The 56881-nt window shown below is 29.4% G+C and carries 43 protein-coding genes and 1 riboswitch; of the genes, 2 read left to right on the top strand and 41 right to left on the bottom strand.

Going from position 1 to position 56881, the window contains the following annotated elements:
• The coding region (locus BMW96_RS14470; protein WP_244881275.1) for a transposase at positions 1-369 on the top strand (369 nt) is incomplete at its 5' end.
• Between the two features lie 22 nt (positions 370-391).
• On the opposite strand, the gene BMW96_RS06955 is transcribed toward BMW96_RS14470, so the two are convergent.
• The 33 genes from BMW96_RS06955 to BMW96_RS06795 all read right to left on the bottom strand — a co-directional run bounded on the left by BMW96_RS06955 (position 392) and on the right by BMW96_RS06795 (position 40034).
• Complete coding sequence (locus BMW96_RS06955) at positions 392-1498, bottom strand: prenyltransferase/squalene oxidase repeat-containing protein (RefSeq protein ID WP_092353874.1); 1107 nt, start codon at positions 1496-1498, stop codon at positions 392-394.
• Positions 1498-2184 carry an ECF transporter S component gene (locus tag BMW96_RS06950; protein ID WP_092353872.1) on the bottom strand — a complete coding sequence of 229 codons (687 nt, stop codon included), beginning with the start codon at positions 2182-2184 and terminating at the stop codon, positions 1498-1500. Before BMW96_RS06950 ends, BMW96_RS06955 begins: the two co-directional genes overlap by 1 nt.
• Positions 2181-3701: an ABC transporter ATP-binding protein gene (locus tag BMW96_RS06945; protein ID WP_092353870.1), complete on the bottom strand. Its 1521-nt coding sequence runs from the start codon at positions 3699-3701 to the stop codon at positions 2181-2183. Before BMW96_RS06945 ends, BMW96_RS06950 begins: the two co-directional genes overlap by 4 nt.
• Positions 3694-4533: an energy-coupling factor transporter transmembrane component T family protein gene (locus tag BMW96_RS06940; RefSeq protein WP_092353868.1), complete on the bottom strand. Its 840-nt coding sequence runs from the start codon at positions 4531-4533 to the stop codon at positions 3694-3696. Before BMW96_RS06940 ends, BMW96_RS06945 begins: the two co-directional genes overlap by 8 nt.
• Positions 4534-4555: 22 nt before the next feature.
• A complete protein-coding gene (locus BMW96_RS06935; RefSeq protein ID WP_157796039.1) occupies positions 4556-5221 on the bottom strand; it encodes a DUF4430 domain-containing protein in 666 nt (221 codons plus the stop codon).
• Positions 5222-5287: 66 nt separating this feature from the next.
• A riboswitch (cobalamin riboswitch) is annotated at positions 5288-5420 on the bottom strand.
• Positions 5421-5508: 88 nt separating this feature from the next.
• Complete coding sequence (locus tag BMW96_RS06930) at positions 5509-6552, bottom strand: class I SAM-dependent methyltransferase (RefSeq protein WP_092353865.1); 1044 nt, start codon at positions 6550-6552, stop codon at positions 5509-5511.
• Positions 6553-6556: 4 nt separating this feature from the next.
• On the bottom strand, positions 6557-7978 hold the full coding sequence (locus BMW96_RS06925; protein WP_092353863.1) for a membrane lipoprotein lipid attachment site-containing protein: 1422 nt from the start codon (positions 7976-7978) through the stop codon (positions 6557-6559).
• A 372-nt stretch (positions 7979-8350) separates the two neighbouring features.
• Positions 8351-8548, bottom strand: coding sequence for a hypothetical protein (locus tag BMW96_RS06920; RefSeq protein ID WP_143050719.1), 198 nt, complete (start codon positions 8546-8548; stop codon positions 8351-8353).
• Positions 8549-8598: 50 nt separating this feature from the next.
• On the bottom strand, positions 8599-8784 hold the full coding sequence (locus BMW96_RS06915; protein WP_092353859.1) for a hypothetical protein: 186 nt from the start codon (positions 8782-8784) through the stop codon (positions 8599-8601).
• Between the two features lie 123 nt (positions 8785-8907).
• Complete coding sequence (locus BMW96_RS14100; protein WP_157796038.1) at positions 8908-9060, bottom strand: hypothetical protein; 153 nt, start codon at positions 9058-9060, stop codon at positions 8908-8910.
• 443 nt (positions 9061-9503) lie between these two features.
• A complete protein-coding gene (locus tag BMW96_RS06910) occupies positions 9504-11210 on the bottom strand; it encodes a class I mannose-6-phosphate isomerase (RefSeq protein WP_092353857.1) in 1707 nt (568 codons plus the stop codon).
• Position 11211: 1 nt separating this feature from the next.
• Entirely contained in the window at positions 11212-12009 is a 798-nt protein-coding gene (locus BMW96_RS06905; RefSeq protein ID WP_092353855.1) for a Cof-type HAD-IIB family hydrolase, read from the bottom strand.
• A 50-nt stretch (positions 12010-12059) separates the two neighbouring features.
• Entirely contained in the window at positions 12060-12329 is a 270-nt protein-coding gene (locus BMW96_RS06900) for a hypothetical protein (RefSeq protein ID WP_092353853.1), read from the bottom strand.
• A 14-nt stretch (positions 12330-12343) separates the two neighbouring features.
• On the bottom strand, positions 12344-13180 hold the full coding sequence (locus tag BMW96_RS06895; RefSeq protein WP_092353851.1) for a PTS system mannose/fructose/sorbose family transporter subunit IID: 837 nt from the start codon (positions 13178-13180) through the stop codon (positions 12344-12346).
• A 1-nt stretch (position 13181) separates the two neighbouring features.
• Positions 13182-14033, bottom strand: a complete 852-nt coding sequence (locus BMW96_RS06890; protein ID WP_092353849.1) for a PTS mannose/fructose/sorbose/N-acetylgalactosamine transporter subunit IIC — start codon at positions 14031-14033, stop codon at positions 13182-13184.
• A gap of 20 nt (positions 14034-14053) precedes the next feature.
• On the bottom strand, positions 14054-14545 hold the full coding sequence (locus BMW96_RS06885; protein ID WP_092353847.1) for a PTS sugar transporter subunit IIB: 492 nt from the start codon (positions 14543-14545) through the stop codon (positions 14054-14056).
• 15 nt (positions 14546-14560) lie between these two features.
• Positions 14561-14983 (bottom strand): PTS sugar transporter subunit IIA, encoded by a 423-nt coding sequence (locus tag BMW96_RS06880; RefSeq protein WP_162207493.1) that lies wholly within the window; start codon positions 14981-14983, stop codon positions 14561-14563.
• Positions 14984-15124: 141 nt separating this feature from the next.
• On the bottom strand, positions 15125-16414 hold the full coding sequence (locus tag BMW96_RS06875) for an extracellular solute-binding protein (protein WP_092353843.1): 1290 nt from the start codon (positions 16412-16414) through the stop codon (positions 15125-15127).
• The gene (locus BMW96_RS06870; protein WP_092353840.1) at positions 16407-17081 is read right to left on the bottom strand and encodes a response regulator transcription factor; all 675 of its coding nucleotides are present in this window, start codon (positions 17079-17081) and stop codon (positions 16407-16409) included. The genes BMW96_RS06875 and BMW96_RS06870 overlap by 8 nt, the downstream gene beginning before the upstream one ends.
• Positions 17074-18381: a sensor histidine kinase gene (locus BMW96_RS06865; protein ID WP_092353838.1), complete on the bottom strand. Its 1308-nt coding sequence runs from the start codon at positions 18379-18381 to the stop codon at positions 17074-17076. The genes BMW96_RS06870 and BMW96_RS06865 overlap by 8 nt, the downstream gene beginning before the upstream one ends.
• Positions 18381-19331 carry a sugar ABC transporter substrate-binding protein gene (locus BMW96_RS06860; protein WP_092353836.1) on the bottom strand — a complete coding sequence of 317 codons (951 nt, stop codon included), beginning with the start codon at positions 19329-19331 and terminating at the stop codon, positions 18381-18383. The genes BMW96_RS06865 and BMW96_RS06860 overlap by 1 nt, the downstream gene beginning before the upstream one ends.
• A 170-nt stretch (positions 19332-19501) precedes the next feature.
• Positions 19502-24511: a GH32 C-terminal domain-containing protein gene (locus tag BMW96_RS06855; RefSeq protein ID WP_092353834.1), complete on the bottom strand. Its 5010-nt coding sequence runs from the start codon at positions 24509-24511 to the stop codon at positions 19502-19504.
• A gap of 1108 nt (positions 24512-25619) precedes the next feature.
• Positions 25620-25838: a DUF6465 family protein gene (locus BMW96_RS06850; protein WP_092353832.1), complete on the bottom strand. Its 219-nt coding sequence runs from the start codon at positions 25836-25838 to the stop codon at positions 25620-25622.
• A gap of 299 nt (positions 25839-26137) precedes the next feature.
• Positions 26138-29209 carry a glycoside hydrolase family 3 N-terminal domain-containing protein gene (locus BMW96_RS06845; RefSeq protein ID WP_092353830.1) on the bottom strand — a complete coding sequence of 1024 codons (3072 nt, stop codon included), beginning with the start codon at positions 29207-29209 and terminating at the stop codon, positions 26138-26140.
• Positions 29210-29911: 702 nt separating this feature from the next.
• Positions 29912-30862, bottom strand: coding sequence for a PD-(D/E)XK nuclease family transposase (locus BMW96_RS06840; RefSeq protein ID WP_092353828.1), 951 nt, complete (start codon positions 30860-30862; stop codon positions 29912-29914).
• A gap of 451 nt (positions 30863-31313) precedes the next feature.
• Entirely contained in the window at positions 31314-31427 is a 114-nt protein-coding gene (locus BMW96_RS14095; protein WP_162207491.1) for a dockerin type I domain-containing protein, read from the bottom strand.
• Positions 31428-31630: 203 nt separating this feature from the next.
• Complete coding sequence (gene typA, locus BMW96_RS06835; protein ID WP_092353826.1) at positions 31631-33454, bottom strand: translational GTPase TypA; 1824 nt, start codon at positions 33452-33454, stop codon at positions 31631-31633.
• A gap of 120 nt (positions 33455-33574) precedes the next feature.
• On the bottom strand, positions 33575-34192 hold the full coding sequence (locus BMW96_RS06830; RefSeq protein ID WP_092353824.1) for a pentapeptide repeat-containing protein: 618 nt from the start codon (positions 34190-34192) through the stop codon (positions 33575-33577).
• Between the two features lie 219 nt (positions 34193-34411).
• Positions 34412-36412: an ABC transporter permease gene (locus BMW96_RS06825; protein WP_092353822.1), complete on the bottom strand. Its 2001-nt coding sequence runs from the start codon at positions 36410-36412 to the stop codon at positions 34412-34414.
• A complete protein-coding gene (locus BMW96_RS06820) occupies positions 36399-37166 on the bottom strand; it encodes an ABC transporter ATP-binding protein (protein ID WP_092353820.1) in 768 nt (255 codons plus the stop codon). The genes BMW96_RS06825 and BMW96_RS06820 overlap by 14 nt, the downstream gene beginning before the upstream one ends.
• A 73-nt stretch (positions 37167-37239) precedes the next feature.
• On the bottom strand, positions 37240-38247 hold the full coding sequence (locus BMW96_RS06815) for a sensor histidine kinase (RefSeq protein ID WP_092353818.1): 1008 nt from the start codon (positions 38245-38247) through the stop codon (positions 37240-37242).
• Positions 38244-38909, bottom strand: a complete 666-nt coding sequence (locus BMW96_RS06810) for a response regulator transcription factor (RefSeq protein ID WP_092353816.1) — start codon at positions 38907-38909, stop codon at positions 38244-38246. Before BMW96_RS06810 ends, BMW96_RS06815 begins: the two co-directional genes overlap by 4 nt.
• Positions 38910-39782: 873 nt before the next feature.
• On the bottom strand, positions 39783-40034 hold the full coding sequence (locus BMW96_RS06795; RefSeq protein WP_092353810.1) for a helix-turn-helix domain-containing protein: 252 nt from the start codon (positions 40032-40034) through the stop codon (positions 39783-39785).
• 694 nt (positions 40035-40728) lie between these two features.
• On the opposite strand from BMW96_RS06795, the gene BMW96_RS06790 reads away from it, so the two are divergent.
• The gene (locus tag BMW96_RS06790; protein WP_092353808.1) at positions 40729-42141 is read left to right on the top strand and encodes a VanZ family protein; all 1413 of its coding nucleotides are present in this window, start codon (positions 40729-40731) and stop codon (positions 42139-42141) included.
• Between the two features lie 251 nt (positions 42142-42392).
• Here BMW96_RS06790 and BMW96_RS06780 read toward each other — a convergent pair whose 3' ends face one another.
• The 8 genes from BMW96_RS06780 to BMW96_RS06750 form a co-directional block, all read right to left on the bottom strand.
• Positions 42393-42647 carry an integrase core domain-containing protein gene (locus tag BMW96_RS06780; protein ID WP_211283599.1) on the bottom strand — a complete coding sequence of 85 codons (255 nt, stop codon included), beginning with the start codon at positions 42645-42647 and terminating at the stop codon, positions 42393-42395.
• 171 nt (positions 42648-42818) lie between these two features.
• Positions 42819-43073: a tyrosine-type recombinase/integrase gene (locus BMW96_RS14665; RefSeq protein WP_257606890.1), complete on the bottom strand. Its 255-nt coding sequence runs from the start codon at positions 43071-43073 to the stop codon at positions 42819-42821.
• 35 nt (positions 43074-43108) lie between these two features.
• Positions 43109-43576: a tyrosine-type recombinase/integrase gene (locus tag BMW96_RS14660; RefSeq protein ID WP_143050718.1), complete on the bottom strand. Its 468-nt coding sequence runs from the start codon at positions 43574-43576 to the stop codon at positions 43109-43111.
• Between the two features lie 37 nt (positions 43577-43613).
• Positions 43614-44408 carry a group II intron reverse transcriptase/maturase gene (ltrA, locus tag BMW96_RS06765; protein WP_092353800.1) on the bottom strand — a complete coding sequence of 265 codons (795 nt, stop codon included), beginning with the start codon at positions 44406-44408 and terminating at the stop codon, positions 43614-43616.
• A 384-nt stretch (positions 44409-44792) separates the two neighbouring features.
• The gene (locus tag BMW96_RS14655; RefSeq protein WP_257606887.1) at positions 44793-44915 is read right to left on the bottom strand and encodes a hypothetical protein; all 123 of its coding nucleotides are present in this window, start codon (positions 44913-44915) and stop codon (positions 44793-44795) included.
• 87 nt (positions 44916-45002) lie between these two features.
• Positions 45003-49679 carry an alpha-L-fucosidase gene (locus BMW96_RS06760; RefSeq protein ID WP_092353798.1) on the bottom strand — a complete coding sequence of 1559 codons (4677 nt, stop codon included), beginning with the start codon at positions 49677-49679 and terminating at the stop codon, positions 45003-45005.
• Between the two features lie 1511 nt (positions 49680-51190).
• Positions 51191-55879 (bottom strand): beta-N-acetylglucosaminidase domain-containing protein, encoded by a 4689-nt coding sequence (locus tag BMW96_RS06755; RefSeq protein WP_092353796.1) that lies wholly within the window; start codon positions 55877-55879, stop codon positions 51191-51193.
• Positions 55880-56228: 349 nt separating this feature from the next.
• Positions 56229-56881: LPXTG cell wall anchor domain-containing protein (locus BMW96_RS06750; protein WP_143050716.1), on the bottom strand; the 653-nt coding region annotated here is incomplete at its 5' end.

Here is a 56881-nt window from a genome sequence, read left to right as displayed (position 1 = left end):
GCAGGATATGTTGAAGAAGTAGAAGAAATCAGATACACAGATAAATGGAAAGAGATATATAGAATTAGAAAAGAGAGTATAGAACGTGTATTTGGAGAGTGCAAGGAAAAACATAATTTAAGATTTACACGATTAAGGGGGCTGAGGAAAAACAAACATCAGGGAGAGCTTATTTTTGCATGCCATAATTTAAGAAAGATGGCAGGATGGCTATGGAAAGACAGGCCAGTTTTTATAAAAAAGGGCAATAAAAGTGAAATATATAAAGAAAAAGAAATAAATAATAAATCAAAAACAAAAAAAGGTGGTATAAGAACTTTTAAAACTAGTTTTTATACCATCTTTTGTCAACAGCCTGAAGCGGATTAAAAATCCGCTATATACAATAATATTAAAATACTTTTTTAATTGTTAAATAGATTCCTCCACTAGCAATAACCATAAACATTCCTGTTATAATTAATTCATTATCACCTGTTTTAACTGATAATACTGTCTTATCAGTCGAATAATCGACATTCTTTTCTGGTGCAGAAATACTAGGTTGTGGATTTAACATTTCTTCATATTGACTACGAAGATTTAAAACTAATGAACCATTTTCATAAACCCCTAATGCCAAACCTGCTTGTATTGTAGCATAATTATCACCATAACCTTGATCTGCCTGATATGCAAATGCTCCATCTTCTAATAAAAGCGTCATTAATGAATCATAAGAATTTTTAAAAACACCTGTTTTAATGCTATTAACATCATATTCTAATAATCCCCAAACAACACAACCTTGAGTATTACTATTAGCAACACTCCAACCATCACTTGGTACAAAGAAACCATCATCTTGCTGAATAGAAATAAAATATGTTAAAGCTTTATCAATAGAAGTTTGATAATTATCTCCACACAAAGATAAAGCTCCAATTGCCCATCCAGTTACATCAGGACCGCCCCAAGCTCCATTATATCCCCAACATCCATCATCTAATTGTAAACTTGCTAATTTTGTACCTAATTTACTTAAATCATAATCAGGTTCTACAATAGATAATGCATACATTGTATAAATAATGCTTGACTCAAGATTCCCATTTCCATAAAAAACATTACCATCATCATCTATCTTTGCCTTTAAAATTTCAATTAAGTTTACAACTGAGCCATCAGATAGTAATAATTTAGAAGGATCTATTTTCATTGATACTAAAGCCATAATACTTTTTGATAAATAACCACAATCCATATCCTCATATTTTATTACCTCGCCATAACTATTAACAGGTGCAGCAAAATCATAATTCACAATAAAACCGTTTTTATCATCTTCAACATCTAAACCAAGTGCTTCAACTGTTAAAATAGCATCTAAACCACTTAATTCCTTATTATTTAACCAATAATTTTGTGCCTTTAATAAAGCATCTGTCTGTCCATTTACAGGAACAACAATGCTGCCTAAAACAACTAACGCTATAATCAAACTAACTATTTTCTTCATCAAATCTTTCCCTCCGTTATTCCATATTTTACTTTTACTCGCTGTAAGATTTGAAACATTATCTTACTAAGTAAAAACATAAAAACTATATTTGAAACAATATATATTAACATCACTGGAAGTGATGTTAATACAATTGCCAAATATCTTGTAAAATTAAAGCTATTTTCAATTGCTAAAACTGACCATAAATCCATAATTAATGAATAACCAATACCACAAACAATACTATATCCATATAAAAAATGCTTATCATTATGAAGTTGTTTACTAAATATACCTGCTATATACCCAATTATTCCCCAAACAAACATTTGAAAAGGTGTCCATGGACCAATTCCAAACACAAAATCTGATATCAAAGCTGACAAAGATCCACACATAAAACCTGAAGCTCTACCAAAAACAATACCACATATTATTACCATTACTGTTACTGGCTTAAAACTAGGCATAACCATAAAAATAATTCGTGAAATTACTGTTAAAGCAATCATAATAGTGAGAATAATAATTTCTCTAGTCTTTGGTCTATCATGTTCATATTTAAAATAGAATGGCAAACAAGATAATGTAACCAATAAAATAATAACTAAATTATATTTTTGATCTTTAAACAAAACCACACCTACAAATATTATTAAAGAAATTAACATCAATATAATCATATTTTTAGTTATTTTCATAATCCAAGATCCTCTAATAAAACAACTTCTGAATTATTTTGTCTCATAATCTTATTAATCGTTGTAGTATAAAATATATTATTACTAAAGAACTGTCTCATTGTATCTGCTGATTCCATTTTACCATTAAAAATCATTGCAACCCGATCACTAATTTTAGCAACAAACTCTAAGTCATGGCTAGCTACTACAATCGTCATATGTTTACTTAAACCACGAATCAAAGCTGCTAAATGTTCCTTACTAAAAGCATCAATTCCTTTTGTTGGCTCATCTAACAACAATAATTGAGGCTTAGTTAAAAGTACTTTAGCCAAAGCAACTAACTGTCTTTGTCCACCACTCAAATCAAAAGGATGTTTTTCTTTTAAATCACTTATTCCTAAATTTTCTAATTGAAGCTCAATACTTTTCATACTCTCATCAACTGCCAATAAATCATCAATTACCTTATCACTTAAAAACAAAGTTGTTGGATCTTGAGGCAAATAACCAATTTTATCAACATATCCAATCTTTGTTATTTTACCTTGGAATTTAACCAAACCAGCTAAACAACGTATAAACGATGACTTACCACTGCCATTTGCACCAACTATTGAAAATATTTCATTTTGCTTAATATCTAAATCTAAATCTTTTAAAACAATATCATCATGACCAAAATTTAAATCCCTAATTTCCATTAAAATACCAGTGTCAACATCCTCAGTATCTTTAATATCAAAGTCATCAAAATCAGATAATGCATTTCTTGCATCTTTAACAGATAAACATAACTCATCTGTTAAAGATGATACTCTTACATAATCTGGCAATGATTCTACAAATATCTCTTTTACTAACATTTCATTAACTGCATTTTTAATATCATCATCAATAACAATTTTACCTTCATCCATTACAATCAATCGATTCGCAACATTTAATAACCCCTCTAATTGGTGTTCAACAAAAATTATTGTCACATTAAAATCATCATTAATTTGTTTTAATATCTTAATAAATTCCTCTCTATTAACAGGATCGAGCTGTGCAGTTGCTTCATCCAATAAAATGACTTTAGGATTCATCACCATTACACTAGCTAAATTAACTAATTGTTTTTCTCCCCCAGATAAAGATTGAGTATCTTTATTAATAATATTTTGCAAATTAAAATAATTAACAATTTCCCCCACTCTACGCTTCATCTGTTTTAAAGGAGTAGTTGTATTTTCTAAACCAAAAGCAATTTCATGCCAAACTTTATCCATTACTATTTGATCATTAGGATTTTGAAAAACAAAACCTATTTTAGTATCATCTTTTTCTATCTCTTCATCTAAAATAATTAATCCATCCACCTCTCCTTTAGGTTTTAAAGATGGCTTTAAATGTTTTAGTAACGTTGTCTTACCACATCCACTTTTACCAGAAATAACTAAAAAATCACCTTCATTTACTCCAAAAGAAATATTTTTAATGACTCTTCCTTCTTCAGGATATGTAAAACTAAAGTTTTCAATCTTATACATTCTTTTTTCCTCCTAACCATAACGGAAAAGCTGCTAAAGCTACATACGCAATAAAAAATACTATATCAATCAACTTAAACTGATAAACTTGAATCATTGGATAATAATAAAAACTTTGATAATATCCAAAATATCCCCATAAACATAACAAACTGAGAATTATAATAATCAATAGCTTCAACAAATCATCTTTTTTAAAACTATATAAATGAAAATTAGTCCGCTTAGTTTTCCCATATCCTCTAGATATCATAGAATTCATCATATCTAATGAAGACTCAAATGCATAAGTTACTAAAATAACTATAACATTTCGATAATAGACAAATTTATTTTTACAAGGCATATGATAATTTGCTTCTTTTATTTTTTGATACTGATTTTTTAATTTATTAATTATATTAAAGCTCATTGAAATTACTAAACCCAAAGTTGGTAAGATTGAACCAAATAAATAAACTATATGACTATCACTAATACATCTTTTCATTACTTTAAACCATAAAAGCATACTTGCAAGCAGCATTCCAAAAACCAAACCATATATCAATGCCTGTCGTGTAACAGTGATAAAGCTATTTTGATATATTATATCTTTACCCTCCATTACAAAAATAGGATTAGTAATTGTTACAAGTAACACTAAAACAAGAAAATATTTCATGTCTTTTAAAAAGTCTCTTTTATTATAAAAATAATCCACTATAATAGCTGATATCGTTATCAAAACAATTAAATAATAATTACGTTGAATAATTGATATAACAATAATTGATAAAAAATAACTAAACAATACAATTGGATGACTCTCTTTAAAACTTTTTATGACCATAACAATTTCCTTTCCAATACACTTATTTTAAATCATTTGGTTTACACGTAAAACGCCACTTTATATTATCACCATCTTTTAATCGATAAGATCCTGCATTTTGCCCAGGAAAATTATCATTAACACTATACATCCAGCCACTACTATTACCACAAATTTTTTCTTCAATATACTTAATTCCTATTATATATACCCCAAAAGAAGATTTCCGTATTTTTAAATTTAAATCATATTTTTCATTTACTGTCTCTAAAACATTTAAAACTGTACTATTATTTTTTACTTTTACAACAACACTATCCAAAATCACTCCATCTTTTGGTATAAAATCTACATAACCATTTTTCAAATCACTCATATTATCAAGAATTGTCTTGCAATCAATAGTAATACTTATATCTATCATTTGTTCATCAGGTTTAGATACTTCATTAGAATCATTGTTCTTTATATTATTTGATTGATTATTATTTGTATCATTAGTTAAATTGCTACTTTTATTATCATTTATAGTATTAGAAGCAGTTTCATCATCTCTAACGACAATATTACCATTTTCAACAATTAAACCATTACCATTTACTTTTAGTGCATTAGTACTAATTAACCTGGCATGTTTATCATCAGCTTTACAAGCAGTTATTAATAAGACAAATATAATAATTATTACTTTTGATATTTTTTTCATTACATCCTCCAAAAAGCGCATAAAAGGATCTTATCTCATAAATAGAACTACTCTATCATCCGTAAAGTGTATCCTAAGATAATGGTAAGTATCCGACTCTGATTTAAATAATTATCTATCATTACGGTGGCGGGACCGCTCCTGATTTTAACAGGATTCCTTATTAATGCTTAAAGCAGCCATTAAATATGCATATCAAGTTAGTATCATTATACAACAATCATTTCTAAAAGCAATAAAATGACAAGAATTTTACCTCTTGTCATTTCAATAATTTAATAAATTTTTTAAAGTTCTTTTTTTCTAGCCACAACCATAAAACGATGTGTCGTTAATTCAAAATAACTTTTTTCCTTAATTTGTTTTAAAACTTGTCCATAAAAATTCATAAAGCGATCTTGAGTTATATCAGCACGTGTAATACCTTTCATAAAGTGAATGAACGATGTTAATGTATTGAAACGAACATAACCATGCTCCTCAACACCATCAACTATCTCTAATCCAATTTCACTAAGTGTTTCAGAACCAGATTCAAGATCCCAACGACCATGTAATTTAAAAGGTAAAAAAATATTAATTAATTCTTTATAGTTGTCACTACCCATTTGATTCACTAAAATATATCCTCCTGGTTTAACAACTCGATATAAATCATATTTATCATAATTAGCTAACTCATTAACAACAACATCTAAACGCTCATCTTTAAAAGGAAGTTTTCCATCATCTGTTAACCTTGTCACTTTCACACTTCGATCATTAAGTTTATCTTGTGCTTTTTCATACTGTGCTTCAACCGCATATGTAATTGGTGGTAAGTTATTAAAAGATGATATATATTCTCCTCCATCAAGTGAAATTGCAGCTAAATGACTTTGATCATCCAAATATTTTGAAACTATTTCTTGACTTGAATAAATCGGCATACTTTGTTGCACTAAATCATTATCACTCAATTCCATAGCTTTATTGATTTCATTTTTAGTTTTAAGAGCATTGTTAATATCTTTTTTAAAACGAATTTTACTATAATAATATCCAACTAATTGACTAATCCCATCAAATATAACTCCAACCGCAACAAACCCAATCAATTCAACTAACCATTCCATTGTAAATAACATATGTATCGAAGCAACCATATAACAAATAATACTCATAAAAATAATACTTCGTGTCCGAACATATTTAAACGGTTTAGACAGCTTTAAATACCAATTTAATAAACCCTTTTTTTTCGCTGTATACCCTTCTAATTCACAAAAGAAGAATTTTACAACTACTAGCATAACTGCTAAAGAAATAAGCATATAAATATAATAATCCATTTCATTACCTCGTATAAATTTTTTCGCCTGTCAATGAATAATAACCATCCCTATTTTCAGTAACAAAATATCCATCATCCGCAAATTCTAAATTCCCTTCAACTGAAAATATAACTTCTAGTTCATTCATATCATAAACATAACTTGTTCCACTTTTATTAAAGATTCCGTAGACTATACCATTATACGTAAAAACATAACCATCGTCCATAAAATTATCATCAATAATTTTTTTACCACTAGTATCTATCACTTCATATTTACTACTAGAAATAAATCCTGCATAATATTTTTCACCAATATGGATAATTCGATTATATTTCTTAGAAACTTTCTTACCACTTTGATTCATTAAATAATATTCATTTTCTTTTTTAGAAACAACTGCTAATTTATTTCGATCAAAAATCTCTGCGCTTGTAAAGATAGTCTTAAAAACCATTTCACCATTAAAATCATAATACATATACCCTTTATTTCTTACATATACTGGAAAAAATTTATTATTAATATATGAAGCCATTGGATCCAACTGAATATCATTTACCTCTACTTCTTTTCCATTATTCACAAATTTATGAGGTCCATAAATCATATTTTTATTTTTCATTACATAACTATTAAGACTATTATAATAACTATTAATTGAAGTAGCAGTACCCTTTTTATCAAATAAATAAGTTGTTTGATTTTTAACTCCAGTAATATTATTAGACTTGTCAAAATAAAAATCATCAAGATCTATCTTAGCCTTAAAAATTACCTCACCTTTATCATCACATGCTAGAGCATCTTGATATATGCGATCATAAAATAAATAACCTATACCATCACTATAAGACATCAATTGATAATTACCACCAGCATCAACTTTAATAATTTTTCCAGGAATTTTTTGATTATAAATCTCTATAGATTCTTCGAAACATACTGCCATATAATTATCATTTTTTACATTAGCACTTAAAATCTTATTTTTACTGCTAACTAATATTTCTCCTGTATCATAAAGAACAGTATAATCTTTATTGTTATGAATGATTGGCAAGCCTGATAATAATATTTCTGTCTTCTTATCATCATATAACTTCTTACCTTCACTACTCAAAATCGTAACATTATCATTTTTATCATAAGCAACAATCATATTAGAGATTGACACTAATTTGTTATATTTTCCTAATTCTATAATTTCCTCACCATTATAAGAAAGGTAACCATATTTTTTATCTTTAACAACAATATATCCATATTCCCCTACAGACTCATATTTATCATAAATAAACTTAGTTTGTTTATCACCATTTATATTAATAAGACCAAATCGATCATTTTTATCAGCTACAAAAAGTGTCTGACTACTACTATCACCAGAACATCCAGTTAATAATAAAAGTGCAAAAATACCCACTATAATTTTTTTCATTTTTTCCACTCCTTAAAACAAAATTATTATAGCATGTTTCTTGTCGATTAACCACTAAGTTTATTAATAATAGTTTTTAATAATTATTAATTTTTCTAAACATCAGAATATTCTTTTTTGAGATTCAAAATCCCATTTTCTACCATCTCTTTTTGATTACTAGAATATAAATAATTCATATTCAACTGAACTAGTGCCATACCTAGCATACCAAAAAAGACCATTAATAACCTAAATTATCAATGATCTATATAAATATTTATTTTCTTCTCAATATTATATATCCCATCATACTTAATAATGCAATTGTTGTAAACATTCCAGTTAAGTTATCATCTCCAGTTTTTACACTTTCACCAAGTTTTACTACTTCTAATCTGCTAATGCTTTAGTCAATGATGCTTCTACAGCTTTTATTTTTGCTTCACTTGCATTTGGACCTTCAAATACCGCTTTTGCTTTTAACACTTCTGCATCTAATACTTTTAATGATTCAGCACTATAATTAGCTCGATTAATACCATTTGCTTGATTGATTAAATCACTTAATAAATCTTTATTTAGTTTCAATCTTAAGTTCAAGAACGCTTTTACTAAAACATTATATGTTTCATCTACTTCTACATTACATTGTCATTATATACCGTTTGTGCTTTAGCTAATTCTTTTTCAAATACTATCCAAGTAGTTTCAATATACTTATCTGCTTTTAATTCATTAACTTTATCAATGAATGTTTTTAATGTTGTTTTATCCCCTTTAAAAAATTCTAACATATGCATTGCATTTGCTAAACGAGTAAACACTCCGTCCACTTCTTCTTGAGTTGCACTAGCATATTATATACTGCATTAGCTTCATCTCTTGTTACAATAAATTCATCAGCTACCACTAGGATTAATTTTACTAAATCTTTATCTGTAATTGCATTAGCTAAATCTACTTGCTATTTTATCGCTTTCAATTACTTTATCTCCATATAAATAGAATTCATAAATTCTTGCATTATTTTCATTAGCACTACCTAATTTTTTGTTACAATCTAAAATTATCTCCCACAACTGGTGTATCCATGTTGGCATAATAAAGATTTTCTTTATTGTCAGTTACACTATGAATATCTTTCCATTCACCATTTTCTTTAACTTGTATTTAGAAATCTCTTGTAATAAAACTTTCATTTTCTTTTTGAGCACCCAATAATTCTAAAGCATCCACACGATATTTTTGTAGAAATTTACTTCTAGCCAATAATATCCATTATCATCATTACTATTATGGTAACTCCATTTTGTATTTGTATCAAAATCAATTGCTTTATTGGCATTTTCATTATCATTAACAACATGACCTCCTATTGGACTTTGTCTCCATCTTCTTTCAGATTCTACCTCACAATAGACACCCTTGATATTGGCTCGACATCGCCCCCACAGTGGACTTTCACCACCTAGATATATGCCATGCCCAACATCCCAAAAAAAGAAAGCCTACTTTATAATAAAGTTAGCTTTCTTTTATTATTTCAATATCTAACAAAAGCTTTAATAAAGATTATCTTTTCATTATCAACAGGTCTAATTGTATATTTACCTATTGCACTAGGAATAACAAACGTTTCTGCATAATGAACAACAAATGGCTTAAATGCATGACTTGGACTTTCGACAAGCGCTTCTTTACCTTCTACTAAATTTAACATGTGAACACCTTCTTGACAATCATGATAAGTTATTGTAGATGTAGTAACCCTTCTTGTTTCAATAAATTCCAACTCGTGTAAACCAGTTTTTTCTTCTAAATAATCACCATCATAAATAACCTGAATGTTATTGACAAGCTGTTTTTCTACCCATCTAGTTGTGCGATTTTGTTGAATATTTTCAATACCATCATCAAGATGAATTGGTCGTGGTAATCCATCTAATCCTAATCTATTCCAATCCCAAAGTTTAAAAGTGAAAATATATGGAGTTGCACTTATTTCTAATACCATACACCCTGCTGATGAACAATGAATAGTTCCAGCAGGAATTAAAAAATGATCATGTTTTTTAGCAGGAAAATAATTTATATATTTATCCGCATCAAAGATGTGCTTTCCATCTTGAGCTAATTTCAAATCATCAACCATTTCATTAAAATTTATATTTTCTTTAAGCCCTAAATAGATACCTCCACCATCAGCATCTAATATATAATAACTTTCATCTTGAGTATAAGTCATTCCAAAATGGGACTTAATATATTCCATTAAAGGATGCACTTGTAAACTTAAATTTTGTCCCTCAATTGTATCCAAAAAATCAAATCTAATTGGAAACTCCGCTCCAAAACGACAATAATTTTTCATTCCCAATAATTCTATTGGTAAGTACAATACAAGATCCATTGCTGGTATTTCTATACGGGTATTATCATAACGTAAATATAAACTATTTTCTTCAAAAACACCATCAAAACTCCAAGCATAGTTTTTTTCATGAAGATCCAAATTACAATGTTTTTTCATCCATTGTCCACCCCATATACCAGGATCAAAATATGGTACTAATCTAAACGGTTGTTTTACAAGCTGTTTTAATCCTTCTCTTAATGCCAAACCTGTTACCATTTTAGGATGACCTTTTTCATTACTATCAATTAGATAATCAATACTATTAAACATTTTTATTTTATGCTTATCACTAATTCGCCATTCTATAAAATAACCACGTTTTACCTTTTTTAAAATATCTTCATCAAAATTATCACATTTAAAATTAGGCATTCCTTGCCGATATCGTAACTGAATTTCCCAGCGTGCTAAATCACAATAAATATATAAATCACCTGTACTAATTAATCCAGCACCTACACCATAAATTAAAATCTTTTTATCTTTATTGGCTAATAATTGATTTACTTCTACTAATTTATTGTAATCAACAAAATCTTCCATAACACCATAATACATTACTCCCCTTACTCGATCATCGGTAAGGTTCGCTTTCATTTTATCATTAAGTATCTTACTATCATAAAAAATATCTTCACTTTTAATAATGATTTCTGGTTGATATATGCGTTTAATCAATCTAAATATTTCATTATCAACCCCTGGATAACAGTCTACAACCCAACAATGAAGATCTTTATATTTTAATAATTCTTGATAAATTGCTTGCTCGTCGTTAAAAACTTCATGATTATAGCCTATTATTTTTGTTTCTGGAAAACGGTCATAACTCATTTTATAACTCCTTAAATAAATTTAATTTTGATAATGCAAAATATATTCCATCGTGATTGTTATCTTCAGTTACTTGTTTCACTTCTTTTTTTATTTCTAAAGGTGCATTTTTCATTGCAATTCCACACCCTACTATTTTTAGCATTTCTAAATCATTATATTGATCGCCAAAAGCAATTGTATTTTTAATATCAATGTTTAATAAATCACAATATTTTTTAATTGCAAATGCTTTAGAAATATTTTGGTGTGTTATTTCAATAAGTATATTTGATGATTTAACAATTTGACATTCTTTAAACATTATTTTTAATTTTGCTTCTAAATCATTTATATATTCAGGATTACAAATACACAATATTTTATGTACTTTAGATAATTTTTTAATTTCTATTTGATTCCCTTGACGAGATTTGGCTTTAACAATTTGTTCTTCTTTTATGATTCTTGGATCTAAACAATCTTTAACAATCCAATCATCAAACGAATAAACACACCAAGCTATATCAAAATTATTAGCTTCAATATAATTGATAATCTTTAATGCTAACGATGTTTCCATTCCCTGCTCATAAATAATCTCATTTTCATGATTTAAAATCATCCCACCACCATAACAGATCATAGGACAAACTAAATCATTTTCTTCTAAAATTGGATAAATTCCTGATGGACTACGGGCAGATACTATAACAAAAGGTATTTGAATTTTTTTAATTGTAAGAAGTGTTAATGGCGTTATACAATGCTGATCATTAAGTAAAGTTCCATCAACATCACTAAAAACTACCTGATACATTTTATATTCTCCTCTTTTTAAAAAGGATTTATCCTTAAAAGAATAAATCCTTATTTTTTTATACTATCAATAATTTTATTAACATTATTTCTACCATTTTTATAGCCAAGTAAAATCAACATACAAGCAACAATACTTAAAATCATTCCAACTATACCAATAATCTGACAAACAAAACTAGTTGATGGGCCAAAAAGAACAAAAGCGAAGGATATCGAGGAAAGGATAATTGATACTTTTAACCATCTTTTTAAATTATTTAACATTTTTGTTTGAAACTTAATTTCTTCAATATATGATTGTTTTAACTTAGCTTCCATAAACGATTTCTCCTTTAATATGTTAATCCTGGATTAAAGAATCCTATTAATACCCCAATAAAAGCAATAACAACTAATAATAACATAACTTTAATTGGTGACATTTTTCTCTTTGTAAGCAAATACCAGCAGAATAATACAAAGGCTGCGGTTAAAAAACCTGGATAAACACCATCAAGTGTTTTTTGTAATTCTAAAAACGGTTCTTTAGCACCTGTTGCAGTCATTTCAAATGATGTCTTAATAGAAACCCATGTTGCAGCAACTGCTCCAATTACAATTCCACCTAACATTGTAATTGATTCTCTTAAAGCTTTACCTTGATCTCCAACTAGAAAATCAACTGCTTTACCACCTAATTCATATCCTTTAAAATATAAGAACTTCATTCCAAAATAAGCAAATAAATTCCAAACAATAATATAGAAAATTGCTCCTAATGGTGAGCCCCCAGTAGACATTCCCATTGCTACTCCTAATAAAATTGGAATCACTGTCCCAACAATTAATGAATCACCAATCCCTGCTAATGGTCCCATTAAACCAGCACGTAAACCATTAATTGTTTCATCATCAACATCTTCAGCTCCAGAAGCTCGTGCTTCTTCAAGCCCTGCTGTAATTCCTACAATAACAGAACCTATCTGTGGCTCAGTGTTAAAAAATGCTGTATATGTCTTCATTGCATTTTCTTGATCTTCTTTTTTTGGATATAACTCTTCTACAATCGGTAACATTGAACATAAGTATCCAAAAGTCTGCATATGTTCCTGTGAAAAACAAGTTAGGTTTCCATAATACCAATTATGAAATGATTTATTTAGAGTTTTCTTAGTTAATTTCTTTTCCATCTTAAATATCCTCCTCGTCATCATCATCAATATTTGTATTTTCACTAACCATCATTGTTTTACTTAATGTAAGCATTTTAATTTTATAGTTAATTAAAGCAAACATACTTGCAATAATTGTTGCAGATACTAAGTTTATTCCTAAAGCAGCAGCTAAAGTAAAACCAAAGAAAAATGGAACAAAATCAATTGCTTTAGTAACAATTTGTTTTAATAAAATAGCAATCCCTACACATGGTAATAATGATCCAACTGTAAATAATGTTTTCATTGCAATTCCATCCATTGGTAAATATGTTTTAATCAGATCAACCATTGGGGCTCCCATTTTACACATGATCATTGCTGGAATAAATGAACAAATAATATGAGAAATCCATGGTAAAACCATATCAACTACATATAATTTTTTAAAATTACCTTTTTCAACAGCTTTCCATCCAATATGTTGCCATGCCAAGTTGATTGTTGCTGTTCCATAAAATAATACTGTTCCTAATGTTCCTACCATTGTTCCAAAAGATGTTGCTAACGATTGTCCATCACTTGATGCAGCATCTAATCCATAACTTTTTAAAGCAATCATTGCAAGAGGAATTCCAATATAACTAACAGCACGAACATCGGCTGAAACTGTTCCCCCTGGAGTAACTAGAGCAATATAAACAACTTGCATTGCTACCCCAACCAAAATTCCAGTTGCAACATCTCCTAAAATAATACCACAAACTAAACCTCCAACTAGCGGTCTACCCAATGTATAGTTACCAAAAGAAGTTCCTCCTAATCCTGGCATACTTGATAAACAAGCAAATAAACCAAGCAAGGCCGCTTGAATCCAACTAATTTCCATAATAATTATCCCCCTTTATTTTAATAACCAAATTTACTTTTAAAATCATCCCATGTTCCAATAGAAACATCAGGTAATAAAGCAAATTTAATTTTATAACCAGCTTGAGCAATTTTTTCAAATGCATCTGCTTCTTCTTGAGTAATTGATTGATTGTTACCTAGTTTAACCGCTCCTTCACGATCATTACATGGACCAACAATAACTGTATCAATTCCACATTTAAAACCTTGATCAACTAAAATTTTACACATATCTATTGAATTTTTAGTGATTAAAAAATATTGTGTATCACTATCTAAAACCTTTTGTGATTTTTTTTCAAATGCGTCTAATGTCCAAACAAAAGTTTTTTTACCACTAGCAGCTTTATAAGCTGCTTGTAATACATCATTTGATGCTGCTTTATCATTTACAGCAATCAAACCATTACAAGGATATTCACGTGCCCAACGTGTACAAGTCTGACCATGAATCATTCGGTCATCAATACGAATAAATGAAACTGACATATTATTTTCCTCCTTTTAAATATCATCTTCTTCATCAGTTATTATAAAAACTTGTTTTAAACCTTCATGAGCTTCTGATAAGATTTGTTTTACTAATGTATCATTATCAAATGCATCTTTCATCAACACAGTAGTTAATGCTAAAGGTAAATTCATTCCACCAATAACAACAGTACTGTTTAACATCTCTTTTTGGTTCAATACATCCATTGCTATTGTTAACGGTGAACCACCTACAAGATCGCCTAGTAAAATAACCTCATCATCTTGATTAATTACATCTAGTTTATCTAGTAATTCTTTAGCAAAAGCATCAGCATCCATACCATCTTTTAATCCTGCTGATATAATTTCGGGTTTATTCCCAGCAAGCATTGATAAAGCATTTTTCAAACCATTTGCAAATTCTCCATGACTTACTAAAACTACATACTTCATTATCTCTTTTCCCCCTTCCTTTCTAGGACACATTTATTCTAACATCTAAGCGTTTACATTCCATCTGTGACATGTCATATTTTTTTTATAATATTTGTCATATATTTATATGACATTTGTCATAAAAAAAAGTAGCTTGTGCTACTCTTTAAGATATTGGTTTAATTCTTTTTGTAATTTTGTCAATGAAGTATCTAAATCATCATTGTTTAAAATAATTTGATCTACTCTTGTATTAATAAGATCTAGAGCCGATTCATATTTTTTAAATTTACCATGACTTGTTGTATTTTCCATGACTTCATTAAGTAAATTTAAACTTACTTGACTATCACCTGACTCTTCTTTTAATAAATTAATTGTTGTCTTTGATTCAACGACTGTTTTCAAAGGTGATAAACCTTGCGAATATTCAACTAATTTAGCTTGACTCTGTTGATTATATGTAATGATTTTAAGCAAATCCCATGCTAAACTATCATGCTTACTGCGTGAAGATATTCCCATTAGCAAAGTTGAAACTTCACTATTTTCAACATTTTTAGCATGTGTAGGCATTTTTACACAATCCCATTCAAAAAGCGAATATTTTTTTATTTTCCATGGATATGGTTGATATGTTCGATACTGAGAAAGAGGCATTGGTGAAAAAGCTACTTGACCTTTATCAAACTCATTACTACTAACAATATGCCCCTGATTTAAATTATTTATTTTTTGAACAAATGTTATTGATTCTTTTATACTGTCTTGACTTAAATCACATTTTGTACCTTGATCATTAAACATTTGGATTCCATGACTATATATAGAATCTAGCCAATCATAATCATAGCAACCATATTGATCAATAATACCATCATCATTACTATCACGAGTTACTTTTTGACATATCTCATAAAAATCATCTAATGTCCAATCATTATTAGGTATTTCAATTCCTTCTTTTTTTAATAACGTTTTATTTACAAACATCAAGGTTGGATCACACTCATACGGTAATGCATATTGATATCCATTATACATTCCTGCTTCCAGAACACTTTTATAATATTCCTGTTCATCGAAATTTTTATCTTTAAGTATATATGAATTAAGATTTTTTAATGCCCCTATCGAACTTAATAAACTAAAATCTTCTTCTAAAATAATATAAACATCAGGAGTATCACCAGTTAAAATCTTATCTGCTAACCATGATGAATAATCTTCTTTTAAAATACCACTTTCATATTCTACATTAACATTAGGATGAGATTCTTCAAATATTTTAATTGCATTATCTACAATTTGATTACTTTCACCACTTGGAACATCCCAGTTACTACCAGAAAAAACGCCTAGTTTTATAGTAATCTTTTCTGGTTGATAAATGATTGCTACAGTAATACAAACCATCAAAATAAATAAACCAATTATTTTTTTATTCATCACTAATCTCCTTAGTTATCTGCCCAGTTTGTACTGCCCAAATTGCTAATTGTGTACGATCTCTTAAATTTAATTTAGAAAGAATTGAACTTAAATAATTTCTCACTGTTCCTTCAGATAAATATAATTTTTGTGCAATTTCTTTATTTGAAAAACCATAACCAACTTGCTGTATAACTTTCCATTCTGGCTTACTAATTTCATCAATATTTGTTTCATCAACTTGAATAGAATAATTATTTTGTGACATTTTAGAAAACATCCCAAAAACTTTGGTAGCAATATCAGGATTTATCATTCCACCACCACGATAAACTGTTAAAATTGCTTGATATAACTCATCCATGCCCACACCTTTCAACAAATAACCACTTGCACCATACTTCAAAGCACTAAATACAAAATCATCATCATCAAAAGTTGTTAAAATAATAATTTTAGTATTAGGATACTGTTCTTTAACCGCTTTAGTACAAACTACACCGTCCATACGTGGCATACGAATATCCATTAAAATCACATCAACTGATTCCATTTTTAAAATATCTAAAACTTCTAATCCATCAGCAGCAATACTAACAACCTGAATATCTTCATGAGTACCTAAAACAATTTTTAATGATTCTCTTATCAATTCCTGGTCATCTGCTATAACAACTTTAATCATATCTTTCACCTCTTCTTATTGGAATTTTAACTTCTGTTAAAAAACCATCATGTCCATCATATGTAACTTCGCCATTAATAATTGCTACTCTTTCTTGCATTTGCTTTAAACCAAATCCATAATGAATTTCTTTACAGCCAACTCCATCATCTTTTATTTTTAAATACAATAAATTTTCATATTCAAAAATTTCAATATCAATACACTTTGCCCTTCCATGGCGCATTGCATTAGTTATACTTTCTTGAATTATTCGAAATAATATGTCTTCAGTAGTATTTTCTAAATCAAGTTTATCAATTTGATAATCCAAAGTAATAACTAAATCACTCAAATTTGTGAATTCATCAATCATTGTTTCAATAGCTCCCTTAAAACTATTAGCTTCTAAAGCACCTGGACGTAATTTATTTAGAGAATTACGAACATCACTAATTCCTTGACGAACAACTTTTGAAACAAGTTGTAGTTGCTGTTTGGTTGTTTGAGGATTAATATCAATCATCGCTATACATGCGTCAATCCCAGCCGCAATCCCTGTTAGTGCATGTCCTAAAGTATCATGAATTTCACGTGCAAGTCTTTTTCTTTCATTATTTTCACCAATCTTTTCAGTAATAACTGCATAATTTTGCAATTCTTGATTTACTTGATTAATCATATTTAATTCTTTAGAAATATTTTCATTTTCTTGAATTTGATCAGCAATATATAATACTGTAGAGGCAACAAATAATAATATATTTAATGTCTCTAACAAATTTTTGCTTACCATTAACATACCTGTCATTGAGGCTTCACAAGCTTCAAAATAAGCCTGAGGATCAGGGATAGAAATAAACATCGAAAAAATATCATAATTAGAAATTAAATATATTATTACTAATGCTAATAAAAACCATTTTGTTTTTTCATTTTTAAAATGATAAATACAGTCACTAAATACCAATAAAATAATTCCATTATAACTCATATTCAACAAATAAATTATAACAAAGCAAATAACTAATTCCAAAACATTATAAAAAATATGAAATTTATTACTTATAATTTTATTTTCATTGTGACAATAAATCATGAAAACAAGTACTAGGTATAATAAAATTGAAACTAAAAGCACAAAAAGAGGATTTCTAGGAATACTATTAACAGTATCTAAAAAATTTCTCGATAATTGATTTGTAATTATGTATTTTGTTGTAAACAAAAAAACAAACCCATAAAATATAACAATTATTAAATTCAATAAAATCATTAAATATCTAACTGACGATAAAGACTGAAAATAATTTTTATTCATTACTGCCACCCCGTTTTATTAAACTGTGCGATGTTTTCTTTAGTAATAATTTCTACTGGTATAACAATATTTGAACCAATCTCTTTACCTGATAATAAATCATACATATTTTTTGCAGCTATCCTACCTATTGAAATTGGTGATTGTGCTACTGTTCCAGCTACCATTGGACTTTCTTCAATCAATGATTTAATATCAGGAGTTCCATCAACTCCATATACCATCACATCTTCATATCCCATTGATTCCAATGCTGCCAATGCTCCTAAAGCACTAGGATCATTTAATGACATTACAACATCAACCTCTGGTGTTTCTTTTAAAATTCTTTGCATAACTGGCATTGCTTTTTCTAATTGTCCCTTACATTCTCCTTGATTAATAATTATATATTCTGAATGAGCATCAATTGTATCTAAAAAACCTTCAATTCTTTGTTTTGCAGATAGAGCCGTTGTATGTTTTAGTAATACTATATTAGCACTTTTCAATTTACTCATCATATCTTTTGCACATTGTACACCAGCATTATAATTATCTGAAACTACTGTACAATTGACCAAATCTATATTTGTAACTGGTGCATCGACTGTAATAATTGGAATATGCGCTTTTTTAGCAGCTTTCAGTGCTGGTTCAATTTTTTTAGCATCAATTGGATTAATAAATATTCCATCTACCTTTTGTTCAATAAATGAATAAATCTGTTCATTTTGCTTATCAATATCTAATTGAGGATCTAGTGTAATTAATCGATCACCATTTTTCTCAATATTTTTTTTCAATTCATTATTAATTATTTCATAAAAAGGATTATTCATCGTCATATATGTAACACCAAATACCCTATGACCATTTATTGGCATAAAATAAAATAAATAAGCAATAATAAATACAATTATAGTAAGTAAAGTTATGATTGACAAAAAAATTTTTCGATTAAATTGCAATTTTTATCCCTCCTTATCACCTTTGATATCATTATTTTAACATGTCTATTTACAATAATAAATTATTAAATTAATAATCAAAAAAACTTTGTTAGAATTAAATATTAAAACTTCAAAATATATAAAAGGATGCTTTCTTTCATTTAAGAAAACATCCAATTATGTAATTTTTATTGTTTTTCTTTTCTTTTCAATACTGCATATCCAGCTACACTTAATAATGCAATTGTTGCAAACATTCCAATTAAGCTTTCATCACCTGTTTTTACACTTGTAGTATCTCCGTTACTTACTCGTGTTTTTACTGTGTTACCAGTTGTTACTGTTTGTAACCCTACGATTGCTTTTGCTAAAACATCTTTTGCATTATCTACTTCTTCTTGAGTGGCATTTGGATTTTCATATACTGCTTTTGCTTCACTTAATGCATCACTTACTACTTTATATGATGCCTTTGTATAATTTGCACTATCTAATCCTTCTGCCTTATTGATTAATTCTTCTAATAAACTCTTATCTGGAATTAATCTTAAGTTCAAAAATGCTGTTACTAATTCTTTGTGTGCATTATTTACTTCTTCTTGCATTGCATTTTCATCATTATATACAGAATTAGCTTCATTTAATTCTGTTTCAAATGCTGTCCATGTAGCTTCTGTATACTTAGTTGAATCTAATCCACTAACTTTATCGATAAATGCTTTCAATGCTGTTTTATCGCCTTTTACAAAGTCTAACATATGCATTACATTTGTAAGTCGATCAAAAGCTGCATTTACATCTGCTTGAGAAGCTCCTACATTATTGTAAACTTCATTAGCTTCCTGTAATGCCACTTTGAATTCTTCTACTACTGCTGGTACTACATTTTCTAAATCTTCATCGGTGATTGCATTAGCTAAATCAATTGCAATTTTTAATGCTGTTTTGTTGATATTATTGATTGGAATTAAATTTTCAATAGCTAACTGTAAATTTAAATATGCTGTATCAATTTCTTTTTGACTACTATCATCATTACTCAATACTTCTTTAGCATTTGCTAATACCTTCAAGTATTCTTGATAACTAACATATGTATAATCTTTTTCATCATATGTTTTAGCTTCTAAATCAGCTAAAGCTTTATTTGAACGAGTTATTACTTTTACAGTTGTTGCAACACCATTTGCAATTGTTCCTGTTACGTTATAAGTATCTGGCACATTAACATCAATTGTATCTAAAGTCCATGTAATTTCTGCCATTTCTTTTTTATTTAAATTATCATCACCAGCAACTGTTACCATTGTTGGTAAAAGTGCTTTGATATCTTCTAAATCGGCATTGATAGATGGGTATAGATCTGGTATTTTAGATGTTATTTGAGTTATTGGTGTATCTGTTGTAACATAGAAATTTTGATATTTAGCATTTGTATTAAATATTCCTAAACCTACATAACCTTCATCATATTGACGATCAGATTCACTAATTACATGATTTATATATTCTACACCATTTACTAATGCAATAATTTTATTATCATCAACATTAATTTCTATATGATATTTATTATCAGGTGCTAATACTAGATTATCTGTACTTGTAAATGTATAATCATCTTTAAAATCAAATAGGCGTACTGTATTTCCATTTAATTGTAATGAATAACATCCATCCCATACATTTTTTGTTTGTGACTGGAAAATAAAATTTAATATACCTGTTTGATATGTAGTATCAATTTCATATTTAAATTTATCTGTACTAATTTTATTAGCAAACATGAATCCATTGTCATTATGACTTGCTATATATGTTTCATCATCAACATACCAGTTACCACCTATAGTCTCAAAATAGCTTAAGTTTGTTTTAAAATTATTTTCATAAATATGAACAAAACATTTTTTTGTAATATTTGGATTTTGTTTAGTTGCAACAGTGATTGTTGCTTCACCAGCTTTCAATGCTTTTAATGTAGCTTGACTGCCATTTTGTTCTAACGAAATAACATCATTATCATCAACTGTATAAATTAAATCTTGAGATAATTCAGCTGGTGAAACCCAGCTATTTAATGTAAACTCATCACCTACATAGCCACTTATATTAGTTTTATCAATTCCTACAGATAGAGGTTTAGTTGGTGTTAATTTATCTGTCCAAATTGTTTTCATTGGATATATTGTAATATCTCCAGTAGCATCACCATCTATACTATAAATACTTAAACCTTTACATACTGGACTAGCAAAAATTTGCATTGCTCCTGCAACTGTATAATCATTTGTAAATACTTCTACAGAACTGCGATCAACATAAACATGTAAATCAATTGAACCATCTGTATTCAACTCAACATTTTGACTACATACATTAAGTCGTTCACCTTCAACAACAATAACTCCTGATTTTAAACGATCAATAGTTAACTGCTTATTTTCTAGATTATATTTAATAACTGTTTCTTGATCATAACCTGTTCTAACTTTAAAACCTACTTCACTACATGTACTATCTGGTTTTAAATTTGCAACAATTTCATAACTATCACCACTAAAATTATTTAATGGATTATTTGTTTCATTAATAGTAACATCATTTAATTCAACTTTATTTTCTTCATCTCTTAATGTTTTATATTCATTAATAGGTGTTTGTGTCAAATAATATTTTCCATCACTATCTTTTTTAATTCCCATTTTTAACTGTAAATTAAATGTTCCATTAAAAATAGTATTACCATTAGCATTAGGAATTGCATTATTAAAACCACTATCCCAAGTATTCATCCAATTTATTGCAATAATATCTTGAGCTTTAAAATTTTCTGCAGTTCCAAAATCACCCATATAATATGTCATTGCTGCATATGAATCAGGACCAAAGTTCATAATTCCATCATTATCTTCATTTCCCATTCCATTAGCATTAGTACTTGCATATTGTTCATCAGGGACAAAAGACCATTTACCATTAACTTGTTTAAAATCACCTATTTTATATTTTCTTCCTCCACGATCTAAAACCCATTTAACTTCGCCTGTCTCTTGATTATTTTCATCTTTAACTACTAATGGATATAAATCTGGACATTCAGTATGTAAATCTCCATAAACCGATTCAACTTGCCAATTAACTAAATCATCTGATGAATATATTCTTAGTGGTCCTCCAGCTATTACCATAAACCACTTATTTTCATATCTAAATACTTTTGGATCTCTAAATGCGGTATTTTTTAAAGAATCATCTGTCCAATTAATCAATACCTTTCCTTCATCATATTTATGGAAAGTTTCACCGTCTTTACTATATGCAGCTGTTATTTTTTGTACATCTCCACCATTACCACCATTAGAAGTAATAAAGAAGACAATTCCTTCCTCACCTTCATGAAATATTGCTGGTGCTGTTTCATGATTGGCAATTACTGCACAACCTGAATACATTGTTCCATATTCATCTGGATAAAATTGAATTGGTTGTTCTTCCCAGCGAATCAAATCTGTGCTTGTCGCATAAGCCCAATGCATTGGTCCCCAATTTGGTGAATCATAGTATTGATAAAATAAATGATATTTTCCTTTATAATATATCATCCCGTTAGGATCATTAGCCCATCCATCTTTTACAGAATAATGATACTGACCACGATAATCTTCATTGTAGTATGATTCATCAACTTGCATTCGATGAACACGGATTCGATATAAAACTTTTGCATTTCCGTTTCTTACTGTTAATGTATAAGTTTGTAAATCTTTTATAACTGGTAAATTATTAATATCGACAATTTCTCCATTTTCATTAGTCGCAACAATTTCACTATCATTTTTAATTTCTGGAATTAAACTTACTGCAGTAGTACTATTTGTAACATATGTAATATAAACATATTGCCCCTTTGAAAATGCAATTTGTTTATCAACTTTACCATTAATACTTTCAACACTCAAATTATCTAATTGAGGTGAATTAGTATCATCTATAGGTGTATATTCAATATTTTGATATGTTACATTGCCATTCCATGTAAGTAAACCAAACTTACCATTTGTAAGAGCATCATTTTGTCCATAATGAGAATCTTCATTACGATCATTCATTGTATAATCAGCTGTATTTATTACAAGCTGACCATTAATATAATAAACAATATGTTTATCAATAACAGTTATTTTTAAATGATACTCATCATTTTCATCTAATGCTATAAATTGTGATTTAGCTAAATCATAATTATCATCTTGCCCAAATTTAAATAGCCTTGCTTCTCCACTTGCACCATTAATATTTGCTACATACATACTTTTATTATTTAAATCTTCACTTGCTCTAAACACTAATGATGCTGCGCCACAACGTTCGTTAAACTTAACATCTGCTTCATAAACAAAATTATCTCCATCTGTTTCACTTAATAAAAACACATCATTTACTCCATTAGAATTTCCTGTAATTCCAATATCACTAATTCGATAATTATCATTTTCTTTAATACCATCTAAGTTTGTCTTTAAATTATCAGAATTATTAGTATCTGTAATTTTAATATTACTAAATAAAGCACTACTATCAAATGTCAATAATCCTATATATCCACCACTCCAATTATCAACTTTACCTGTTTTAATAACTTCATTAGTAACATTATTTGATAACTTAAAAATATAATTACCCATTTCATCAAATTCAATATACATATGAACTGTATCACTAAAATCAATTGAACTAGCCTCATCATTTATAATGTAAGCGTAATTTGTAACACCATTTTCTACTTTAAATAATCGAACACGATTTTGTGTTTCCTCTATATTAAAACTAAGCGCATACCATGAATTAGTAACATTTTCTTGATCTGTAACTCCTATTACTAATCCTGCACTAATCCCATTAATAAGTTTTACATCCCCTTCATAAATAAAGCAGTTATATTTATTTTCTTCATTTAATAAAGCGTGATGATCATCATTATTTTTTTTGCTCAACATGACACCATCTTCATTTGATGTAACTTCACCATTACTTTTAGAAACAAAATTTGATAATTCTCTTGTTTCTAATTTGCTTTCAAATGTTCCATCAGGAACATCCGTTTTTTCATCTGGCATATTAAATGCATTTACAAATGTTAGATTTGTAAAAAACATTGAAAAAACTAATATAAAACTCAATACTTTCTTTATCATATTTTTCCCCTTTCTTTTTAGAAATCGCTTACATGGTTATTATATAATTATTAGTTTGATTAGTAATGTATAATATGTAACATTTTTACATGACAAATGTCACACAAAATAATATTTTTTATAATAGTACAATAATTAAAATAAAAAAATGGAAGATTACTCCTCCACCTTATCTAAACCAAATTAGATAAAATTATTTCACATTTTTTACTCCCCTATTAATAGTATAATTTTTTAGATATTTATATTCTATTTATAATATTTTTGAAAGGAAAGAAAAGTTTATTTTATATATAATATTACATATTTATCCATTATTTTTTTAAATTAGACATTTTACTACACTATCCATACAAGTTTAGTTAGCCATAATTATTATTTAATATCTTGCATCATTAGCATCAAATTATCAGTGCAGTAAATAAAAGCAATTAAATATTCATTTACTTTTTAAACAATACTTAATATCCCTTATCAGCCCCAATTATTATAACTCAAGTTTTAAACTCTTAAATCTAAGTCACTGTTTCATCATTAAATATCCTAATAATAATTTTATAAATATTCATCTATATAACACTATTTATTATAACTTTATATCACTTTCTTGACCATAATATAGCATAATTAAAATAATAAAAAAAGATAGATGAAATTTAACTTTTACAAAAATTTTATATTTATAAATATAAAAGATTACTAACATATATTTTATTAGTAACCTAAATATTCCTCATTATTTCTTTTGAAATATTATTGATTTCAATTTCATTTTTTAATGAAATAACATTATTTCCACATAAAAACAATAATACAAATTAACCATAACCAAATCTACTTATGTAAAGAATATTAAAAAAATAGTGATGATCTTTTAGAATTCTATCAAATTCATAAAAATTCTACCTACTTAATTTCTAAAAAATACCCCTTTACAATATATATTACTTTCTCTATTGATACCTCTTAAAATCCTATAATTAAAAATTTAACAAAATAATACAAGTTCTTCAAAAAAAGAGGTTGAAAACGAATCTTAATCTTTAAAAAAGATCATTTCGTTACAGCCTCTTTCTTTTGGATATATCACTTGGATATTATATTAAGACTACTCAACGTTTAATGGTTCATCATTATTAATTGATTCCCCATCTTTAGTAGTCACAACGTAATAAACTGAAGAAGTTTCTGGTGTAAAATAAATGTTTAACGTATCAATAGTAGATATTTTAACTCCCTTTGCCTTAACGTCCTCTTTTACCATTTTTTCAATTTCAGTTGTATTAGCGTTTTTGCCTCTATACTGGACTTCAAATATTGATTTCATTTCTAAATCTATCCCCCGTTTCTACAATTCATATAATATCACAAAAATTAATAATATGCAAATTTTATAGTTAATATCGCATATTTTTAAATTACTCGTATAAAATAAAAATGTTTTTATAATTTTTTTTAGCGAAAAATAAGAGCTTTTAGCCCAAAAGATAAATAAAAGATTTTTCTTCAATATAACAATCTTATTTACAATCATATTATCAATATTAAGACTTTCATCACCTAGATTTTGACATACTGGATGAAAATAGCTACTAATTAAATAGCAGCTATTTTAAAGATAAATTATTAGTCTTTTTTCTTTTTAAATACTATCACACCACTTGCAAAAGCCAATAATCCTGTAAATGCAAACGGAACAACCATGCTGTTATCACCAGTTTTTAATGCTGATGATTCACCATTGTTAACTACTTTAACATCTGATGATGGAACTTGAACATTTGAAACATCTTTTGTTACTAGTTTATCTAATACACCTTGTAATGCTATTTGTGCACTTTCTACTTCTTCTTTTGTTGCTTCAGAATTATTTAATACTGCATTTGCTTTTGCTACTTCAGCATCTACTGCTTTTAATGATTCTGATGTGTAGTTAGCTCTATTTAGTCCATTTGCTTTATTGATTAAATCTTGTAATAGATCTTTATTTGGTTTTAATCTTAAGTTAACAAATGCTCTTACTAATTCACTATATACTTCATCTACTTCCTCCTGCATTGCATTTTCGTTACCTAATACTCCATTTGCTTTTTCTAATACTGGTAACATTGCATTCCAAGACGATTCGATATATTTATCTGATTCTAATCCATTGATTTGATCAACTTGTTTTTGTAATAATTCTTTATTTCCTTTAAAGAATTCTAACATATGCATTGCATTTGCTAATCTAGTAAATGCATCATCAATTTCTTCTTGTGTTGCTCTTGCATTAGCATAAACTGTTTGAGCGTTTTCTAATGCTGCGTTGAATTCTTCTACTACTGCTGGTACTACATTTTCTAAGCTTGCACTTTCTGCCATTTCAATAGCAATTTCTAATGCTGTTTTATTAGTATTATTAGGTACTAATAACGTTAATACTTCAGCATATTTTCCTTGTAAATCTGTTTTGGCACCATCTACAACAGATTGAGCTAATTTATGAGTTAAATTAACATTTTCAGCAGTTTTTAATAAATCTTTTAATTCACTAAGCACACTAGCTGCATCATTCCAAGATTCAGCAGTAAATTCATCTTCATTTAAAGATTTTGCTTTTTCAATCATTTCATTTAAAGCTGTTTTATCTGCATCTTCAACAATAGAATCATACTCAATACCATATCCTAATTCATACACATTTTCATCAGTTGAATATACTTTAGAACCAGACACATATTTTGGAACATCAACTGGTAATTTACCTGTAGCACCAAATGTTCCTAATACAACTTCAGTACCTGCAGTTAAGTTAGGACTAAACGCTGCAGTTGCACCAACTGTACCACCACCAAATGACTCAGTAATATCTAAGCCTAAACTAGTTGTACCATATACTGCTAAAATACCATCAGCATTTGGGAATGCTTGTACATCATAAGGATGATTTAATGAAATAACAACTGTTTGTTTTCCATTATCTTTACAATATTGAGTAAATAACTGTGGACATGCCACTAAATATCCATCAATTCCACCAGCACTACTGATTTCTGATGCATGAACAAGAACAGTACCCCAATCTAAAACATCTTTATTTGTACCTGCAAAATTAGTACCATCAGAATTTATAGCACTATTAACTTTATCATTTAATCCAGTCCAATTATAATGTTGTAAAATCTTATAATCTGCACCTTCTGGAATAATTCCTGCTTGTTTAGCTCTTTGCCAAGCTAAAACAAAACGATTATTATTTCTTGAATAAGTTGATGCAAATACCACTTTTGAATCACTAGTTAATTTAAGTGGTAATACATTATTTTCATTTTTCACAACAGTAACTGCATTAGCAGAAATCAATCTTTCTGTTTCACGATTTTCAACAGAACCAACAACACTTGAAGCAATTGCTTTCTTTTCTTCTAGTGTAGTTGTATCATTAACTAAATCCATTACACCTCTGTTATATTTGCAAATTAAAATTCTTTCAACAGATTCATCCAACTCTTCTACTGATAATTTAATTCCATTATAACCATCTTCTTTAGTATAAGCATCTACAAACGCATTAACTAATGGAATTAATTTGGATTCCATATCAGCCATAGAAGACATATCAGTAAATGGTATATCTAAAATATCAACCCCAGCTTTAACAGCTAATAAGTTTCTTTCATTTGTATCAAAATAATCAGCCACACCTTGCATTGTCATAGAATCAGTTACAATGACACCATCAAAATTCATTTCATCTCTTAATAAGTCAGTCAAAATCTCTCTAGATAATGTAGCTGGCGGACTCATTAACTCATCTTTTTTATCAGAATAAATTTCTTCTGTTACAATATTTGGGAATTGGATATGAGCTGTCATCACCATATCTGTTCCTGCATCAATTGCTGCCTGGAAAGGCACTAACTCTGTTGCATATAATTCTTCTTTAGTAGCAGGAACTGAAGGTAAACCTGTATGAGAATCAGTTGCTACATTTCCATGCCCTGGAAAATGTTTAGCAGCAGTTGCCACATTATTATTTTGAACACCTTCAATATAAGCAGAAACAAATCTAGCAGCTAATTGTGGATTACTACTAAATGAACGTAATCCAATAACAGGATTATTAGGATTATTATTTACATCAGCATCAGGTGCAAAGTTAACATTTACACCAACTGCATTCAATTCACTACCAATAATATTACCTGCTTTAACAGCATTTTCTATGTCACCACTAGCACCTAAAGCCATATTACCAGGTAAAGCAGTTCCACCAGTTAAACGATATACAATTCCACCTTCTTGATCAGTAGCAATTAATAATGGAATACTGTTTCCACCTAAAGTTTCATCCATTGCTGCTCTTTGTAAACCATCTGTTAATTCTACATTTATTTTTGCATCAGAATTAAAGTTAGCAGCAAATAAAATTACACTACCAATATCATATTTACCAATAATTTCATAAATTTCATCATTAATATTTTGGACTGCTGAGATTCTTGTACCATCCCTCATTGTCCATCCACTTCTAAATGACAACATTATTTTTTGTCCAATCTTTTCTTCTAATGTCATTTTACTTACAAGTGCTTTTGCTTTTTCAGCATTTTCAGATGCACTAACATTAGAAATTTGTACACTAAATATAGTTGTAAAAACCATAAATAAAGCCATAATTAGTGAAATAATTTTCTTTTTCCCTAACCTTTTCATTTTTATCTCCTCGTATTTACCTTTCCTCAAAAACTAAACAAATATTATACTCTAAAAAAACTATTCAAATATAAACAAGATCCCCATCCCTTTTATTTTCACACTCCTTACTTCTATATTTTGTTTATACTTGATTAAAAACTGTAAACAAATGCTACTTCTTTAAAAAGAAAACCCAAGTAAAGTAAGCAAAAAATATTTTTGCTTTAATCAATACTCGGGTCATGCCTAATTTAATAGTAACACCTTGCCTATATTTTTATTTTAAATACTTACATAAATAATGTCAATATTAACCATAAAATAAAATTAAATAAATGTTGTTAAATATTACCATTTACATCTACTAAAAAAACCATAAGATAGATTTTATAAACTATTTTGCCATTTTTATTAGTAAATAAATTATAATAACACAACCATTTACAGTATTACATGATGTTTATTTTATTAGTTTAGATATTATTCCTAGCTGTGCCATAAAAGTTGGTTAATTATATAAAGAAACTAGTGTTATTTTAACTAATATCTCTGCTACATCCACATATGAAACGATCCACAAGATTCCAATATTAGAATTATCTATTCTTTTCCACCTAAAACTGCAAATCTACTTTATATTTGAGTACAAACAATAGTAATTAAATTTAAAATAAATTTCTGTAAGAAACAATTTAAAAATCCTCAATTGTCTTTTAAACACTAATTACTATTATCTATCCTTTGTTTAAATGCTTCAAATTCATCTTCTTCAAATATATATTTGTTTATTAACCTTAACTGTTTTTCACTTAATCCTTCTATCCATTCTCTACATTCCTGATGATATCTTCCTTCAATCAGTTCTTTAGTCATTTCAAACATCACTTTTTTTCCTTTTTCAAGCCCTTGTTTTATCCCTATTTCAATTCCTTCTTCTAATCCCTTACTGTGATACTCATCTTTAAATGATTCTGTTCTTATTCTCGCTAATGCTAACTGATTTGCTATTGACCACATTGGCTCATTATTTCTAAACTTGTTATACATCTTTATCACCATCCCGATTATGTCTTCTTCTTTCTCTTTTATTATACCAGTATATTCATTCTTTATAAACAGATAACATAACCTTTCTAAATCACTTAGTTCTTTAACTTCTTTTTCTTTTAGAATCTTTTCAATATGTTTCATCTTAATAAAATAGCGATAGTTTAAATTACCTTTTTCCATCCTTCCTTTACTGTCTCTATATGCATAATCCCTAATCAAACAATCGTCATCATCATTGATAAAGATGATTTGATATACTGGTCTTAACATATTATACTTCTCACCAGCATCTAACTGTTCTACTAGAAGTCTGGCTCCATAAAACTGAAATCTTGCTGATTCACTGCTACTGTTGCCTGCCATCTGCATTTCTATATCAATAACTCTGCCAGTTTCATCAACAGCACAAATATCTAAAATAATATTTTTAGCAAGAACAGTATTTTGATTGATTTCAGGATTTTTAACAATCATTTTTTTACAGTCGATATTGGTAACGAGTTTAACAATGTACTTTCTTAACATTTTAGATTCAGCAGTATCTCTGGAAAGAAGATATTTAAAGAAAAGATCGTTATTAAATTTAACTAAATCATTTTGATAACCAATTACTTCACTCATACAATAATCCTCCTATTATTTTATACAAAATAATCAGGAGGCTTACTTTTAAAAATCAAATTTTTATAATCATATACAACAAATAATATATTGGTTATATCCTAAAAAATATAAACAGCATTAAAGTACATATAAAGGTAACAAACCTATTTTTATATTTATGTACAAATAATTGAAAAAGAACTATATAAAAGACAAAACGCAATACTGTTTAACACATGCTTTTTTTGAAACCCTTTATTTGAAAATAATATTATATGTTCTGATCCCTTATTTTATCAATCCCATCATACTTCAATTGTCCCTTCAAAAGTTATTTCTATCAATTTATAGCTTCTATCACATATCTATATATCAGCCCTTTCAACAACAATATCCCCTTCTATGAATATATGTATTTAATCACTAAATATATAATATTTATAAATCAACTATATATTTTTTTAATCTATTAATCAAAACTATTAATCAATTCAGCATCATACCTTAATATTTGAATAGCATCTAAAAAATCCACACTTCCATCTTTGTTGACATCTGCTGCTTGTATTTGTTTATCATTCAATTCTATTAGTTCAGTATCTAAATGAACTGCTGGTATATTTACTACTAATAATGTTGTTAATCCAAAAAGTGTGTCACATAATTTTATTACTTTTTAATCACTTAAAATAATTAAACCTAAGATAACAACCAATTATAAAAAGGCCTCTGAGTTTTAACAAGATTTGTTAAAACTTAAAGACCTTTCTTATTTAACAACAAACATTATTGTTCTTTTGCTTTTAATCGATTTTGCTGTTTACGTTCTTGTTCTGTTAAATAACGTTTTCTTAATCGAATATTTTCTGGTGTTACTTCAACTAATTCATCATCATTAATATAATCAAGACAAGCTTCTAAATTGAAAACACGTGGTCTTTTTAATACAACTGTTGAATCTTTTGAAGAAGAACGTGTATTTGTTAATTGTTTACCCTTTGTTACATTAACAACTAAGTCATTATCACGACTATGTTCACCAACAATCATTCCTTCATAAACATCTACTCCAGGACCAATAAACATTACTCCACGATCTTCAACCCCCCCTAAAGCATAAGCAGTTGTTTGACCGCTATCAATTGACACCAAAACACCAAGTGCTCTTTCACCAACAGCATCACCTTCCATCGGACGATACTCTAAAAATGAATGTGATATTATCCCATATCCTTTAGTCATTGTTAAAAAGTTTGTCATAAAACCTATCATACCTCTTGAAGGAATTGTATATGTAACACTTGTTTGTCCATCATTACTAACCATATTTTCAAGTATACCACGACGATATCCCAATGATTCAATAACATTACCAATACAATCATCAGGAGCCTCAATATTTACTTCTTCATATGGTTCACATATTACCCCATTGATCTCTTTAACAATTACTTTAGGTTTAGATACTTGTAGTTCATAACCCTCACGTCGCATATTTTCAATTAAGATTGATAAATGTAATTCTCCACGTCCAGAAACAATCCACTCTTCACTGTTAGGAATTCTTTCAATCTTTAAAGAAACATCTCGATTAGTTTCTTTAAACAATCTTTCTTCTATTTGTCGAGCAGTAACAAACTTACCATCTTTACCTGCAAACGGTGAAGTATTAGTACCAAATACCATCTGTATTGTCGGTTCGTCTACCTTTAATAAAGGTAATGCTTCTTCCTTCCCAGTTGTACATACGGTTTCACCAACACCAATATCAGCTAATCCAGCTATAGCTACAATATCTCCTGCTTCAGCTTCTTCTATTTCAATTCGATGTAATCCAATGAATCCAAATAATTTTTGAATTCTAAATTGACTATGTGTACCATCTGCACGTACACATGTAACACTTTCATTAACTCTTATTTTACCTCGTTGGATTCTACCAATTCCAATTCTTCCAACATAATCATTATAATCTAATAAAGCTGGTTGGAATTGTAGTGGTCCTTCTTCATCTACCAATGGTTCTGGAATTTCACTTATAATCATATCCAATAAACAATCCATATTTGGTTCTTGTGTTGATAATTCAGGAGCCAGACTTGATGTTCCTTGTAATGCTGAAGTAAAAATTGTCGGGAATTCTAATTGAGCATCATCTGCTCCTAATTCCATAAATAATTCTAATACTTCATCCATTACTTCTTGAATTCTTACTACTGGTCTATCTACCTTATTAATAACTACAATTGGTTTAACCTTAGCAGCAAGTGCTTTTTTTAAAACAAAACGTGTTTGAGGCATTGTACCTTCATATGCATCAACCACTAATAATACCCCATCAACCATATTCATGATTCTTTCAACTTCACCACCAAAATCAGCATGACCTGGAGTATCCATAATATTAATTCGATAATCTTTATAATTAATCGCTGTATTTTTAGCTAAAATAGTAATTCCTCGTTCACGTTCAATTGCATTACTATCCATTGCTCTTTCTGCTATTTGCTCATTATCTCTAAATGTACCTGATAGCTTTAACAATTGATCTACCAATGTTGTTTTACCGTGATCTACATGGGCAATTATCGCAATATTTCTTATTTTCATTTACTCAACCTCTCTTATAACTTTATCATTATATCACAGAATTGCATTTTGTCATTATTTTTTTTAATTGAGATAAAATGGTGCTTATATAGCCATAATTTCTATTTTTTATCAATATATTTAATCAACTATGATTCCCAATAAACTCGCTAAAGCAATCGCTTGATACATATCAACATGAACTCCCTTTAAACTATAATTATCAATTCTTATTCCTTCTATATTTGTTGTTTTAAAATCCATACCCTTTAATCCCGTTTTAAAAATTTCTCCACCAATAAAACTAACTTGATTAAATATCAAATTTTTAACATCAACTTCCATAAAACTACTCTCATCAAGCACTGTATCAACAAAATCAACATTACGAATATTACCAAGACTGATATTCAAATATCTCCCTTGTACCCCTTTAAATAAAAGATCATGTAAAGAACAATTAATAAAATTCACTCCTGTCATTTTACAATTAATAAATTGACAACGATGGATACTAATTTTATTAAACTCTAAATTTGATAAATCACAATTTTCAAAAATACAATCAACTATATGAGTATTAATAAGTTTAATCAAACTAAAATCAATTTTTACAAACTTGCACTCCTCTATTGTCATATCTTTAACAGTTATTAAACCTAATGGATTCTCTGTAAATAAGCATTGATAATAATTATCTTCAACTTCATGAAAACAACATTCATTTAAATCATAAATAACTGGTTTTCTTCTTTTCATTCTATCACCCCACTAAATTATTATAAACATAGCCAATTAATAATGTAAAGATTTCAAAATATCATATTATAATTATCTAATAACATATATAAATGTTCAATATAGTTTGTATCAACTTATTAAATATAAATACTATATATAAAAAATAAAAGGCTATATAACAAAGATCGTTTTAAAAACTAACTTTGTCAATAGCCTAAAATTATTTATATAAATAATCTATTGTTCATTAATAATCCGATTACTTGCAAGATATGTCGCTAAATAATAACCACCATATACTATAATAATAAAGATAGTCGTGATTAAAATATTATCAGCTATATTTATACTTGCCATTAAATTAATTATATAATTTATTTCATTTAGAGCTACAAAACTATGAACTAAAGCAACAACTAATGGGAACATAAAAGTAATTCCAATCTGTACTAACAAACTGCAATTAACCATTGGCCTACTTGCGCCTAATTGTCCTAAGATACAATAACGCTCCTTATTATCAGATGATTCTGATAATTGTTCAATCGCTAAAACAGTACCACTTGCTAGAGCAAAAACAATTCCCAAATATAATCCCACAAAAGTAAATAGTGCACTTGTTCCAATATTAGCCTCTCCTAATTCAATTCGAGTAAAAGAATTAATTTGATGTCCCTCAGCTTCTATTTGTTTATTAAAAATAGATATAAAATCTTGAAATTTTTCTTCACTTACTTCTTTATCACCTTCATAATTACCAACTAAATAAATTTCTGACATTTTTGGTATTTGACCATATTTATTTACAATTTCATCACTTACAACAATAAATCCCTCATTACCACTACTATTAGTAATTGATAATTCAACAACTTGATTAGTTAAACTAGTTAATGTTGTTTCACCAACTTTAATTGTACTATTATCTTCTAAAAACTGATTATAGCATTCTAAAGCCATTGGTAATGTTGCTACTAGTTGATACTGATTATTTGCTAAATGAATCTTTTTATCTGTTTTTCCATTTAAAGACATGATTTGATTATAATCACTTTCTTTGATTACTTTCATTGGCTGTTCTTTTAAAATATCCATTTGTTTATACATATCATTTTTAGGACTGATAAAATCACCTTGACTTAGTCCTTTTAAGTTTAAATAACTAAATTGATAATCATGTTTAACAATTCTTTGATAAGATGGTTCTTGTTTTAATTTTTGTAATGATTCTATATCTAAAAAAAGTACTGTAATATCACTAGGACAATTATCGATATAAGAAGCATTCATTGCTGAAGCCATTGCTAATGATGAAGATAAAATTCCTATTGTAAGTAAAAGCATCAATGAAATAACAGTTGTTGATACAACATGTGTATTAATTTTATTGTTTACTTGTTTTAAAATAAACATATTTAAACCCTTGTAATAAACTTTTTTTCGCATCTGAACTACTTTTAATAAAAATCCTGATACAGATAAGAAAAATAAGAATGTTCCAATCGAACCTAATATAATCATAATTAGAAAATCTCTTCCAACAACAAGTAAAGCCCCATCATATAATAACTTATATGCATAACCAATTAAAACTACTGAAACAATAAAAATAGTAAAAATCAACCAGCCATTCTTTATTTTAACTTTTTCATTTTTACGATTCGCATACAATAAATCAATTAATTTAAAACGATTTAAAGTAATAATATTAAAGATCATAACAATAACATAAATAAAACTAAAATTAATAATAGCTGATACCATTGCTCCACTAGAAAACACAAACGTAAATTTAGTCATATCAGCCTCAAATAATTTAGCTGTAAAAATTGACAATAATTGAGATAACCCCACTCCTAAAATTAATCCAATTCCTAAAGATATAACCCCAACAATAATTGTTTCTAAAACCAAAACTGTTGAAACCTTAAATTTTGACATTCCTAATGTTAAATAAATCCCAATTTCTTTTTTTCTCCGCTTAATTAAAAAGTTATTAGCATAAACAATTAAAAAACCTAACACTATAGATACAAAAACCGAAATATAAGATAAAACATTTACTATAGCTTGAACAATTTCCATAGTCGATTTACTAATTGACATCATTGCTGTTTGGCTATCAACTGAATTAAAGATATAAAAAATAGCCACAGCTATAACCAGCGTTATGAAATAAATCGAATAATCTTTAATACTTTTTTTAATGTTTCTAAGTGCCAAACTAAATAACTTCATTTAGTTCACCACCCAATAATGTTTGAACATCCATAATACTATTAAAAAACACTTTACGTGAATTATCACCTTTAACAATCTCATTAAAAATCTTACCATCTTTGATAAAAATAACCCGATCAGCATAACTTGCTGTAAAAGAGTCATGAGTGACCATTAAGATAGTTGCATTTAACTTTTCATTTAATGCATTAAGACTATCTAATAACATACGAGCTGATTTACTATCAAGAGCTCCAGTTGGCTCGTCAGCTAAAATCAAATCAGGATTAGTAACAATTGCTCTAGCACAAGCAACTCTTTGTTTTTGACCTCCTGATAATTCATATGGGTATTTATTTAAAATGTCTTTGATTCCAAGTGCTGATGCTATTTCACTAACTTTATCATCAATTTTCTTATAATTTGATTTTTTTATCGTTAATGCTAATGCAATGTTTTCAAATGAAGTAAGAGTATCTAAAAGATTAAAATCTTGAAAAATAAACCCTAATGAATCTCTTCTAAACTTTGTTAGTTTATAACCTTTCAATTTAGTAATATCAACATCTTTTAGATAGATATGCCCACTTGTAACTTTATCAATAGTTGAAATACAATTTAATAATGTACTCTTACCACTACCACTAGCTCCCATAATTGCTACAAACTCGCCATCATCAACGTCAAAACTAATATTATCAACTGCTTTGGTAATATTATTCTTATTCCCATAATACTTTTCAATATTTTCAATTCTTAATATTTTTTCCATTTCTCTTCACCTCAATAACTATTATAACCATCTATTATTTTTCTACCATCGAATAAAATAACATAACCTTACATTAATGTAAGGTTACATAAGAACTAACTGGAAATATAATTGTTACTGTTGTGCCTTCATTATTGGAATCTATCTTAATTTCATGATTTAAACGCAAACATAGCTTCTTACATAAATACAATCCAATCCCAGTACTTTTTTGTTTTTGTCGCCCAATAGTACCAGTAAAGCCTTTATCAAAAACACGATTTAACTCACTCTCTAAAATTCCGATTCCATTATCATGAATATTTAATTCAATTCGATCTTTATATTTTTTAGCTCTAAATAAAATAACTGGTTCTTTATCAATATACTTGATGGAATTATTAATAATCTGATTCAAAATAAATTCTAACCATTTTTTATCACTAGCAACACTCATATTCAAATTATCAAGTTCAATTTTAATTTGCTTATTAATCAAATCTTTTTTATTTCTTTTAATTACTGAATTTACTAAATCACTCAAATCAAGCTCCTTGATTAAATAATCTTTTTCAACATTTTCACTTCGAGCATAAAACAAAACTTGTTCAACATAATCATCAATCTTTACTAGTTCTTCTTTAATACTATTAGTTACAAAATTTAAATTATTTTCAATAATTAATTGGCTAGTAGCCACAGGAGTTTTAACTTCATGACACCACATTTCAATATACTCTTTTAACTCACTTTGACGATATAATAATTCATTTAAATGTTCTTTCATTGCTTTATCTATTTCATAGATATTATCTATCATAATTTTCCCATCTAAAAAATGAGGTTTTTCAACTAACTCAGTTATTAAATATTTTTCATCTAAATTATCTAAAATATTAGTAAAATGATTATAATACTTTTTCTTTCTAAAATAATCATGACTTAGCATCAACAAATACGCACAAATAATCAATAGTGGTATATAAACAACTAGAAAATCAGAATAATTAAACGCTCTCAAAATAATCCAGATTAACACAATTACACTAGACATAATAATAATACTAATGATTTGATCCTTTAAATATTCCCTCAATTTCATAAGATTATATACCCTTGACCTCTTCTTGTATGAATTACATCTTTTAAACCAATATCTTCTAATTTCTTCCGTAAACGATTAATATTAACAGTTAAAGTATTATCATCTACAAACATATCACTATCCCATAAATACTCCATTAAATTTTCACGAGACTTAATTATCCCTCGATGCTGTAACAAATAATAGAATATTTTTAATTCATTTTTAGATAATTCAATTACTCGATCATCTTTTAAAATACTGCTTTTTGATACATCTAATTTAATATCCTGATAACTAATTAAAATTTCACTTGCAGGCTGCATTCGTTTTAAAACAGCCTCAATTCTAGCTATAAGTATCAGAGGATTATATGGCTTAGTAACAAAATCATCTGCACCATAATTAATACACATTAGCTCATCCATTTCATTATTTCTACTTGTAACAATAATGATTGGTTTACTAGAAACTTTGCGATATTCTTTACAAAGAAATTGTCCACTTATATTTGGTAAGTTAATATCTAATAAAATCAGATCCCCATTAAAACTATTCATCTGTTCTAAAGTATTTTCAAAAGACTCAATTACTTCTGTTTGATAACCATTATTATTTAGATAAACTTCTAACTCCTGTCTAAGCTTTATTTCATCTTCAATAATCAATATTTTCGCCATTTCTATACCCTCCTATTAATTACAATTATACACAAACATAGTAAAAGAACAAATGAATTATCTTTCAAGTTTCAGTTTTTCATCAACATTTTTATATAATCATCTAACCAGATATATTAACATAGACTGTTATACCCTCTATCAATAGGGTAGAGGAATAAATTCTAGATTTATTGCCCCTCCTATTGAACTGTACATACGGGTCTCGTATACGGCTCTACATTTATATCAAATCACAAACTCTTAAGATAGTAATCGAGGGGATTGACTAGACCTGGTCTGTCCCCTTTCTTATTGCCTAGAACTTTCGGTGATAGTATAAAGTTTATAATATCCATACCACTTCTTCTATACCATCCCAGAGAGGAAATATTGAAGTTCCATAATATGGGCAAAGGTACAATGCTGGAACTTGACAGCATATGCCAAAAGTATGGCATTCAGATACGTTCTCTTGCTTCTATCAGGGAAGCATTTGACAGTTGCCATTTTCCTACGATGCTACATAACCTATTCTTTCAGGGCAAAATATTCTGTATGGACGACTTTAAACACAAGACAGCCCATGATTTATATGTCATTTGCCAGTGTGATTATGCCCTGACTATGAAAACATACTACACACTAAAAAAAATGGAGTTATGTTTAAAGATTGGGAGGACAAATATCTATTTGAGATTCTTCCGAAGAAAAAAACTTCCTTGATATGGCAGGAATACGAAATTTCTACAATGTCGCAATTTTCTGATTATAACGAGGAACAACTGAAAGAAATGACTTCTTTATCTCCTAAACTTCTGGACGCCATAGGACATTGCTGACAGATACCCAGCAAAAAGGCAAGTAAGCTGATGAATTGCTTTACTTGCCTTTTTATTTTTCACTATCTGGTAACACCCCAATAAAAAATTCCGAAAAATCTACGCCATAAATTTGCTTCAAGGCGAGAAAGTCGCTAATCCGTATATTCCGAGTGCCAGTTTCGATTTTGGAATAAGTGCTGCGTGACATATTGCTGCCCATAAGATGTAATTTCGCCACTAATTCTGATTGCGAGTAACCGAATCTTTCTCTTAGAATTTTTAAATTTTCTCCTATGCTTATATCTTGTAGAAACCATTGCATAACAGCACCCCTTTTGCCTACGACTGACCCAAACCCTTATATTGATTGTAGCAAGCTGAAATGATTAGTCTGGGACTATAGGGGCGCAACTATAAAAAATTTGGGGATTATGAAAAAGAAAACACATTTGGTATTTCAATGACAGACGGGAGTGTTTTTGAAATAAAGTGCAGGCGCATTTTGGAAAGGGAAGATAAATGAGCAAAAGAAAGTTGACTGTATATGCTGGGAGCGGAAAAGATTACTCTTACGTTTCACAGATTATCCTGCATGAAGCGTTTTGTAAAGTGCTTTTTTGAGTTATTGACGCAAAACTTTTCAGCGCGGCGGGAAACGGTCAGGAAGAACGGGCGCAAAATGCGCCTGTGGACGGTTAGAAGCCGTTTTCGTGGGTAGGTAGTATAAAAACCCTTATCCTGTGGATTTTCGCGTCTGCAATGCCTTAAAAATCAAGCCTTTTCAATCCCTATTGCGTAACACCACATACTGTTCTTTGGGAGAGGTCGGGGGCGCGGGGGCAGGGTGTCAAATCCTGTTCCCCGTTTTCGGCGGCGAAATGGCAACGGCAAAAATCCAGACCGTCAAGGGACGGGCGTAGAATGGGGATTGATTTCAGCGGGAAAATGTGCTATGTTTTAAACTGAAAAACTAGCTGACGAATCTGAAATTTGGAGGCTATGAAAAGGAGATTTATATGGACATCATAACAATATTGAGAACAATTTTTAGCTATTCGCTTCTGGCGTTGGCCGGGATTGGAATACTAATTCCTATTTATGCAGGAGCATTTCTGCTCTACAAAAAAATATTTCATGGTTCCCGAACCCTCTCAGTAAAACAGTGGTCTGCGCTTGTCCTTCTGTCAGCGTGGTTACTGCTTGTTTTGGGACTGACAACATTCAGCCGGGGAGCCAATTTTACAGGAACAATCAACACATCTTTGTTTAGCGGTTATGTCAATGCGTGGCATGAATGGTCTTATACAGAATTGCAACTAATTATTTTCAATATGCTGATGTTTGCGCCGTTGGGTTTCCTTCTTCCTTTCCTGTCCCAGAAAGGCGAAAAATTTCGCTTCACCTGTCTGGTGTCTTTTCTGGTTACTTTTCTTATTGAGGTGTTGCAACTTATAACTGGACGGGGAATTTTTGAGCTGGATGACCTACTGCACAATTTTGTCGGAAGTATCTTTGGGTATTTTGTAATCATGTTTTTCTTGACCAGCTTCCGGCGAAAAGGGCTGGAATGGAAGTCTCTTATAAAAGCGCTGGTTCTTCCATTTATATTTGTAATTGGTATTGGTTGCGCAATCGCTGTATATAATGGACAGGAATACGGAAATATGCCGATTATACCAGCAGAAAAGCAGAATATGTCCGCCATATCCATTGAAAATGAAGCTGTATTTTCAGAAGGTAAGGACAGTGCCTGTGTTTACAGGAACCCTAGTGCAAATGATTCGCAGTACCGTGAAACAATAGCTCAGGCGGTTGAAGCATTGACGGACATCGAATTTAAGGCTGTGCGCAGAGATGGAAGAAATCATGTATATGTCAGTAATTCTTCAAATATTCAGTTGACTATATTGACAAACAGCGGTGAGTGGAATTATAACACATGGTCATACGATACAGTTGAATTGACGGAAGCGGAAACACTTGCAAAAAGAAATGAACTTGAAGAATGGATGAAGCAATACAACCTGCTTCCAGATGGTATGATTTTCAGTGTTCAGGATGGCTCTATTCTTCGGTGGGATGCGCCAACTATGAACGGAAACTATCCGCAGGATGATTTTGCTTTAGGTAGTATTATGGTTGCGTATAATCAGAGTGGAGAGATTTCCAGTTTCCACCACAATGTTATTACCCATGAATATATTGAAAATGTCACTCTAATGTCCGAAAAAGATGCCTATTTAGATATTATGGATGGTAACTTCGAGCAATACACTCCTTTTGAAAAAAAGGACAACCTTGTTGTAAAGGACTGCCACTTAGATTATACCTATGATACGAAGGGATTTTACAGGCCGGTGTACCGTTTTAGTGGTTATATCAATCAGGCAGATTGTCCTTGGGAAGCTATCGTTTCAGCCATGGAATAACAGCGTTCCTCGAAATTCCATTTTATCGGGCAGATAAATAAACTCAAATAGGGCGGCGGGGCAGATGTTGACAATCCCGCGGCCCTGTCTGTTACCGCTCCATATCCTGCGTCCTGTGTGGCTGATGTTCCTGCCGCAAGATACTGTAAACGCTCTTTCTGATTTTCTCCACTTCTTCACTTCCTCTTTCAATGCAAGATTGGTACTATGTCAAGAAAAAGTGCCAGTTAAACTGAAATATTATCAATTTTTTAATTTAGATTTAATTGTTTGATTTGGTTTGCATAATATTCTTTTTCATATTCGTCTGGACTTAAATAATCACAATGTCCATGTATTCTTATCGTGTTATAAAATGTTTCTATATATTCAAATATTAATCTCTTCGCTTGTTGATAATCCCATATCTTATATCTGTTTAGCCACTCCCTTTTTATTAATGCATGAAATGATTCTATACATGCATTATCCCATGGTGTTCCTTTTTTTGAATAACTTCTTTTCATTTTTTCTGTTAATTCTCTATATTCTTCACTTGTGAACTGTATTCCCCTGTCAGAATTATACTGAATTCGGTATAATTCTGACTATGCCGAAGAAAAAACTATACCGAAGTTTATCTGATTTAATAATATTTTAAGTAAAATCCTACAATTTTTTTCGGTATAGTATCCCTGTCAGTCAAGTGAATATAAATCTTTTATAGTATTTGATTCTATCCATAATTTTTCTTCTGCTGTGTCTTTTATATTTGATTTATTTAATACTTGAGACATCATTTCTAACGTTGCAAAGGCGTAAAAACCTGATGTTGTTGACATGCTTTCATGTCCAAGAAGCTGCATAATAAATGGTAATGGAACACCATCTTTATACAGATCCATCGCTTTTGTTTTGCGTAACATATGACAATGGACTCGCTCTGGAACTATATCACATTTTTCTTTAGCTATTTTAGCTGTTTTTTTTAAATCAACGCAATACTGTCGGTAGAAAGCTGATGAGGTTTGTTATCTAAAAATGAATAAAATAAATACTCATCTTTTGATTTTTCATGAAATTCATGCAAATAGTTTTTTAAATGTGCAACTGTCTTAACTGTAAGAGGGATATTTCTCATTTTTCGTCCCTTTCCAATAACTGTCATATATGGATTGGCTGCATCTAAATGCAATGATGAAACTTTCAGGTCAGCTGTTTCCTGAACTCGACATCCAGAATCATACATTAATATAAGCATCATTCGATTACGTCTGTGTTTTGCTGTATCTCCATCAAATGCAGATAGTATCGCTTTTGTTGCTTCGGGTTTAAGATATTCTATTGGACTTTTGCCGATCTTCTGACCTTTGACTGATCGCGCATTATTATAAAATACCCTAAGTTCAAAATCTTCTTCTAAACAGTATTTCAGGAATGATTTTAATGCTGTCATTCTTAAATTTACTGTTTTAGCTGATGCATTTCTTTTTTTAACCAAATAATATAATTGTCTTTGTTGCGCTAACTTTCAAGAATAGTTTTCTTTCCAGCCATGATGTCACTGACTTCATTACTCGATTTGCACTCATTTCACTTTTAACGAAGATGATGCAGTCATCGGCATATCTCACAAATCTTAGATTTCTTGTTTCCAACTCTTTATCAAATTTATCTAAATAAATATTAGATAGTATGACACTAACAGGTCCTCCTTGGGGTGTTCCTATTATTGTGCTTTTAATAAGCCCATTTTCTAATACTCCTGCCCTTAGATATGCTCGTATCAGATGTAATGTTGTTGCATCATTGACTTTCTCTCTTAAGATTGAAATTAACTTATCATGATTTACTGTATCAAAGAACTTTTCTATATCCAAATCAACTATCCATTCGTACCCTTCATTCAAGTACTTCAATACTTCTTTCATTGCCATATGTGCACTTCTTCCTGGTCTGAATCCAAAACTATGTTCACTGAATACTGGCTCATAGATTTCACTTAATACTTGAAACATTGCTTGTTGGATAACTCGGTCTACTACTGTTGGTATTCCTAATGGTCTTTGTTTCCCATTTGGTTTTGGAATATATACTCTTTTAACCGGCATTGGTCGATATTGCTTGTTCATTATCTTGGAGATTAATTCTTCCTGATATTGCTCACACCAGTATTCAATTTCTTGTACTGTCATTTTATCTGTTCCTGGTGCTCCTTTATTTTGTTTGACCTTTTTGATTGCTCTTTCTAAATTCTCTTTACTTAAAATCTTTTCCATTAATTTCATTTGCTGCTCCTCCTCTATTTGTAAATTTATTTGGAAACTTCCCAATTACCTTTACCATCTATGATTACGTTTCATAGTTCTAGGCTGTCCTCATATTCGGATTATCCAAACATTGCTTATAGCGATTTGCACTTTATAAACGTTTCAGTCCTTCAGTATTTCTACCTGCTATGACTTCATCTGACTCCTTATGGTAAACCTTTTTCGACCGAGGGTACTATCACTGATTTTAAAGTTTACTAGAATTCCTCGTCCATAAGACCTCCCAGGGTAAGACATGAACCCTATTTCTTTCACAACGTCTTGATTTACTGTCTTGGTTTTACGTTTACCTTTTGGACTTCGGTTTGAGTGGCAACCTTATCCACCATCCATTTAGCCTCATCAAGTTTCTGTTCGTACGCTCAAAAGAATTGCTACACCACTTCCTTCACTCATGACATCACTATCAACGGCTTGTGGTTCACTACACTTGGCGGTAACTACCTGTGGTTGATTTATCTCCAACTGAATTCATGCCATGCCTGGCACACCACCATTAAAAAGGTAACATTCATTTATATAAAATGTTACCTTTTGCTTATTTTTTATATTTTAAATCTTTTTTCTTTTCTTATTTAAATAGAATACAGCTGATGCAACTGCTAATCCACCTAATGAATACATCATATTTGTTATATCTCCAGTTTTTACACCTGCTATTTTATCTCCAAGTTTTACTGGTATACTAGTATCTACTGCACTTCCTGGTTTTGTCTCTAATCCAGATAATACTTTTGTTAATTCTGCTACTACAGTTTCTACTTCTTCTTTTGTTGCTTCTGGATTATTTAATACTGCACTTGCTTTTTCCATTACATCATCTACTAATTTTAATGATGCTGCAGAGTAGTTTGCTCTATTTAGTCCATTTGCTTGATTGATTAAACCTTGTAATAAATCTTTATTTGGTTTTAATCTTAAGTTTACAAATGCTTTTACTAACTTTGTATATACTTCATCTACTTCTTCCTGCATTGCATTTTCGTTACCTAATACTCCATTTACACTTGGTAATACTGCTTGTAATGCATTCCATGTAGATTCTATATATTCACTTGCTGTTAGTTTACCTATTTGATCCATCATCTTTAGTAATGCTGCTTTATCACCCTTGAAGAAGTCTAACATATGCATTACACTAGCTAGTCTATCAAATGCTTCATCTACCTCAGCTTGTGTAGCACTAGCATCAGCATAAACTGTTTGAGCATTTTCTAATGCTGCATTAAATTCATCAGCCACTACTGGTACTACTTTATCTAATTGTTCTTGACTAACAGCTTCAGCCATATCGATTGCAATTGATAATGCTGTTTTGTTTGCTTCTATTATTTCAACTTCTACCAGAGCATCTTTTGCAGCTTTTAATAAATCTACTATATTATCTACTTCTTCTTGCATTGCATCTTCTTTAGATAATATATCTTTTGCTGACATTAAAACATTTTGTAATACATTCCAGCTTTCTGCTGTATAAACAGTTTCATCTAAATCATCTATTTCTTTAATTAGCTTATCCAATGCAGTTTTATCAGCATCAACTTCAGCACCTTTTACAAATTCAATTTCAAATTTATCTAATTGTGGTGATTTACCTACTGGTCCTGTAAATATTAATACACCATTTCCTGCCTCTTTAACATTTAAATCAAACTCAGCTGTATGAGTTGTTGCTGTGCTGCTTGCTCCTGCGGATACTTTACCACTTTCGATCTTACCATTTTCTTCTGACCATACTAATTCATTTGTATTTGATCCACTTCGATAATATGCTTTTACATGATATGTTCCTGCTTTTGGAGCATTATAGTTATATTTGATAATATCTCCATGATTTATTGCATCAATAAATTTTCCATTACTTGCCCATGAAGCTTCAGTAATTACACATGGCCATCCATAGTCATTGCTTTCATCATTTATAATTTCACTTACAAATTCAGCTTCTAAAGTTACAATATCATTTAAATCTGGGAAAATAAATGGGTTATTTTCGGTATACTTGCTAAATGTAAATATTACTTCAATCTTAGCATTTGCTAAAACATTTTCAAATGTATATGATTCAACCTTCCCTACAGATTCTCCATTAATAAGAACATCTTTGATTTCATATCCATCATCAGCAACAATATTATATGTTTTACTATCTCCTTCAGTAACTGTAGTTGTACCTTCATCAGTTATTGTACCACCTTCATTAACTACTGCTTCTATATTAAATGTACTTAATTCAATTTCTAGTGGTGTGATTTCTAATTTATCTAATTGTGGTGATTTACCTGCTGGTCCAGTGAATACTAATACACCCGCTCCTGCTTCTTTTACATTTAAATCAAATTCTGCTGTATGTGTAGCTGCTGTACTACTTGCACCTGCTGACACTTCTCCACTTTCGATTTTTCCATTTTCTTCTGACCATGCTAACTTATTTACTGTCGCACCACTTCGATAATATGCTTTTACATGATATGTTCCTTTTTTTGGAGCATTATAAGCATATTTAATCATATCGCCATGATTTATTGCATCAATAAATTTTCCATTACTTGCCCATGTGGCTTCAGTGATTACACATGGCCATCCATTATCATTACTTTCATCATTTACTATTTCTGTTACAAACTCTGCTTCCAATGTTGCTGAAGAACCCTTTTTCCACGGTAAAACAAATGGATCTTCTACTGTATATTTTTCTCTTTTAACTAAATCTTTTTCTGCTTCAGTTAAAGTTTCAATTGCATTTTCAATTTCTAAAATACTTGCATCTAGCTTATTAGAAATTTCATTTGCGTTTGCTAATGCTTGTTCAAAGTTATCCCATCCTGAAATATACCAATCTTTATTCTTTTGATTAGCTGTTTCAAGAAGCTTATTTAATGCTTCTAAAGAGCTGGTTTCTGTATCTTTAATTGTGACATTTGCTTTATCAACAAATCCTAAAATCAATCCGTTACTAGGATCAGTCAATTCTATACTAAACACACGATCTCCTGTTGCATTTGTATTTCTTCTTGTTTCAACTGGAGCAGTAATTTCTTTTACTCCATCAGCCATTATAATATCACTAATTAATTCAGTATTAAAATCATCTTGAATAGCACTTCCAGGATTAGGTTGTAATTTTGCACTTATTGTACCATTACTTCCACCTACACGAACTATTTTAACATCCATTCTTTCATTTTCATTCATTGTATAACTAGATTGCTCTAATCCAATCATACCTTTTCCACCATTATTGATTACATACGCAGCTTCTATCCCGATTGCCTTTGAATCAACATTTAATGTTAATGTATGCTCTCCATCTTCTAAATCTTCAGAAGCAAAAATCATTTGTCCAGTAGCCCGTGGTCTAGCATTTGTATCTACTTTCACTGCTTCGCCACCATCAATAGCAATAGATGCAACTCCATGATTTGGATCCTTTGTTCCCATCAAATAAATTTTACTTCCTGTAAAAGTAATAGTTAAAGATGCTCCAGCATTGGCATAACGATTAGTGCCATTAATATAATTATTTCCATTTTCACTATACCATCTACCATTAAACGTAAAACCTGCACCATCAGTTATGTTTGTATCTTCAATATCAATAACATCCATTTCATCAGGAGCTGTACCTGCTAATTCAAACCCATCAGTAGCCTTATATACACCAACTTCACTAATAATTGGAAGTGCATCTGATTTATTGGTATCTACAGTAATTCGAATTTGATCAGCTTTTATAGCACTAGTTCTAACTAATCGTTTTGCACCAATGGTTTCTCCTTCATCCATGATTTTCCAATCACTGTTTTCACCATTTCGATATTCAATCTTATACTCATTAATACTTTGACCAAACTGAATTGCCTCTTCAATAGAAACAACATCAAATGTTTTTGTTGAACCTAAATCAATTAAAAGTGTTCCCTCTTGTGTTCCATCATCAACTGTCCAATATGTATCATCATTTCTATCAATAACATTTCCAGGTTTATAATTAATATCATTTCCACGTACACTTGATGCTTTAATTGATGCATTAGTCGCTAAATTTGTTTCAAAAGTATCTGCAATATTTTCACCAAATTCAGCTAAACGATCTAAAATTACTTGATCGACTGTTCCATCAGCATTAGGCGGAACATTTAATAACAATGGTGCATTGTGACCAACTGAATTAAAATACATTTGACCTAGATCAGTAAGACTCTTAGGTGTATTTTTTCTTGTTCCCCAGAACCATCCAGATGTAATACGTGCATCAGCTTCAGGTACTGTCCATTTATTTCCGTTTTCAAATCCTAATGAATAGCTTCCCTGTACATTATCATTACATGTATCAGCATCTATATCCACATTTGATTTTGACCATGTATTTTTTGCTGCAAAACCATTTTCATTTCCAATCCAGCGAACTGTAGTGTTGGCACCACATTGGAAAATCATACATTCACTATCAAATCCTGCTTCTTCTCCTTCTTGAGCCTGAATAGTGTCATACCATCTTTTAAAATCATATTTTTGAGCATTAGCACCACTACCTTTTGCTCCATCCATCCATATTTCACTGAAATGACCATTATTTCCATATTTATCATTTCCTAAAATTTCATTCAGCTGATTTACATAATAATCATTATAATCTAAGACATCTTTATCTTCAGTTGTCGCATTACCATTTTCATCATAATACCCATAGCTAGGTTCATGAATATCCCATGGTGATAAATACAATCCCATATCTATATCATATTTTGAACATTCTGCAGAAATTTCTGCTAAAATATCACCATTTCCATTTTTATAACTTGTTTCAGCTACATCATAATCTGTATATTGACTGTTCCAAATACAAAATCCATCATGATGTTTAGCAGTTACAATAATCTTTTTAAATCCTGCATCTTTAAATGCCTTAACTAATGTCTTGGCATCAAAATCCTTTTCTAATTTAAAAATTTCATCTGGGGTTCTATTTCCATAATTTTCTCCCCATTCTATTTCATTAAATGTATTTGGCCCAAAATGAACAAAACCAGCTAACTCTTCCTTTTGATAACGATATTGTTCTTTTGTTGGAGTTACACCCCAAGACGCTGGTGCAGAAGTTTGTGTATTTGATAAATCATCATCACCAATATAATTTCCAACAGCGTTTATAGAAATTGTCCCATAGCTTCCTGCAACAAGAGACATAACCATCGCTAACGACAATACTATTTTATTTGATTTCATCTTTTTCTCTCCTCTTATATTTTTTCTGTCTCCACTACATGTTTATCCTAACTTTCCCTTCTTAAATTCTTATAAATATAGATTATTTTCATCAAATATTCTACTATTTACATTTTTTTATCATCTCCTTACTTATTATTAAATAAGCTATACACTTCATTTTTTAATATTACATGATCCAAACCAACTTAAATTTTAATAAAAATCATTCTTCACTTACTTCTTCCCTCCTTCAATCAATAACTCTTTAAAATATTTACATTATTATTGATAATTATTGTTTAATATTTTAATACTAGAATATTAACAATATAACAAGCATAAACCATAAAAAATATACTCATTATATTGGATTATGCCTATATAATATCATTACTATTGCAAGATATATTTACATTTTTTGATGGTCAATTTACAAATTATTATTTTTATGAAGAAAAAAATACAAACCCGTTTTAAGAAGTTCTCACTATATTTTTTAGAACTTAAACTATATATAATTTGATTTTTTCAATCAACTCCTTTTTACTTTCTCTATTGTTGAATATTTTTATTCTAATGATAAGCCAGGGAAGGAGTCACACATCATTCTTGCCATTGTTGAAAACTAGAAGAATGGCGTATGAAACCCTTAAAGAAGTATAATCCATTTCTATTTATTGACTGTATGTATATGTTTCGCTACAACCAAATTATAAAGTCAACCAATATGCAGTAGATGTTATACTGAGCTACTATTTTGAGAGCCACAAAGACATATTAGTTTATAGTTGACTCCAACAAAGAGTGAAAATCAGTGAATATAAATTTTTGATGAACTAAAAAGTGAAGAAATAGAAGTTATCTTTTTATCTCAATAGATGAAGCAAATGCAAAGGCAATATTTCTACAAGCAGTAGTACAAAGATGTATAGTCCATCTTATAAGAAATTCAATCAAATATATACTATTAAAAAGACTATAAAAATATAATCAGTCAATAAAAAAGGATTTATAGTGTAGCAACATTTAAAGCTTTAAAAATGAATGGAAACAATACCTAAAGGCAGTAGATGTATGCAGAATGAATTTTATACATGTTGAGCAACTATACAATTATAGAGGAGCTGTCAAAAAAATCATGTATACGATCAACACAATAGAGTCAGTAAATTCGAATTTTAGAAAAGTCACAAAAAAAGACATTCCCAAATGAAAATGCCCTTTTCAAATTACTCTATTTAATAATTAAGGAATTAGAAGAAAAATAGGGAAATATGACATATAGCGAATTGAGCAATAGTTTTAAATCAATTTATGATAAATGATTAAAATAAAAAATGTATTGATAAATACATAGAGTATTAAAATATGAAATAACCTATCAGGACATAACATAAATTAGAATATATAAATTCATCCCTAAAAATAACAAACATTTTAAGATGCAAAAACAGCACAATTTCTCGTGCTGTTTCATGAGTTCTTTTATCCATAAGCAACTAAGAACCTAATTAAAATCTATTCTTATATTAATATTCTTTTTTTCTAAGTATACCTAATCCAGCTATACTCAACATTGCCATTCCAGTAAATACTCCTACTAATGAATTATCCCCTGTTTTTACACCTGCTGTTTTATCTCCTGGTTTTATAGTTTCTACAGGTTTGTTAATACCACCATCTACTACTGGATTACTTGGATTTGCTTCTAATCCTGCCAATGCTTTTGTTAAAGCTGACACTGCAATTTCTACTTCTTCTTTTGTTGCTTCTGGATTTTTTAATACTACACTCGCCTTTTCTACTTCAACATCTACTACTTTTAATGATGCTGCAGAGTAGTTTACTCTGTTTAATCCATTTGCCTTATTGATTAAATCTTGTAATAAATCTTTATTTGGTTTTAATCTTAAGTTTACAAATGCTTTTACTAATTCTGTATATACTTCATCTATTTCATCTTGCATTGCATTTTCATTATCTAGTACTTCATTTACACTTGGCAATACTACCTGTAATGCATTCCATGTAGATTCAATATAATCACTTGCTGTTAGATTAGCTATTTGATTCATTAGTTTTTGTAATGCAGTTTTATCCCCTTTGTAGAACTCTAACATATGCATAGCATTAGCTAAACGCTCAAATGCATCATCTATATCATCTTGTAGTGCATTTTCATCATCATAAACATCTTGAGCATTTTCTAATGCTGCTTTAAATTCAACAACTACTGCTGGTACTACTTTATCTAATTCTTCTTGACTAATAGCTTCAGCCATTTCAATAGCAATTGATAATGCAGTTTTATCTCCTTTATAGAATTCTAACATATGCATTACTCTAACTAAACGATTAGTTGCATTATCTATTTCTTCTTGAGATGCACTGTCATTATCATATACAGTTTTAGCATTTTCTAATGCTGCTTTGAATTCATTAACTACTGCTGGTACTACTTTATCTAACTGTTCTTGTGTTACACTCTCAGCATTATTAATTGCGATTGATAATGCTACTTTGTCTGTTTCTGCTGGTTTTGCAGGTACTAGATTATTTACTGCATCTTGTAAAACAGTTAATGCATTATCCAATTGTTTTTGTGTACTATTGTTATTTGTTAAAATTTCAGTAGCCTCAATTAATTTTTGCATAAATTCTTGATAAGATTCTGCTGTATACTGATTTTCTACAATATCCAATCCATCAATATATGATTGTAAATCATTACGGTTTGGTAATAAATCTGCATTATTCAATTTAATTACTTCTGTAATAGTAGGAGCACTATTTGCTTCCCATTCGAATTTTAATTCATAAATATTTTTCCAGAATGGTAAATAAATTTCATTTAATGGTTTACTTAAAGTACCTACTTGTACCCATTCTTTACCATTTTCACCATCTACCAACACTAATACTTTTGCATTACTATTTGCATCTTTTTGAATAATATTCATTTTTGTAACATCCAGATTTTCAGAAAGAGTATATGTAATATATCCTGCTTCTGTAGTATCTGGTTTATATGCTGTAGTTAAGTTACTATCAAACATATTTTGTGGTGCATAACCGCTCATTTCAGGTACACTTGCTTCAAATGCTGCATCACCAGCATTAACAGTTACTAAAAATTTAGTAATTTCGAATGTAACTGGAGCATCTGTTTTATTGATTAACCTTACATAACGAGCATTAGGTAAATTTGTACTTTCTGGATTAACATTTACCCAATCAAGATTGTTTTTAGATACTTGTAAAGTTAGAGCTTCACCATTTACTAATTGTAAATCAATAGCTGTCAATTCTTTAATTCCTAATAATGTAACTCCAATATATTCATCAGGATTTAATGTAACTGCATCTACTGTAGGTAAAATTGAGGCTTTATCTGCATCAATTACAGTTGCGATATTCTTTAAACTTTCATTATTTGTATCAACAAATGTATCTTTTGGTTTATTAACTCTAAAATCAGACATTTTTAACCAAACATTTTTATCTTTAGTATTTCTAACTCTTACATAGCGAGCATTGATTCCTGTTAAATCAGCTTCTACTGTTTTCTTTTCAACATTTTGACTGTAGCTTCCATATACAGTATAGTTTTCACCATCAGTTGAATATTCTAAATCATAACCACTCCAATAATCATTTCCTGAAGCACCCATAATAAATCTTACTAAACCTAATGGTTTTACTTCACCTAAATCAAGACCTACAAAGTCACCTACTTTAGAATTTTGATTATACCATACATAAGTATCATCACTTTCATCAGTTAATTTAGATTCATAGTAACTAGAATAAATTCCATAAGTACTAGTTTTAATAACACTAGCTGAATATTTAACACCTGTATTATCTGAACCCTCATTATTTACTACAATATCACGAACCCCTAACCATGTATTAGTTCTATCTGCAGTAGCTATTGCTCTAATTCCTTTAACATTTTTTAAATCAAGACCTGTTATATTTATTTCTCTTGGTAAATTATATTCTTCATTGTTAACATCTATCCATTCTACCCCATCTGTAGTATATTGCACTTTGGCTTTTTGGAATGTGTCATTATAATTTCCACTTTGTCCTAATCTAAATGTAACACTATTAATATCAATTGGGTCACTATATTCAAGACCAACAAATGTACCAGTCTCAATTGTATTAGGTACTTTATAAATAATTTCTGTACTTGCATCATTATCTAAAACATTGCTGATATTACCAGTTGCACCATCTAAACGATTAGTAATAAATGTAACCTGTTGTTGCCCAGGATTAATAAGTGCTGTAACTTTACCATATAAATTACTATCTAAGTTTTGCATAAATGAATAAATATGCTGTCTACCTACTCTTGCATACTCAGTATGATCAACATAATGGAAACCATGTTCTCTTGAAGCATCATATGCTACTTGTCCTTTTGAATAATAGTCCCAAATTACACTTGCTTCTTCTTCATTTTGTAATGCTTTAGCAGCGTTTAAATAATTTAAAACCGATTCTGTTGTATCTTTCCAACAATCTAACCAATAAATAATTTGATCTCTTGTTCTTTCATTTCCTGGATTAGCGCTATAAGTATTAGCACAATTTTTTAATAAAGTAAATTCCGCAATTAAATCATCTGCTTTAGCAATAATATCATTTCCAGCTCTTAAATCACTCATGAATTCACTTAACTTTGGTGCTAACTCTACAGATTCAGGATTTCCTGTATTGGAATTTATCATATGTTTTCCAAGTTCTCTTAAAGCGATTGATGCTTCTGTATCATAAATTGTGCCATGGTCCATATAGTTGAATGAATCATGCCATACTCTTTCATAATCACTTTCATCTTCCCATACATTCCATGCATAATCTGCATTAGCTAAAATCCCATGCTTACTTGCTTCTGACTGTTGCATTGGATTTAAAACAATTCCAGCAATTTTTTCTGGATCAGCACCTGGAATTAAAAATCTAGTTGCTCCTCCCATGATCAATCCATCTTTAGTTTGATCACTACATGGCCAATTGATCCACATATATGGACTTCTTGACATACTGTTGTTGAAATTATTTAAGAAACTTGAATTTGTTGATCCAAATACTTGTCCACCTGTTTGAATTATTTTTACACTTTCAGGCATTCCTCTTAATCCTGTTACACCTGTACCACTTCCATAATAATTAGCTGGACAGAACATCATGTCTGTTCTTAATCCAGAAATTTCTTTTTGTTTTTCAATTAACCAGTTTGTTAAATCTGTCATTAATCTTATATAGCTTGAATCTCCACCATATGGCACAGAAGCATCATCAGCCAAAATTGTAAATTGTCTTATTCCTGCATTCATCAATTGTTCAAATTTTGTTTTAACAATATTTAAATCCTCATTATAATTAGCATCGGTATTAAATCTAAAACTATTTGACATAAATGGATGTAATGCATATACATAATAACATTTACTTCTATTTCCAGCTTCTGCAGCCATAGATATTTCTTCTAATTCTTCCTCAGTATATAATTCTCTCCAACGGCTATTATGCTTAGGATCATCTTTAGGAGCATAAATATATTGATTTAATTTATAATCCCCTCCAAATATCATCAAATCTGCACGATCTTCATTTGACCATGGATTCCCATAATATCCTTCGATAAATCCTCTAGCTTTAACATCAGCATAATCATTAATTTTTAAATTTAAAATATTATTATCTTTAACTTGTGTAAAGATATGTTTCAATGATGTAATCCCATGAAAAGCAGCATCAGTATCTTTACCTAATACCGCAATTACACCATCATTAATACTCAAAATATAAGAATCATATTTATTAAATAAACCCTCATTATCAATTAAAATATTCTCTTTAAAGTATCTATCTACATAATCATCAGAATTATATGTTCCCACAATTATATTTGTTTTATCAACACTAACAGCTTCACTAACTGTACATGTTTTACTCAATAAATCCAATACATCAACTGTATGATCTTTAGTATAACTATCAATTGCATCACCATACACCACATTTACATCATCAGAGATAGCAAAATCGCCTTCTCCATAAACTACTTCATGAGGTGTTGGAAAAATAGTATAAGTTTTAGTTTCATCTTCTGCATTTACTGGTTTTAATACAATCAATGAACTAAATACCATTGTAAATGTTACAACGATTGTTAATACTTTTTTTAATGTTTTTCCCATATTCTTTTCCTCTCTCATATAGCTTTATAACAGCTATCTTACTTCAAATTAAAGTATGAAATTCATTTAAACTTTCTCTTATTAATTCTCTTCCCCTCCTTTTTGATTTTTTCATAAATAAAATATAAATTTGTACCCTTTAAATCTCTCCCTTCCATTAATCATTTTATAATCACTAAATCCTATTTATTTTTTATAGAATTTAATAATAGCATAAATAAGGCAAGACTAAAAACATCCCTGTCTTATAGTCTTGCCTACTTAAAGTAACAATCTATTCTATTTACAGTGTAAAACACCAATATTTTATTCTTTAACTATATACCTCAATAATACCACTATCTTTTAATTATTTAAAGAAATATTTTCTTTTTTTAAATATTCTTAATCCTAATATACTTAAAACTGATAAACCTATAAAAATTCCAACAGAAGAAGAATCACCTGTCTTGATTGCATTTGCAGTTGTATCTCCAGCTTTCACTGGTTCTAATCCTTCAAGGGCTTTTGTTAAAGCTTTCTTGGCTGCTTTTACTTCTGCCTCACTTGCTTCTGGATCTTCTAATACTTCCTGTGCTTTTATTACTTCATTTTCTACTACTGCCCATGTTTTGGCACTGTAGCTTGCTGCATTTAATCCATTTGCCTTATTGATCAAACCACTTAATATATCTTTATTTGGTTTTACTCTTAAGTCTAAGTATGCTCTTATTAATGCATCATATGCTTTATCTACTTCTGCCTGTGTTGCATTATTATTTGCTAATACTTCTTGGGCTGTTTCTAACACTGGTAACATTGCTTGCCACGAAGATGCGATATATTTATCTTCTTCTAATCCTAATACTCTATTTACCATTGCTTCCAATAATGATTTATCTACTTGTTTTACTTCTATTAAACCATCTATTGCTGCCTGTAAATTATCATATGCTTCATCTACTTCTTCTTGTGTTGCATTATCATTTGTCAATACTGCATTTGCTTTATCTAATGCATCTT

It is taken from the genome of Thomasclavelia cocleata (assembly GCF_900102365.1).
Classification (GTDB): Bacteria; Bacillota_I; Bacilli_A; order Erysipelotrichales; family Coprobacillaceae; genus Thomasclavelia; species Thomasclavelia cocleata.
This window is presented reverse-complemented; position numbering and strand designations above follow the sequence as displayed.

Bases quoted from the DNA above. Each gene is read 5' to 3' on its own strand.
- BMW96_RS06955 (WP_092353874.1), bottom strand. From the start codon at position 1,498: ATGAAGAAAATAGTTAGTTTGATTATAGCGTTAGTTGTTTTAGGCAGC.
- BMW96_RS06950 (WP_092353872.1), bottom strand. From the start codon at position 2,184: ATGAAAATAACTAAAAATATGATTATATTGATGTTAATTTCTTTAATA.
- BMW96_RS06945 (WP_092353870.1), bottom strand. From the start codon at position 3,701: ATGTATAAGATTGAAAACTTTAGTTTTACATATCCTGAAGAAGGAAGA.
- BMW96_RS06940 (WP_092353868.1), bottom strand. From the start codon at position 4,533: ATGGTCATAAAAAGTTTTAAAGAGAGTCATCCAATTGTATTGTTTAGT.
- BMW96_RS06935 (WP_157796039.1), bottom strand. From the start codon at position 5,221: ATGAAAAAAATATCAAAAGTAATAATTATTATATTTGTCTTATTAATA.
- BMW96_RS06930 (WP_092353865.1), bottom strand. From the start codon at position 6,552: ATGGATTATTATATTTATATGCTTATTTCTTTAGCAGTTATGCTAGTA.
- BMW96_RS06925 (WP_092353863.1), bottom strand. From the start codon at position 7,978: ATGAAAAAAATTATAGTGGGTATTTTTGCACTTTTATTATTAACTGGA.
- BMW96_RS14100 (WP_157796038.1), bottom strand. From the start codon at position 9,060: ATGCCAACATGGATACACCAGTTGTGGGAGATAATTTTAGATTGTAAC.
- BMW96_RS06910 (WP_092353857.1), bottom strand. From the start codon at position 11,210: ATGAGTTATGACCGTTTTCCAGAAACAAAAATAATAGGCTATAATCAT.
- BMW96_RS06905 (WP_092353855.1), bottom strand. From the start codon at position 12,009: ATGTATCAGGTAGTTTTTAGTGATGTTGATGGAACTTTACTTAATGAT.
- BMW96_RS06900 (WP_092353853.1), bottom strand. From the start codon at position 12,329: ATGGAAGCTAAGTTAAAACAATCATATATTGAAGAAATTAAGTTTCAA.
- BMW96_RS06895 (WP_092353851.1), bottom strand. From the start codon at position 13,180: ATGGAAAAGAAATTAACTAAGAAAACTCTAAATAAATCATTTCATAAT.
- BMW96_RS06890 (WP_092353849.1), bottom strand. From the start codon at position 14,033: ATGGAAATTAGTTGGATTCAAGCGGCCTTGCTTGGTTTATTTGCTTGT.
- BMW96_RS06885 (WP_092353847.1), bottom strand. From the start codon at position 14,545: ATGTCAGTTTCATTTATTCGTATTGATGACCGAATGATTCATGGTCAG.
- BMW96_RS06880 (WP_162207493.1), bottom strand. From the start codon at position 14,983: ATGAAGTATGTAGTTTTAGTAAGTCATGGAGAATTTGCAAATGGTTTG.
- BMW96_RS06875 (WP_092353843.1), bottom strand. From the start codon at position 16,414: ATGAATAAAAAAATAATTGGTTTATTTATTTTGATGGTTTGTATTACT.
- BMW96_RS06870 (WP_092353840.1), bottom strand. From the start codon at position 17,081: ATGATTAAAGTTGTTATAGCAGATGACCAGGAATTGATAAGAGAATCA.
- BMW96_RS06865 (WP_092353838.1), bottom strand. From the start codon at position 18,381: ATGAATAAAAATTATTTTCAGTCTTTATCGTCAGTTAGATATTTAATG.
- BMW96_RS06855 (WP_092353834.1), bottom strand. From the start codon at position 24,511: ATGATAAAGAAAGTATTGAGTTTTATATTAGTTTTTTCAATGTTTTTT.
- BMW96_RS06850 (WP_092353832.1), bottom strand. From the start codon at position 25,838: ATGAAATCAATATTTGAAGTCCAGTATAGAGGCAAAAACGCTAATACA.
- BMW96_RS06845 (WP_092353830.1), bottom strand. From the start codon at position 29,209: ATGAAAAGGTTAGGGAAAAAGAAAATTATTTCACTAATTATGGCTTTA.
- BMW96_RS06840 (WP_092353828.1), bottom strand. From the start codon at position 30,862: ATGAGTGAAGTAATTGGTTATCAAAATGATTTAGTTAAATTTAATAAC.
- typA (WP_092353826.1), bottom strand. From the start codon at position 33,454: ATGAAAATAAGAAATATTGCGATAATTGCCCATGTAGATCACGGTAAA.
- BMW96_RS06830 (WP_092353824.1), bottom strand. From the start codon at position 34,192: ATGAAAAGAAGAAAACCAGTTATTTATGATTTAAATGAATGTTGTTTT.
- BMW96_RS06825 (WP_092353822.1), bottom strand. From the start codon at position 36,412: ATGAAGTTATTTAGTTTGGCACTTAGAAACATTAAAAAAAGTATTAAA.
- BMW96_RS06820 (WP_092353820.1), bottom strand. From the start codon at position 37,166: ATGGAAAAAATATTAAGAATTGAAAATATTGAAAAGTATTATGGGAAT.
- BMW96_RS06815 (WP_092353818.1), bottom strand. From the start codon at position 38,247: ATGAAATTGAGGGAATATTTAAAGGATCAAATCATTAGTATTATTATT.
- BMW96_RS06810 (WP_092353816.1), bottom strand. From the start codon at position 38,909: ATGGCGAAAATATTGATTATTGAAGATGAAATAAAGCTTAGACAGGAG.
- BMW96_RS06795 (WP_092353810.1), bottom strand. From the start codon at position 40,034: ATGCAATGGTTTCTACAAGATATAAGCATAGGAGAAAATTTAAAAATT.
- BMW96_RS06790 (WP_092353808.1), top strand. From the start codon at position 40,729: ATGGACATCATAACAATATTGAGAACAATTTTTAGCTATTCGCTTCTG.
- BMW96_RS06780 (WP_211283599.1), bottom strand. From the start codon at position 42,647: ATGAAAAGAAGTTATTCAAAAAAAGGAACACCATGGGATAATGCATGT.
- BMW96_RS14660 (WP_143050718.1), bottom strand. From the start codon at position 43,576: ATGACAGCATTAAAATCATTCCTGAAATACTGTTTAGAAGAAGATTTT.
- ltrA (WP_092353800.1), bottom strand. From the start codon at position 44,408: ATGAAATTAATGGAAAAGATTTTAAGTAAAGAGAATTTAGAAAGAGCA.
- BMW96_RS06760 (WP_092353798.1), bottom strand. From the start codon at position 49,679: ATGAAATCAAATAAAATAGTATTGTCGTTAGCGATGGTTATGTCTCTT.
- BMW96_RS06755 (WP_092353796.1), bottom strand. From the start codon at position 55,879: ATGGGAAAAACATTAAAAAAAGTATTAACAATCGTTGTAACATTTACA.